The organism is Klebsiella sp. P1954, from assembly GCF_018199955.1.
GTDB classification, from domain to species: domain Bacteria; phylum Pseudomonadota; class Gammaproteobacteria; order Enterobacterales; family Enterobacteriaceae; genus Klebsiella; species Klebsiella pneumoniae.
Window position 1 is genome coordinate 1420548 of sequence record NZ_CP073373.1, and the last position, 57671, is coordinate 1478218.

General features: G+C 57.7%; 55 protein-coding genes (2 of these 55 cut by a window edge). 43 read left to right on the top strand and 12 right to left on the bottom strand.

The features are described from left to right. From miaB to KB890_RS07045, 11 genes are all read left to right on the top strand, one after another. Positions 1-1386, top strand: partial view of a tRNA (N6-isopentenyl adenosine(37)-C2)-methylthiotransferase MiaB gene (gene miaB, locus KB890_RS06995; protein WP_002894730.1) — the 3' portion only. Its footprint begins 39 nt before the window's first position; the window shows 1386 of its 1425 coding nt (coding positions 40-1425); its start codon lies beyond the left edge, outside the window; its stop codon occupies positions 1384-1386. 153 nt (positions 1387-1539) lie between these two features. After that, the gene (locus KB890_RS07000) at positions 1540-2586 is read left to right on the top strand and encodes a PhoH family protein (protein WP_004176871.1); all 1047 of its coding nucleotides are present in this window, start codon (positions 1540-1542) and stop codon (positions 2584-2586) included. After that, the gene (gene ybeY / locus KB890_RS07005) at positions 2583-3056 is read left to right on the top strand and encodes an rRNA maturation RNase YbeY (protein ID WP_002894722.1); all 474 of its coding nucleotides are present in this window, start codon (positions 2583-2585) and stop codon (positions 3054-3056) included. Before KB890_RS07000 ends, ybeY begins: the two co-directional genes overlap by 4 nt. A 147-nt stretch (positions 3057-3203) precedes the next feature. Further along, entirely contained in the window at positions 3204-4082 is an 879-nt protein-coding gene (gene corC / locus KB890_RS07010) for a CNNM family magnesium/cobalt transport protein CorC (protein ID WP_004197606.1), read from the top strand. Between the two features lie 125 nt (positions 4083-4207). After that, positions 4208-5746 carry an apolipoprotein N-acyltransferase gene (gene lnt, locus KB890_RS07015; RefSeq protein WP_004179036.1) on the top strand — a complete coding sequence of 513 codons (1539 nt, stop codon included), beginning with the start codon at positions 4208-4210 and terminating at the stop codon, positions 5744-5746. A gap of 354 nt (positions 5747-6100) precedes the next feature. After that, positions 6101-7012, top strand: a complete 912-nt coding sequence (locus tag KB890_RS07020; protein ID WP_002894712.1) for an amino acid ABC transporter substrate-binding protein — start codon at positions 6101-6103, stop codon at positions 7010-7012. 164 nt (positions 7013-7176) lie between these two features. Further along, positions 7177-7917, top strand: coding sequence for an amino acid ABC transporter permease (locus KB890_RS07025; protein WP_002894709.1), 741 nt, complete (start codon positions 7177-7179; stop codon positions 7915-7917). Beyond that, complete coding sequence (gene gltK, locus KB890_RS07030; RefSeq protein ID WP_002894707.1) at positions 7917-8591, top strand: glutamate/aspartate ABC transporter permease GltK; 675 nt, start codon at positions 7917-7919, stop codon at positions 8589-8591. Before KB890_RS07025 ends, gltK begins: the two co-directional genes overlap by 1 nt. Next, positions 8591-9316 (top strand): amino acid ABC transporter ATP-binding protein, encoded by a 726-nt coding sequence (locus KB890_RS07035; protein WP_002894706.1) that lies wholly within the window; start codon positions 8591-8593, stop codon positions 9314-9316. Before gltK ends, KB890_RS07035 begins: the two co-directional genes overlap by 1 nt. A gap of 373 nt (positions 9317-9689) precedes the next feature. Next, positions 9690-11360, top strand: coding sequence for a ShlB/FhaC/HecB family hemolysin secretion/activation protein (locus KB890_RS07040; RefSeq protein ID WP_004179033.1), 1671 nt, complete (start codon positions 9690-9692; stop codon positions 11358-11360). Positions 11361-11425: 65 nt separating this feature from the next. Next, complete coding sequence (locus KB890_RS07045; RefSeq protein WP_016946804.1) at positions 11426-13219, top strand: filamentous hemagglutinin N-terminal domain-containing protein; 1794 nt, start codon at positions 11426-11428, stop codon at positions 13217-13219. A 45-nt stretch (positions 13220-13264) separates the two neighbouring features. Here the strand turns inward: KB890_RS07045 and KB890_RS07050 are convergent, their stop codons facing one another. Beyond that, a complete protein-coding gene (locus KB890_RS07050; protein ID WP_002894699.1) occupies positions 13265-13747 on the bottom strand; it encodes a zinc ribbon-containing protein in 483 nt (160 codons plus the stop codon). A gap of 226 nt (positions 13748-13973) precedes the next feature. On the opposite strand from KB890_RS07050, the gene leuS reads away from it, so the two are divergent. From leuS to lipA, 15 genes are all read left to right on the top strand, one after another. Further along, on the top strand, positions 13974-16556 hold the full coding sequence (gene leuS / locus KB890_RS07055; protein WP_004179029.1) for a leucine--tRNA ligase: 2583 nt from the start codon (positions 13974-13976) through the stop codon (positions 16554-16556). A 14-nt stretch (positions 16557-16570) separates the two neighbouring features. Then, entirely contained in the window at positions 16571-17161 is a 591-nt protein-coding gene (lptE, locus tag KB890_RS07060; RefSeq protein WP_002894693.1) for an LPS assembly lipoprotein LptE, read from the top strand. Beyond that, positions 17161-18192 carry a DNA polymerase III subunit delta gene (gene holA / locus KB890_RS07065; protein ID WP_002894692.1) on the top strand — a complete coding sequence of 344 codons (1032 nt, stop codon included), beginning with the start codon at positions 17161-17163 and terminating at the stop codon, positions 18190-18192. Before lptE ends, holA begins: the two co-directional genes overlap by 1 nt. Continuing rightward, complete coding sequence (gene nadD / locus KB890_RS07070; RefSeq protein ID WP_004176879.1) at positions 18185-18835, top strand: nicotinate-nucleotide adenylyltransferase; 651 nt, start codon at positions 18185-18187, stop codon at positions 18833-18835. Before holA ends, nadD begins: the two co-directional genes overlap by 8 nt. 72 nt (positions 18836-18907) lie before the next feature. Beyond that, positions 18908-19537 (top strand): adenosylcobalamin/alpha-ribazole phosphatase, encoded by a 630-nt coding sequence (locus KB890_RS07075; RefSeq protein ID WP_004179026.1) that lies wholly within the window; start codon positions 18908-18910, stop codon positions 19535-19537. Positions 19538-19759: 222 nt separating this feature from the next. Next, the gene (gene rsfS, locus KB890_RS07080; protein ID WP_002894623.1) at positions 19760-20077 is read left to right on the top strand and encodes a ribosome silencing factor; all 318 of its coding nucleotides are present in this window, start codon (positions 19760-19762) and stop codon (positions 20075-20077) included. A 3-nt stretch (positions 20078-20080) separates the two neighbouring features. Continuing rightward, positions 20081-20548: a 23S rRNA (pseudouridine(1915)-N(3))-methyltransferase RlmH gene (rlmH, locus tag KB890_RS07085; RefSeq protein WP_002894620.1), complete on the top strand. Its 468-nt coding sequence runs from the start codon at positions 20081-20083 to the stop codon at positions 20546-20548. A gap of 27 nt (positions 20549-20575) precedes the next feature. Continuing rightward, positions 20576-22477: a peptidoglycan DD-transpeptidase MrdA gene (mrdA, locus tag KB890_RS07090; RefSeq protein ID WP_002894617.1), complete on the top strand. Its 1902-nt coding sequence runs from the start codon at positions 20576-20578 to the stop codon at positions 22475-22477. Then, entirely contained in the window at positions 22477-23589 is a 1113-nt protein-coding gene (gene mrdB, locus KB890_RS07095) for a peptidoglycan glycosyltransferase MrdB (protein WP_002894613.1), read from the top strand. Before mrdA ends, mrdB begins: the two co-directional genes overlap by 1 nt. Before the next feature lie 11 nt (positions 23590-23600). Beyond that, positions 23601-24749: an endolytic peptidoglycan transglycosylase RlpA gene (gene rlpA, locus KB890_RS07100; protein ID WP_020324585.1), complete on the top strand. Its 1149-nt coding sequence runs from the start codon at positions 23601-23603 to the stop codon at positions 24747-24749. Positions 24750-24887: 138 nt separating this feature from the next. Beyond that, positions 24888-26087 (top strand): D-alanyl-D-alanine carboxypeptidase DacA, encoded by a 1200-nt coding sequence (gene dacA, locus KB890_RS07105; RefSeq protein WP_002894539.1) that lies wholly within the window; start codon positions 24888-24890, stop codon positions 26085-26087. A 112-nt stretch (positions 26088-26199) separates the two neighbouring features. Further along, complete coding sequence (gene ybeD / locus KB890_RS07110; RefSeq protein WP_002894474.1) at positions 26200-26463, top strand: DUF493 family protein YbeD; 264 nt, start codon at positions 26200-26202, stop codon at positions 26461-26463. A gap of 104 nt (positions 26464-26567) precedes the next feature. Beyond that, positions 26568-27212: a lipoyl(octanoyl) transferase LipB gene (gene lipB, locus KB890_RS07115; RefSeq protein ID WP_002894472.1), complete on the top strand. Its 645-nt coding sequence runs from the start codon at positions 26568-26570 to the stop codon at positions 27210-27212. A gap of 130 nt (positions 27213-27342) precedes the next feature. Beyond that, positions 27343-28302, top strand: coding sequence for a YbeF family transcriptional regulator (locus tag KB890_RS07120; RefSeq protein ID WP_004220154.1), 960 nt, complete (start codon positions 27343-27345; stop codon positions 28300-28302). A gap of 180 nt (positions 28303-28482) precedes the next feature. Then, on the top strand, positions 28483-29448 hold the full coding sequence (gene lipA, locus KB890_RS07125; RefSeq protein WP_002894467.1) for a lipoyl synthase: 966 nt from the start codon (positions 28483-28485) through the stop codon (positions 29446-29448). Between the two features lie 190 nt (positions 29449-29638). Here lipA and tatE read toward each other — a convergent pair whose 3' ends face one another. Together tatE and KB890_RS07135 are read right to left on the bottom strand one after the other, a co-directional pair. Then, a complete protein-coding gene (tatE, locus tag KB890_RS07130) occupies positions 29639-29842 on the bottom strand; it encodes a twin-arginine translocase subunit TatE (protein ID WP_004179022.1) in 204 nt (67 codons plus the stop codon). 242 nt (positions 29843-30084) lie between these two features. Then, entirely contained in the window at positions 30085-30873 is a 789-nt protein-coding gene (locus KB890_RS07135) for a deaminated glutathione amidase (RefSeq protein WP_004179020.1), read from the bottom strand. Between the two features lie 89 nt (positions 30874-30962). Here KB890_RS07135 and crcB point away from each other — a divergent pair, with 89 nt between their 5' ends. Then, positions 30963-31346, top strand: coding sequence for a fluoride efflux transporter CrcB (gene crcB, locus KB890_RS07140; protein ID WP_002894459.1), 384 nt, complete (start codon positions 30963-30965; stop codon positions 31344-31346). A gap of 67 nt (positions 31347-31413) precedes the next feature. On the opposite strand, the gene cspE is transcribed toward crcB, so the two are convergent. Both cspE and pagP read right to left on the bottom strand, forming a co-directional pair. Next, positions 31414-31623, bottom strand: coding sequence for a transcription antiterminator/RNA stability regulator CspE (cspE, locus tag KB890_RS07145; RefSeq protein ID WP_002439184.1), 210 nt, complete (start codon positions 31621-31623; stop codon positions 31414-31416). Positions 31624-31817: 194 nt separating this feature from the next. Beyond that, positions 31818-32336, bottom strand: a complete 519-nt coding sequence (gene pagP / locus KB890_RS07150; protein WP_002894414.1) for a lipid IV(A) palmitoyltransferase PagP — start codon at positions 32334-32336, stop codon at positions 31818-31820. 338 nt (positions 32337-32674) lie between these two features. Between pagP and dcuC the strand changes: the two genes are divergently transcribed. The 4 genes from dcuC (at position 32675) to uspG (ending at position 36142) form a co-directional block, all read left to right on the top strand. Further along, complete coding sequence (dcuC, locus tag KB890_RS07155; protein WP_004142371.1) at positions 32675-34048, top strand: anaerobic C4-dicarboxylate transporter DcuC; 1374 nt, start codon at positions 32675-32677, stop codon at positions 34046-34048. A 92-nt stretch (positions 34049-34140) separates the two neighbouring features. Next, positions 34141-34938, top strand: coding sequence for a ribonuclease I (gene rna / locus KB890_RS07160; protein ID WP_004176884.1), 798 nt, complete (start codon positions 34141-34143; stop codon positions 34936-34938). Between the two features lie 178 nt (positions 34939-35116). Next, complete coding sequence (gene rnk / locus KB890_RS07165) at positions 35117-35527, top strand: nucleoside diphosphate kinase regulator (RefSeq protein ID WP_002894404.1); 411 nt, start codon at positions 35117-35119, stop codon at positions 35525-35527. Between the two features lie 186 nt (positions 35528-35713). After that, positions 35714-36142 carry a universal stress protein UspG gene (gene uspG, locus KB890_RS07170; protein ID WP_002894401.1) on the top strand — a complete coding sequence of 143 codons (429 nt, stop codon included), beginning with the start codon at positions 35714-35716 and terminating at the stop codon, positions 36140-36142. A 76-nt stretch (positions 36143-36218) separates the two neighbouring features. On the opposite strand, the gene ahpF is transcribed toward uspG, so the two are convergent. Together ahpF and ahpC are read right to left on the bottom strand one after the other, a co-directional pair. Further along, a complete protein-coding gene (gene ahpF, locus KB890_RS07175; RefSeq protein ID WP_004179017.1) occupies positions 36219-37784 on the bottom strand; it encodes an alkyl hydroperoxide reductase subunit F in 1566 nt (521 codons plus the stop codon). A 187-nt stretch (positions 37785-37971) separates the two neighbouring features. Then, positions 37972-38535 (bottom strand): alkyl hydroperoxide reductase subunit C, encoded by a 564-nt coding sequence (ahpC, locus tag KB890_RS07180; RefSeq protein ID WP_002894394.1) that lies wholly within the window; start codon positions 38533-38535, stop codon positions 37972-37974. Between the two features lie 411 nt (positions 38536-38946). On the opposite strand from ahpC, the gene dsbG reads away from it, so the two are divergent. The 4 genes from dsbG to KB890_RS07200 all read left to right on the top strand — a co-directional run bounded on the left by dsbG (position 38947) and on the right by KB890_RS07200 (position 42754). Continuing rightward, positions 38947-39696: a thiol:disulfide interchange protein DsbG gene (dsbG, locus tag KB890_RS07185; protein ID WP_002894375.1), complete on the top strand. Its 750-nt coding sequence runs from the start codon at positions 38947-38949 to the stop codon at positions 39694-39696. 180 nt (positions 39697-39876) lie between these two features. After that, a complete protein-coding gene (gene citR, locus KB890_RS07190) occupies positions 39877-40809 on the top strand; it encodes a DNA-binding transcriptional repressor CitR (RefSeq protein ID WP_004147565.1) in 933 nt (310 codons plus the stop codon). Positions 40810-40919: 110 nt separating this feature from the next. Continuing rightward, on the top strand, positions 40920-42143 hold the full coding sequence (locus KB890_RS07195) for a phosphoadenosine phosphosulfate reductase (protein WP_002894369.1): 1224 nt from the start codon (positions 40920-40922) through the stop codon (positions 42141-42143). Next, on the top strand, positions 42128-42754 hold the full coding sequence (locus KB890_RS07200; RefSeq protein WP_004151651.1) for an IbrB-like domain-containing protein: 627 nt from the start codon (positions 42128-42130) through the stop codon (positions 42752-42754). The genes KB890_RS07195 and KB890_RS07200 overlap by 16 nt, the downstream gene beginning before the upstream one ends. Here KB890_RS07200 and KB890_RS07205 read toward each other — a convergent pair whose 3' ends face one another. After that, positions 42755-43900 (bottom strand): pyridoxal phosphate-dependent aminotransferase, encoded by a 1146-nt coding sequence (locus KB890_RS07205; protein WP_020324565.1) that lies wholly within the window; start codon positions 43898-43900, stop codon positions 42755-42757. It abuts the gene before it with no gap. Positions 43901-44041: 141 nt separating this feature from the next. Between KB890_RS07205 and mtnC the strand changes: the two genes are divergently transcribed. Beyond that, a complete protein-coding gene (gene mtnC, locus KB890_RS07210; protein ID WP_004179015.1) occupies positions 44042-44731 on the top strand; it encodes an acireductone synthase in 690 nt (229 codons plus the stop codon). After that, positions 44728-45270 carry a 1,2-dihydroxy-3-keto-5-methylthiopentene dioxygenase gene (locus tag KB890_RS07215; RefSeq protein WP_002894357.1) on the top strand — a complete coding sequence of 181 codons (543 nt, stop codon included), beginning with the start codon at positions 44728-44730 and terminating at the stop codon, positions 45268-45270. Before mtnC ends, KB890_RS07215 begins: the two co-directional genes overlap by 4 nt. A gap of 107 nt (positions 45271-45377) precedes the next feature. Here the strand turns inward: KB890_RS07215 and KB890_RS07220 are convergent, their stop codons facing one another. After that, a complete protein-coding gene (locus KB890_RS07220) occupies positions 45378-47687 on the bottom strand; it encodes a molybdopterin-dependent oxidoreductase (protein WP_020324570.1) in 2310 nt (769 codons plus the stop codon). Between the two features lie 408 nt (positions 47688-48095). On the opposite strand from KB890_RS07220, the gene KB890_RS07225 reads away from it, so the two are divergent. The 5 genes from KB890_RS07225 to KB890_RS07245 are packed head-to-tail and all read left to right on the top strand — an operon-like array spanning position 48096 to position 53563. Continuing rightward, on the top strand, positions 48096-49076 hold the full coding sequence (locus KB890_RS07225) for a sugar ABC transporter substrate-binding protein (protein WP_020324566.1): 981 nt from the start codon (positions 48096-48098) through the stop codon (positions 49074-49076). Positions 49077-49120: 44 nt separating this feature from the next. Next, positions 49121-50623 (top strand): sugar ABC transporter ATP-binding protein, encoded by a 1503-nt coding sequence (locus KB890_RS07230; RefSeq protein WP_020806184.1) that lies wholly within the window; start codon positions 49121-49123, stop codon positions 50621-50623. Then, a complete protein-coding gene (locus tag KB890_RS07235) occupies positions 50620-51609 on the top strand; it encodes an ABC transporter permease (RefSeq protein ID WP_004147555.1) in 990 nt (329 codons plus the stop codon). Before KB890_RS07230 ends, KB890_RS07235 begins: the two co-directional genes overlap by 4 nt. After that, positions 51606-52610 (top strand): ABC transporter permease, encoded by a 1005-nt coding sequence (locus tag KB890_RS07240; RefSeq protein ID WP_004223619.1) that lies wholly within the window; start codon positions 51606-51608, stop codon positions 52608-52610. The genes KB890_RS07235 and KB890_RS07240 overlap by 4 nt, the downstream gene beginning before the upstream one ends. 11 nt (positions 52611-52621) lie before the next feature. Then, positions 52622-53563 carry a carbohydrate kinase family protein gene (locus tag KB890_RS07245; RefSeq protein WP_004147553.1) on the top strand — a complete coding sequence of 314 codons (942 nt, stop codon included), beginning with the start codon at positions 52622-52624 and terminating at the stop codon, positions 53561-53563. 42 nt (positions 53564-53605) lie between these two features. On the opposite strand, the gene KB890_RS07250 is transcribed toward KB890_RS07245, so the two are convergent. The 3 genes from KB890_RS07250 to KB890_RS07260 are packed head-to-tail and all read right to left on the bottom strand — an operon-like array spanning position 53606 to position 56748. Next, on the bottom strand, positions 53606-54634 hold the full coding sequence (locus KB890_RS07250) for a 2-hydroxyacid dehydrogenase (protein WP_004179009.1): 1029 nt from the start codon (positions 54632-54634) through the stop codon (positions 53606-53608). Further along, positions 54631-56127 carry an FGGY-family carbohydrate kinase gene (locus tag KB890_RS07255; RefSeq protein WP_004179007.1) on the bottom strand — a complete coding sequence of 499 codons (1497 nt, stop codon included), beginning with the start codon at positions 56125-56127 and terminating at the stop codon, positions 54631-54633. Before KB890_RS07255 ends, KB890_RS07250 begins: the two co-directional genes overlap by 4 nt. 12 nt (positions 56128-56139) lie before the next feature. Further along, on the bottom strand, positions 56140-56748 hold the full coding sequence (locus KB890_RS07260; protein WP_004179005.1) for a methylthioribulose 1-phosphate dehydratase: 609 nt from the start codon (positions 56746-56748) through the stop codon (positions 56140-56142). A 451-nt stretch (positions 56749-57199) separates the two neighbouring features. Between KB890_RS07260 and codB the strand changes: the two genes are divergently transcribed. After that, positions 57200-57671: the 5' portion of a cytosine permease gene (gene codB / locus KB890_RS07265; protein ID WP_004179003.1), read on the top strand. Its footprint extends 791 nt past the window's final position; 472 of the gene's 1263 nt are visible here — the first part of the coding sequence; the start codon lies at positions 57200-57202; the stop codon falls past the right edge of the window.

Sequence of the window (57671 nt, forward strand, 5' to 3'; positions counted from 1 at the left end):
ATGAACGAGTATGATTCATCAAAGATGGCCGATCTGCTGGATGCGACACATGGGTATCAACTGACCGAAGTGGCGGAAGAAGCAGATGTGCTGTTGCTCAATACCTGCTCAATTCGTGAGAAGGCCCAGGAAAAAGTTTTCCATCAGCTTGGCCGCTGGAAGCTGCTGAAAGAGAAGAACCCGGACCTGATTATTGGCGTCGGCGGCTGCGTGGCTTCCCAGGAAGGCGACCATATTCGCCAGCGCGCGCACTATGTCGATATTATTTTCGGGCCGCAAACCCTGCACCGCCTGCCGGAGATGATTAACTCCGTGCGCGGCAACCGCAGTCCGGTAGTTGATATCAGCTTCCCGGAAATTGAAAAATTCGATCGCCTGCCAGAGCCGCGCGCCGAAGGGCCGACCGCCTTTGTCTCGATTATGGAAGGTTGCAATAAATACTGCACCTACTGCGTGGTGCCGTATACCCGCGGAGAAGAAGTTAGCCGTCCGTGCGACGATATCCTGTTTGAAATCGCCCAGCTGGCGGCGCAGGGTGTGCGTGAGGTCAATCTGCTGGGGCAGAACGTTAACGCCTGGCGCGGTGAGAATTACGACGGCACCACCGGCAGCTTTGCCGACCTGCTGCGCCTGGTCGCCGCCATCGACGGCATCGACCGCATTCGCTTCACCACCAGCCACCCGATCGAATTTACCGACGATATCATCGACGTTTATCGCGATACGCCGGAGCTGGTGAGCTTCCTGCACCTGCCGGTGCAGAGTGGCTCCGACCGTGTGCTGAACCTGATGGGACGCACCCATACCGCGCTGGAGTATAAAGCGATTATTCGCAAGCTGCGTGAAGCGCGCCCGGATATTCAGATAAGCTCCGACTTTATCGTCGGCTTCCCCGGCGAAACCACGGAAGATTTCGAAAAGACCATGAAGCTCATCGCCGACGTCAATTTCGATATGAGCTACAGCTTTATCTTCTCCGCTCGCCCGGGCACCCCGGCGGCCGATATGGTCGACGACGTGCCGGAGGCGGACAAAAAACAGCGTCTGTATATCCTGCAGGAACGCATTAACCAGCAGGCGATGGCCTGGAGCCGTCGCATGCTCGGCACGGTACAGCGCATCCTGGTGGAAGGCACCTCGCGTAAGAACATCATGGAGCTCTCCGGACGTACGGAGAATAACCGGGTGGTCAACTTCGAAGGTACCCCGGACCTCGTCGGTAAGTTTGTCGATGTCGAAATCGTCGATGTATACACCAACTCGCTGCGCGGTAAAATCGTGCGCACCGAAGCGGAGATGGGTCTGCGTATCGCTGAATCACCCGAATCAGTGATTGCCCGCACCCGTAAAGAGAACGATCTTGGCGTGGGAATTTACCAGCCATGATCCCTTCAGGCCTGTCGGTTCCGGCAGGCCTTGTAATTCCTCTCTCCGTCCCTATATCTACAGCAATGCTTGCGCCATTTTCCTGTGACGTAAATAATTTCCTGATTAGCCGGCCACGCGCCGCGTCCGGCCACCTGCGTAAAGAGGAATAGTTTGAACATAGACACTCGTGAGATTACCCTGGAGCCAGCGGATAACGCACGCCTGTTAGCCCTGTGCGGCCCGTTTGACGACAACATTAAACAGCTGGAGCGTCGGTTAGGCATTGAGATCAACCGCCGTGACAATCACTTTAAGCTGACCGGTCGCGCCCTGTGCGTGCACGCTGCCGCCGATATTCTGCGCAGCCTGTATGTCGACACAGCGCCAATGCGCGGTCAGATTCAGGATATTGAACCAGAGCAGATCCACCTGGCGATCAAGGAAGCGCGCGTACTGGAGCAGAGCGCCGAAAGCGTGCCTGAGTACGGTAAAGCCGTCAATATCAAGACCAAGCGCGGGGTAATCAAACCGCGTACGCCGAACCAGGCGCAGTACATCGCCAATATCCTCGATCACGACATCACTTTCGGCGTGGGTCCGGCGGGTACGGGTAAAACCTATCTGGCGGTGGCGGCGGCGGTCGATGCGCTGGAGCGCCAGGAGATCCGCCGTATTCTGCTGACCCGTCCGGCCGTCGAGGCAGGCGAAAAGCTCGGCTTCCTGCCCGGCGATCTGAGCCAGAAGGTCGACCCGTATCTGCGCCCGCTGTATGACGCGCTGTTTGAGATGCTCGGCTTTGAGAAAGTGGAGAAGCTGATTGAGCGTAACGTCATCGAAGTGGCCCCGCTGGCCTATATGCGCGGACGGACGCTGAATGACGCCTTTATCATTCTTGATGAAAGCCAGAACACCACCATCGAACAGATGAAGATGTTCCTGACCCGCATCGGCTTTAACTCCAAGGCGGTGATCACCGGCGACATCACGCAGATTGACCTGCCACGCAGCACCAAATCCGGTCTGCGCCATGCCATCGAAGTGCTGGCGGAAGTCGATGAGATCAGCTTTAACTTCTTCCATAGCGAAGACGTGGTGCGCCATCCGGTGGTCGCCCGCATCGTGAACGCCTATGAGGCATGGGAAGCCGCAGATCAGAAACGTAAAGCAGAGCTGGCCGCCGAGCGCAAACGCGAAGCCCAGGAACAGGAGCAAAAATGAGTCAGGTGATCCTCGATTTACAGCTGGCCTGCGAAGAGACCAGCGGCCTGCCGGACGAAGCCCTTTTCCAACGCTGGGTCGACGCCGTCATTCCGCCGTTTCAGGAGGAGTCAGAGTTAACGATTCGTCTGGTCGACGTTGCAGAAAGCCATGAGCTGAACCTGACCTATCGCGGCAAGGATAAGCCGACCAACGTCCTCTCCTTCCCGTTTGAAGCACCGCCGGGAATTGAAATGCCGCTGCTCGGCGATCTGATCATCTGCCGTCAGGTGGTAGAGCAGGAAGCCAGCGAGCAAGGTAAGCCGCTGGAGGCGCACTGGGCGCATATGGTGGTGCACGGTAGCCTGCATCTGCTGGGCTACGATCATATCGAAGACGACGAAGCGGAAGAGATGGAAGGCCTTGAAACAGAGATAATGCTTGCTCTGGGCTATGAGGACCCGTACATTTCCGAGAAGATTGCGGAATAGCGCCCAGCCGGATGGCGGTGCTTGCGCCTCATCCGGCCGCTGTTTCTGCGTTTTACCTGCCAGAAAGTCAGGCAACCCATGCCGTCCGGCGCTGAGTTTACGCGCGACGAGCGACAGTTAAATCAACATGAGAACCCAAACGACGCCATGAGCGACGACAATTCACACAGTAGTGACACAGTAAACAGCAAAAAGGGATTTTTCTCCCTGTTACTCAGCCAGCTTTTTCACGGGGAACCGAAAAACCGCGATGAACTGCTGGCGCTGATCCGTGATTCCGGGCAGAACGATCTTATCGATGAAGATACGCGTGACATGCTCGAAGGGGTAATGGATATCGCCGACCAGCGGGTCCGCGACATTATGATCCCCCGTTCACAAATGATAACCCTGAAGCGCAACCAGACGCTGGACGAGTGCCTGGATGTCATCATCGAATCCGCCCACTCGCGTTTCCCGGTCATCAGTGAAGATAAAGATCACATCGAAGGGATTCTGATGGCCAAGGATCTGCTGCCGTTTATGCGCAGCGACGCCGAAGCCTTCAGCATGGAAAAAGTGTTACGGCCGGCGGTTGTCGTCCCGGAAAGCAAGCGGGTCGACCGCATGCTGAAAGAGTTTCGCTCACAGCGCTATCATATGGCGATCGTTATTGACGAATTCGGCGGCGTCTCTGGCCTGGTGACCATCGAGGATATCCTTGAGCTCATCGTCGGGGAAATTGAAGACGAGTACGACGAAGAAGAAGATATCGATTTCCGCCAGCTGAGCCGCCACACCTGGACGGTGCGCGCCCTGGCCTCCATCGAAGACTTCAACGACGCCTTCGACACGCACTTTAGCGATGAAGAAGTGGATACCATTGGCGGGCTGGTGATGCAGGCCTTCGGCCATCTGCCGGCCCGCGGCGAATCTATCGACATTGATGGTTACCAATTCAAGGTAGCAATGGCAGATAGTCGTCGTATCATTCAGGTGCATGTAAAGCTGCCCGATGACGCTCCCCAGCCGAAGCTGGAAGAGTAAGCGGTAGCGCTGAAATGGCCAGCCGGGAGACCGCGAGTCATACACGGTTGTAGGTGCCCCGCGTCCGGCTGGCAAAAAGAATAGCCTGTAGCAGCAGGCGTTAATTAACGGGACGATTAACCTAAATGGTATTTGCCTCTCTTCTTGAACGCCAGCGCGTACGTCTGTTGCTGGCGCTGTTGTTTGGAGCCAGCGGAACGCTGGCTTTTTCACCTTATGACTTCTGGCCAGCGGCTATCGTTTCGCTGATCGGTCTGCAGGCGTTAACCCTCAACCGACGCCCGCTGCAAAGCGCCGGGATCGGCTATTTCTGGGGACTCGGGTTGTTCGGCACGGGTATCAACTGGGTCTATGTCAGCATCGCGCAGTTTGGCGGAATGCCCGGCCCGGTTAACGTCTTCCTCGTCGTTCTGCTGGCGGCCTATCTCTCGCTCTACACCGGCCTGTTTGCCGGCCTGCTCGCCCGTCTGTGGCCTAAAACTAACTGGATACGGATGGCTATCGCTGCCCCTGTCGTCTGGCAAATCACCGAGTTCCTGCGCGGCTGGGTGCTGACCGGCTTTCCGTGGCTACAGTTCGGCTACAGCCAGATTGACGGCCCGCTGAAAGGTCTCGCGCCGGTGATGGGCGTCGAGGCGATTAACTTCCTGCTGATGGTAGTCAGCGGCCTGCTGGCCCTGGCCCTCGTCCAGCGCAACTGGAAGCCGCTGGCGATTGCCGCGCTGCTGTTCGCCCTGCCGTTCCCGCTGCGCTATATCCAGTGGTATCAGCTGCTGCCGGCGCGCGCGACCCAGGTCTCGCTGGTGCAAGGCGATATCCCACAGGCCATGAAATGGGACGAAAAGCAGCTGGTCAATACCCTGAAAACCTACCTGGCGCTGACCCAGCCGCATATCGGCCACTCGCAGCTGATTATCTGGCCTGAATCGGCGATCCCGGATCTGGAGATCAACCAGCAGCAGTTCCTCAGCATGATGGACGATCTGCTGCGCGCAAAAGACAGCTCGCTGATCACCGGCATTGTCGATGCGCGTCTCAACAAGCAGAACCGTTACGATACCTACAACACCATCATTACTCTCGGCAAAGATAACCCGTACCGCTACGACTCGACCAACCGCTACAACAAGAACCATCTGGTGCCGTTCGGCGAGTTTGTACCGCTGGAGTCGATTCTGCGTCCGCTGGCGCCGTTCTTTGACCTGCCGATGTCCTCCTTCAGCCGCGGCCCCTACGTGCAGCCGCAGCTGATGGCGCATAACCTGAAGCTGACCGCGGCCATCTGCTACGAGATAATCCTCGGGGAACAGGTGCGGGATAACTTCCGGCCGGACACCGACTTCCTGCTGACCATCTCCAACGACGCCTGGTTCGGCAAGTCCATCGGCCCGTGGCAACACTTCCAGATGGCGCGAATGCGCGCCCTGGAGCTGGCCCGCCCGCTGCTGCGCAGCACCAACAACGGCATTACTGCGGTGATCGGCCCGCGCGGCGAGATCCAGAAGATGATCCCGCAGTTTACCCGCGAGGTGTTGACCACCACCGTGACCCCCGCCAGCGGCTTAACCCCTTACGCCCGCACCGGCAACTGGCCGCTATGGGCGCTGACGGCGCTGTTTGGTTTCGCCGCGCTGCTGATGAGCTTGCGCCAGCGTCGCCGATAAGTTTCTCCGCCGGCGACGCCCGTCGCCGGCTTTTTCTTCCCGTCATCTGCCACTCTGGCACAGTCATTGCTTTATTTAACCTGGTAGCGGCATTGTCCGACCCAGTGCAACCGGGTTGCACCAGAAACGATCGGTGGTCGCGCTATTTTGGTGCAATGGAAGATATTTGCCTCCGATTGGTGCGGAGCGCTTCGCAAAAATAAACAATAAAGCAGCAAAATCTTTACATTAAGCCAAACTAAATGCTAACAAACACATACAAATGCGGCACGTGGACGCGTGCCCCCAATAACAACACACACAATCACAATGGGTATCAATAGCGTCGCTGACGCTGCGGATAAGGAGTTGGATATGCAATTACGTAAACTGGCCACGGCAATGCTGGTAATGGGAATGACCGCTGGTCTGGCGCAGGCGGAAGATGCTGCCCCGGCGGCTGGCCAGAACACCCTGGATAAGATCGCCAAAAACGGGGTTATCGTTGTCGGCCATCGTGAATCTTCGGTCCCGTTCTCTTACTACGATAACCAGCAGAAGGTTGTGGGCTACTCTCAGGATTATTCCAACGCCATCGTCGATGCCATCAAGAAAAAACTGAACAAACCCGATCTGCAGGTCAAACTGATCCCGGTCACCTCGCAGAACCGTATCCCGTTGCTGCAGAATGGCACCTTTGATTTCGAGTGCGGCTCAACCACCAACAACCTTGAGCGCCAGAAACAGGCGGCCTTCTCCGATACCATCTTCGTGGTCGGTACCCGTCTGCTGGTGAAGAAAGGCGGCCCGATCAAAGATTTCCCGGACCTGAAGGATAAAGCGGTCGTCGTCACCTCCGGAACCACCTCAGAGATCCTGCTGCATAAGCTGAACGATGAGAAAAAAATGAATATGCGCATTATCAGCGCCAAAGATCATGGCGACTCTTTCCGCACCCTGGAGAGCGGACGCGCCGTGGCCTTTATGATGGATGATGCCCTGCTGGCTGGCGAACGCGCCAAGGCGAAGAAACCGGATAACTGGGAAATCGTCGGCACCCCGCAGTCGAAGGAAGCCTATGGCTGCATGCTGCGGAAGGACGATCCGACGTTCAAGGCGCTGGTTGATGAAACCGTCGCCCAGGCTCAGACCTCTGGCGAAGCGGAGAAGTGGTTTGACAAATGGTTCAAAAACCCGATTCCGCCAAAAAATCTTAACCTCAACTTCGAGCTGTCGGACGACATGAAAGCGCTGTTCAAATCACCTAACGACAAAGCACTGAACTAATTATAACAACCAGGGGCGGGATATCCTGCCCTCCCGATGATTGTCACAGCACGGACAGACTATACGGCGGCTGGTCGTTCCCCAGCCGCCGCGAATACCGAAACAAGCTGGACAACCGTCTTCGAGGGTAGCAATGGCTACCCTTTTTTTTCCAGGAGTCATGTATGTCAATAGACTGGAACTGGGGGATATTCCTGCAACAGGCCCCCTTCGGCAACACTACCTACCTGGGCTGGCTGTGGAGCGGTTTTCAGATAACCGTCGCCCTCTCCATCTCGGCCTGGATCATCGCTTTTCTCGTCGGCTCACTGTTTGGCATTTTACGCACGGTCCCCAATCGCTTCCTCTCGGGCATTGGCACCTGCTATGTCGAACTGTTTCGCAACGTGCCGCTGATCGTGCAGTTCTTTACCTGGTACCTGGTGGTGCCGGAGTTCCTGCCGGAAAATATCGGCATGTGGTTTAAATCGGAGCTGGACCCAAACATTCAATTCTTTGTCTCCTCCATGCTGTGCCTGGGGCTGTTTACCGCCGCTCGCGTCTGCGAGCAGGTACGCGCCGCCATCCAGTCGCTGCCGCGCGGGCAGAAGAACGCCGGCCTGGCGATGGGCCTGACCCTGCCGCAAACCTACCGCTACGTGCTGCTGCCGAACGCCTACCGCGTTATCGTGCCGCCGATGACCTCGGAGATGATGAACCTGGTGAAAAACTCGGCCATCGCCTCCACCATCGGTCTGGCCGATATGGCCGCGCAGGCGGGCAAACTGCTGGACTACTCCGCTCATGCCTGGGAGTCTTTTACGGCCATCACCCTGGCCTATGTTTTCATCAACGCGGTGATTATGCTGATTATGTATGTGGTCGAGCGTAAGGTTCGCCTGCCTGGCAATATGGGAGGCAAATAATGTACGATTTTGACTGGAGTTCGATCGTTCCCTCCATGCCCTATCTGCTGGCAGGGCTGGTGATCACCCTGAAGATTACGGTGATCGCCATCGTGGTCGGCATCGTCTGGGGCACCCTGCTGGCGGTTATGCGCCTGTCCAGCTTTCTGCCGCTGGCCTGGTTTGCTAAATCCTACGTCAACGTATTCCGCTCAATCCCACTGGTGATGGTCCTGCTGTGGTTCTACCTGATTGTCCCGGGCTTCCTGCAGAACGTGCTGGGACTGTCGCCGAAAACGGATATTCGCCTGATCTCGGCGATGGTGGCGTTTTCGATGTTCGAAGCCGCCTACTATTCAGAGATTATCCGCGCCGGCATTCAGAGCATCTCCCGCGGCCAGTCCAGCGCCGCGCTGGCGTTGGGGATGACCCACTGGCAGTCAATGCGGCTGGTGATCCTGCCGCAGGCCTTCCGCGCCATGGTGCCGCTGCTGCTAACCCAGGGGATCGTCCTGTTCCAGGATACCTCGCTGGTGTATGTATTGAGTCTCGCCGACTTCTTCCGTACCGCCTCCACCATTGGCGAGCGTGACGGAACCCAGGTCGAAATGATCCTGTTCGCGGGCGGCGTCTATTTTGTGATTAGCCTCAGCGCCTCGCTGTTGGTCAGCTGGTTGAAGAAAAGGACTGTGTAATGATTACCCTGAAAAACGTTTCAAAATGGTATGGTCACTTTCAGGTGCTGACCGATTGCTCCACGGAAGTGAAAAAAGGCGAAGTCGTGGTGGTCTGCGGGCCGTCAGGCTCCGGTAAATCCACGCTGATTAAGACTGTGAACGGCCTTGAGCCGGTACAGCAGGGGCAGATTATCGTCGATGGCACCGTGGTTAACGATAAAAAGACCAACCTGGCTAAACTGCGCTCGCACGTCGGCATGGTGTTTCAGCATTTTGAACTGTTCCCGCATCTGTCAATTATCGACAACCTGACGCTGGCGCAGGTCAAAGTGCTTAACCGCGATAAAGCCTCAGCGCGCAAGAAAGGCCTCAAGTTGCTGGAGCGCGTTGGCCTGGCGGCGCACGCGGAAAAATACCCGGCGCAGCTCTCCGGCGGCCAGCAGCAGCGCGTGGCCATTGCCCGAGCCCTGTGTATGGACCCGATCGCCATGCTGTTTGATGAGCCCACCTCAGCGCTTGACCCGGAGATGATTAACGAGGTGCTGGACGTTATGGTCGAACTGGCTAACGAAGGGATGACCATGATGGTCGTGACCCATGAGATGGGCTTTGCCCGCAAGGTGGCGAACCGGGTGATCTTTATGGATGAAGGGAAGATTGTCGAGGATGCCGATAAAGAGGCCTTCTTTGCCAATCCGCAATCCGAGCGTGCCAAAGATTTCCTCGCCAAAATACTCCATTAATGGTTTTTCTCTGCGCATACCGCCCGGTATGCGCAGTTAATCTTTTCCGCCATATTATTCGCCAATGTTATTTATGCGGCGGATTATCGCTACTATCATTTACGTACCCAATAAACCTGGGCGATAAAAGCTGAACTTATTTATTAAATCGATCAATTCATAAAGAATTCAATAATGAATTCGTGGACCGGCCTTGCCACCGCCGCTAGCATATAACGCCTCGTAACAGGTTCGTCGCACGATTATTTTATTAATTGAATATAATATTCTTGCCTGACCTCGCCTGCGCCGAAATAAAGGCCATCAATATTCTCTGCCGCTCGCAGAATAATGGATGCGCCACCAAACCAATGAAACAAATGGATATTGCTTCATGTTAATTCGATCTCGCACGCTCACCGGGCTGCTGTTTATCACGCTGGCGGGCACCTCAGCCGCCGGGGCCGCGCCATTGACCTCTTCTACTCACCAGACGGAGCAGGATAAAGCCCGCCAGGAGGCGCTGGCGCCGCAGCAACAGGATTTTCAGTCTTCACAACAGCGCGTGGCGCCGCAGGGTATCCCTTTTCCTGAGGAAACGCATTGCAAATTGATCAACCGGGTCGATATCGACTCCGATAACCAGGCGCTCACCCGGAAATTACTGGCGAAAACCGCGCGGCAGGCGCAGGGACGCTGCCTGGGCAGCGAAGGCATTCGCCTGCTGGCCTATACCTTGCAAAATGAGCTGATCGCGCAAGGCTACATCACCTCGCTGATTGATGTGCCCTCCCAGTCGCTGGAGCACGGCATACTCAGGTTCACGCTGCACTATGGCAAAGTGGGCGCTATCGACTATGCCGACGGCTCGGACACCACCCGCCTGTGGAATTCCCTGCCCACCTCTTCCGGTACTATCCTGCGCTTAAGCGACCTTGAGCAAGGGATGGCCAACCTGCAGCGTCTGCCCGGCGCCACCGCGCACATGAAACTGCTGCCGGGCCAACACGAGGGAGAAAGCGATATCCAGATCGCCCGCAGCCTGGCGAAAAAATGGCAGCTTGGCGCCTGGCTTGACGACGCCGGCAGCAAAGCCAGCGGACGCTACCAGGCCGGCGGGGCCCTCTATCTCTATGACCTGACCACCCTCAACGATATCCTGTACCTTTCCGGCGGGGGCGATATTGAATTCAATCAGCATAACGACGGCAACCACAACGGCAGCCTGTATTACTCCATTCCCTTTGGCTACTGGACACTAAGCGCCTACGGGGCATACAGCCAGTATCGTCAGCAGTTTAACGGCAACTGGTCGACGATGGATTATAAGAGTAAAAATCGCTACTACAGCGCCACGCTGAGTCGTCTGCTCTCCCACACCCGGCAGCAAAAAACTACCGCCGACCTGCGGATCGCCAAGAGTACCTCGCATTATTACTTCGGCGGCAGTGAGCTACTGGTGATGCGCAAGCAGAACCCCTCATGGGAATTCACCCTCAACCACCAGCACTACTTTAACAAAAAGATTGTTGATGCCAGCATCGGCATCCAGCGCAGCCTGCCGTGGCTCAGCTCGACAGCAACGCCGGAAGAGCAGGCCGGGCTGTATAGCCCGCTGTCGCGGATTGTGCATGGTAATCTGCAGGCAATGATGAAATTTGACGCCACCGGCGACAAATTTACCTGGGCTCCCCGCCTCAGCGCCCAGTTCAGCCCGGACAAACTCGCTTCCGATAATAAATTCAATATTGGTAGTCGCTGGAGCGTGCGCGGTTTTGACGGTGAAAACAGCCTGTCCGGCAATCAGGGATGGTACTGGCGCAACGATTTTATCTGGGATCTGGCCACCGACGAGCGGCAATTCTATTTGGGCGCGGATATAGGCCGCCTTATCGGCGCCGATCTATATCAAAAAGGCAAAGTGCTCTCCGGCGCCGTCAGCGGGCTGCGCGGTCAGCTATGGTCAACGCAGTACGATCTGTTTATTAGTACCCCGCTGAGTAAACCGGATAAGTTTCATAGCGACGCCCTGAATATGGGCTTTTCATTACAGTGGAGGTATTAATTCGCACATTATTGACTCGTCATATTTACATTATTTATTAATCATTATTTAAAGGAATAAAGAAAATGTTTAAGTTTAAGGCTTCTTATGTCGCACTGGCGGCAGTATTAACCTCGTCGGTAGTTTATGCCGACCCCACAAGCTATACGCACTCTTCCGGCGCCACGGTTATCGATATTGAAAAGCCGAACGCCGCCGGTGTCTCCCATAACCTGTACCGCGACTTCAACGTCGGCGCCAATGGCACCATCCTCAATAACAGCGGCGATGATGTCAGCCACAGCACATTTGGCAATATCGCCCGCAACAATAATCTGACCGCCGGCAGCGCTTCGGTGATTTTGAACGAGGTGACCTCCAAAAACGCCAGTAGCCTGAAGGGCTTTATCGAAGTCAACGGTCAGAAAGCGGATGTGGTAATCGCCAACCCGAACGGCATCACCTGTTCCGGCTGTAGCTTTGTTAATACCAACAAGGCTATCCTGACCACCGGCAAGGTTAATATGACCGACGATGGCGCCATCGGCAGCTATACCGTAACGGGCGGCACCCTCACCATCGGCGAAAATGGCATGAACGCCGCCAACGGCTATGCGGTTCTGCTCGCCGACGCGATCAATATCAACGGTAAAGTGCAGGCCAACAACGCCCTGGTCAGCGCGGGCAACTTCACCATGGATAACAGCTCTGGCTCGGTGACCTCCGCTGGTAAAAAGGCCACCCTGATCCAGATGACGGTTAACCCGCAGTACAGCATCGACGTCAGCAGCCTTGGCGGCATTGAGGCCAACAGCATCAGCATGGTCGGCAATAACATCGGCTTTGGCGTACGTAATAAAGGCTCTATCGTCGCGAATAGTTCGCTGCAGCTCACCAGCAACGGTAATCTGCTGAACAAAGGCACGATCAAAAGCAACGGTCTGCTGAGTCAGGTCGCCACCGCCTCGGGCATCACCAATGACGGTAGCATCGCCGGCGCCTATTATTTAATGCTCTCCAGTGGCGATTATATCGTTAACACCGGTTCTCTCTCCGGCGGCCAGCTCATTGCCACCGCCAACGGCAACATCACCAACGGCGACTCAGGCACGATGACCGGCACCAGTGGATTAAGCCTGACCAGCGGCGGGAAAATCCGCAACGAAGAAAAAGCCTCCCTGCTGTCAAATAACCAGATTGCCGCCACGGCAATCGGTGATTTCCTCAATGAAGGCAAAATCAGCGCCAAAAACACCAGCCTGACGTTTGTCGGCGACAGCTTTAAAAACACCGGCAATATTAACTCTACTGGCCAAACAACCATTCAGTCGCTTAAACAGGACGGCAGCGCCAATACGGGCGAAATCTATAACCTCGGCAATATCACCGGCGAAAATATCAATCTGCAGACCAACGGCACGCTGGCGCAAAGCAGCAGTGGTCGTATTGAGGCAACCAACGCCATTACCGCCCACAGCTACTGGCTGAACCAAAATGGTTATATGAAAGCCGCCGATATCACCACCGATCATGGCGTAGTGAATAATTATGGCAATATTACTGCCAAAAATATTTCAATTACGACCTACTCAGATATCACCAACGAAGGGCAGATCAGTAGCACCGACGACCTGACCTTAAATACCAAAAACAAAGGCGCGATCTACAATTATTCAACCCTCAGCGCGGGCGGCAACATGACGTTAACCGCCACCAAAGTGGTCAATGGTGGTAAAAGTTGCGGCATCCTGGGCCTGGCGAAATGCGGCGTCGGAACGTTAACTGCTGACAAGCTGGTACTGAACTCATCGCAGAAATATGTTAGCGACATGGGTGGAAAACAGTATTTCAAGAGCACCGAAGTCAACACGGTGAAATAAGACAAACCACGATGCGCGAAGCCTCGCGCATCGTTTTTCGCACGCTTAGGGCTCGAAGGGCCGACGCTGGAACTGATCGTGGCCACATTTTGGACAGCGCGGCAGCACGTCCGGGGTGTATACCGCCAGGTGATAGTGGCACTTCTCGCAGACCAGATTACCCAGACCAACCACCTCTCCGCTGTGGTACACGCCGTGGTGATTCAGATCCTGAAAGACTTCCCGCCACTCGAGCTGGGTTTTGTCTGTGATATCAGCCAGCTCCTGCCACAGGCTCTCTTTGATCACCCGCATAAACACGCTGTCGCTCTCGTCTTCGTGACTCTCTTCGTAGCTGCGGGCAAACTCCTCGAGGTCGCGCTTGACCGCCGCAATCACCGACTCGATCTCGCTCTGCGTCAGATCGCCGGCGCGGACGATTTTTTCCCGCGCCTGCGTCACCAGCGCGTCGATATCGCGCTCTCCATGGCGGAGCCGTTCGCTGAGCGAGGAGACCAGTTCACGGTAATATTGAGCAACCTTGTTCATCATTTCGCCTCCGGTGGGGTTAACGTCTTCTGATAATAGACCTTATTCCTCTCCCGCTGTGTCTGACAAGCCACAGAGTCGCGAAATAATCTGCGCAGCTTTTGCCGATGTTGATGTGCGAAAAGCTGTTTTGACGTGGGCGTTTGGGCTATGCTATGCCGATCTGAAATAACACATCCATTGGCTACACTTTGTAGCTGTATTGAAAACAGGACCACTGGCTGCCATGCAAGAGCAATACCGCCCGGAAGAGATAGAATCGAAAGTCCAGCTTCACTGGGACGAAAATCGTACATTTGAAGTAACTGAAGACGAGAGCAAAGAGAAGTATTACTGCCTGTCGATGCTTCCTTATCCTTCTGGTCGACTACACATGGGTCACGTGCGTAACTACACCATCGGCGACGTGATTGCCCGCTACCAGCGCATGCTGGGCAAAAACGTCCTGCAGCCGATCGGCTGGGATGCGTTCGGTCTGCCGGCAGAAGGGGCGGCGGTGAAAAACAACACCGCGCCAGCGCCGTGGACCTACGACAACATCGCCTACATGAAAAACCAGCTCAAAATGCTGGGCTTCGGCTATGACTGGAGCCGCGAGCTGGCGACCTGCACCCCGGAATACTACCGCTGGGAGCAGAAGTTCTTCACCGAGCTGTACAAAAAAGGCCTGGTGTACAAAAAAACCTCCGCAGTGAACTGGTGCCCGAATGACCAGACCGTGCTGGCCAACGAACAGGTTATCGACGGCTGCTGCTGGCGCTGCGATACCAAGGTCGAGCGTAAAGAGATCCCGCAGTGGTTTATTAAAATCACCGCCTACGCCGATGAACTGCTGAACGATCTGGATAAGCTGGACCACTGGCCGGACACCGTGAAGACCATGCAGCGCAACTGGATCGGCCGTTCGGAAGGGGTAGAAATCTCCTTTGACGTCAACGACTACGCTGACAAACTGACTGTCTACACCACCCGTCCGGACACCTTTATGGGTTGTACCTACCTGGCCGTCGCGGCGGGTCACCCGCTGGCGCAGCAGGCTGCGGCGAACAATCCGGCGCTGGCCGCCTTTATCGACGAGTGCCGCAATACCAAAGTGGCCGAAGCCGACATGGCGACGATGGAGAAAAAAGGCGTCGATACCGGCTTTAAAGCCATTCATCCGCTGACCGGTGAACAAATTCCGGTCTGGGCGGCAAACTTTGTGCTGATGGAATACGGCACCGGCGCGGTAATGGCCGTTCCGGGTCACGACCAGCGCGACTACGAGTTCGCCAGCAAGTACGGTCTGAACATTAAGCCGGTTATCCTCGCTGCCGACGGCTCCGAGCCGGATCTCTCCGAGCAGGCGCTGACCGAGAAAGGCGTCCTGTTTAACTCCGGCGAGTTCAGCGGTCTTGATTATGAAGCGGGCTTCAACGCCATTGCCGACAAACTGGCTGCCATGGGCGTGGGCGAGCGTAAAGTTAACTACCGTCTGCGCGACTGGGGCGTATCCCGTCAGCGCTACTGGGGCGCGCCGATCCCGATGGTGACCCTGGAAGATGGCACCGTGCTGCCGACCCCGGAAGATCAGCTGCCGGTGATCCTGCCGGAAGACGTGGTCATGGACGGCATCACCAGCCCGATCAAAGCCGATCCTGAATGGGCCAAGACCACCGTCAACGGCCAGCCGGCGCTGCGCGAAACCGACACCTTTGACACCTTTATGGAATCCTCCTGGTACTATGCGCGCTACACCTGCCCGCAGTATCAGGAAGGAATGCTGGATTCGAAAGCGGCCAACTACTGGCTGCCGGTAGATATCTACATCGGCGGTATCGAACACGCCATCATGCACCTGCTCTACTTCCGCTTCTTCCATAAGCTGATGCGCGACGCGGGCATGGTGAACTCCGATGAGCCGGCGAAACAGCTGCTGTGCCAGGGCATGGTGCTGGCTGACGCGTTCTACTATGTGGGCGAAAACGGCGAACGTAACTGGGTTTCCCCGGTTGACGCCATCGTTGAGCGCGACGAAAAAGGCCGCATCGTGAAGGCCAAAGACGCGGCGGGCCACGAGCTGGTGTACACCGGCATGAGCAAGATGTCCAAGTCGAAAAACAACGGCATCGACCCGCAGGTGATGGTTGAGCGCTACGGCGCGGATACCGTGCGTCTGTTCATGATGTTTGCGTCCCCGGCGGATATGACCCTCGAGTGGCAGGAATCTGGCGTTGAAGGGGCGAACCGCTTCCTGAAACGCGTCTGGAAACTGGTCTACGAGCACACCACTAAAGGAGAGGTTGCGGCACTGAACGTGGCGGCTCTGAGCGAAGATCAGAAAGCGCTGCGTCGCGATATCCACAAAACCATCGCCAAAGTGACCGATGACATCGGCCGTCGTCAGACCTTCAACACCGCCATCGCGGCAATCATGGAGCTGATGAACAAGCTGGCGAAAGCGCCGCAGGAAGATGAGCAGGATCGTGCGCTGATGCAGGAAGCTCTGCTGGCGGTGGTGCGTATGCTCAACCCGTTCACTCCGCACGCCAGCTTCACCCTGTGGCGTGAGCTGAACGGCGAAGGCGATATCGACAACGCGCCGTGGCCGGTAGCGGATGAGAGCGCGATGGTGGAAGACAGCACCCTCGTCGTCGTCCAGGTCAATGGCAAAGTTCGTGGTAAAATTACCGTTGCGGTAGATGCAACTGAAGAGCAGGTTCGCGAGCGCGCCGGCCAGGAACATCTGGTGGCGAAATATCTCGACGGTAAAACCGTGCGTAAAGTGATTTACGTTCCGGGTAAACTGCTCAATCTGGTCGTTGGCTAAGCGCGGGAGGAAGCGTGCGATATCTGGTAACAATGTTGTTATCTCTGGCGGTGCTCGTCACCGCCGGCTGTGGCTGGCATTTGCGTAGCACCACCAAGGTGCCCGCCACCATGAAAACCATGATTTTCCAGTCGAGCGATCCGAACGGCCCGTTAAGCCGCGCGGTACGTAATCAGCTGCGTCTTAACGGCGTGGAACTGATCGACGCCAGCACGCTGCGTAAAGATGTCCCTTCTCTGCGCCTCGATGGCTCGTCGATTCAGAAAGATACCGCATCGGTGTTCCAGGATGGTCGTACGGCGGAGTATCAGATGGTCATGACCGTTCATGCCAGCGTCCTGATCCCGGGTCACGATATCTATCCGATTACCACCAAGGTCTATCGGTCGTTCTTTGATAACCCGCAGGCGGCATTAGCGAAAGACGCCGAGCAGGATATGATTATCCAGGAAATGTACGACAAAGCGGCGGAACAGCTGATTCGTAAGCTGCCAAGCGTTCAGGTAGCGGATGTTGAAGCAACCCAGCAGGAAGAGAAACCGGTCGCCAGCAGCGCGGCGCCGGCTTCCTCGGGTAACCGCGTCTCCACCACGCTGGGTCAATGATGATTCGGTTGTACCCGGAACAGCTCCGCGCGCAGCTCACTGAAGGGCTGCGCGCGGCCTATCTGCTGCTTGGCAACGATCCCCTGCTGTTGCAGGAAAGCCAGGACGCCATTCGCGAAGCTGCTGCCGCGCAGGGCTTTACCGAGCACCATACTTTTTCAATCGACAACAGCACCGACTGGCAGGCGATTTTCGCCTTAAGCCAGGCGATGAGCCTGTTTGCCAGCCGGCAAACCCTGCTGTTGATCCTACCGGAAAACGGCCCCAACGCGGCGATCAATGAACAGCTCGCCACGCTGGTTGGCCTGCTGCACGACGACCTGCTGCTGATAGTTCGCGGAAATAAGCTGACCAAAGCCCAGGAGAATGCCGCATGGCTCACCGCCCTGGCTCAGCGCGCAGTCCAGGTCAGTTGCCAGACGCCGGAATACGCGCAGCTGCCGCGCTGGCTGGCCGCCCGTGCCAAACAGCATCAGCTGCAGCTCGACGACGCGGCCAGTCAGCTGCTGTGCTACTGTTACGAAGGCAATCTGCTGGCGCTGGCGCAGGCGCTGGAGCGTCTGGCGCTGCTCTGGCCGGACGGTAAGCTAACCCTGCCCCGCGTTGAGCAAGCGGTAAACGATGCCGCGCACTTTACGCCTTACCATTGGGTCGATGCCCTACTGGCCGGCAAAAGTAAGCGCGTGCTGCACGTCCTGCAGCAGTTACGCCTTGAAGGCTGCGAGCCGGCGATCCTGCTGCGTACTCTGCAGCGGGAGCTGCTGCTGCTGGTTACCCTCAAGCGCCAGGCGACGCACACGCCGCTGCGCTCGCTGTTTGATAAACATCGGGTCTGGCAAAACCGCCGTCAGCTGCTCAGCGACGCCCTCACGCGCCTGAGCGGGGAACAGCTGCGCCAGGCGGTGACCCTTCTGACCCGCGCGGAGCTCACCTTTAAACAGGATTACGGGCACGACGTCTGGCCCGAACTGGAAAGTCTTTCGTTGTTGCTCTGCCACAAAGCCCTGGCGGACGTTTTTATTGATGGTTGATATGACTCAGTTACAGGCAATCTATGGCGGCACCTTCGATCCGGTGCATTACGGTCACCTCAAGCCGGTTGAGATCCTGGCGAATCAGATTGGCCTGAGCAAGGTCATCATCATGCCTAACAACGTCCCGCCGCACCGGCCGCAGCCGGAAGCCACCAGCGCCCAGCGCGTGCACATGCTGAAGCTGGCGATTGCCGATAAACCGCTGTTCACGCTCGATGAACGCGAACTACGGCGCGATACCCCCTCCTGGACGGCGCAAACGCTGCAGGAGTGGCGCCAGGAGCAGGGGCCGCGCAAACCGCTGGCGTTTATCATTGGCCAGGATTCGCTACTGACCTTTCCCACCTGGCACAACTATGAAACCATTCTCGACAATGTCCACCTGATTGTTTGCCGCCGCCCGGGTTACCCGCTGACCATGGCGCAGGAAGCGGATCAGCGCTGGCTGGATCGCCATTTAACCCACGACGTGGAGTCTCTGCATAACCGCCCTTCCGGCGTGATCTACCTGGCTGAGACGCCGTGGTTCGATATTTCCGCGACGATCATCCGCCAGCGCCTTGAGCGCGGCGAGTCCTGCGCCGAGATGCTGCCTGCCGCCGTGCTGGATTACATCCGCGAGCAGGGACTCTATTGCTGACCCCAGGCTGGGCCTGGCGCGAAAAAAGCGCTATCGTAACGCCATCTCTTCATCGCCTGTCAGAGCCTGTTCATGAAATTGTGGTTAGTTCGCCATGGCGAAACCGAAGCCAACGTTGCCGGGTTATACAGCGGCCATGCCCCAACGCCCCTGACGCCGCGCGGCGTCGCTCAGGCGCGCACGCTCGGCGAACGGCTGCGCCTGGCGCCTTTCGATAAAGTATTCTGTAGCGAGCTGGCGCGGACCGGGACAACGGCCGATCTGCTGCTTGGCGACCGCGCTATTCCGCGTGAGCGCCATCCCGCGCTCAATGAGATGTTTTTCGGCGACTGGGAGATGCGTCATCATCGCGACCTCCAGCGAGAAGATGCGGAAAACTATGCCGCCTGGTGTGCCGACTGGCAGCATGCGGCCCCCACCAACGGCGAAAGCTTTCAGAATTTTGCCCGCCGCGTCAGCGAGTTTATCCCAACGCTGACCGACTGCCGCCATCTTGACCATCTGCTGATCGTCGGCCATCAGGGCGTCCTGAGCCTGCTGACCGCCCTGCTGTTGCAGATGCCTCCGGCGGCGATGTGGCACTTTCCCATTGCCCATGGCGCCTGGAGCCTCCTCGAAATCCGCGACGATTTCACCACCCTGCGGGTATTAAATAGCCAGGCCGTCTGGCAGCCGCAAGAAGAATTCCCGCCAGACCATTGACAGGCCAGAGCAGGCTGTTATTCTCCGCTGCCAGGCAGCATCCGCCAAAGCCGGTTTGCAGAAATTGTTTTACAAAAATGGCGATGCAATCCGCGGCGAGGGATGGGATGATAGCCCGCCACGAACGCCTGCCGACAGACATTTCACCCGACTTTTTCATCAGTTCAGGTATACTGTCAGGCTCTTTATGATTATCAATCTTCACGCACCCAGGGGGAACACTTGCAGGGTAAAGCACTCCAGGATTTTGTTATCGACAAAATTGATGACCTGAAAGGTCAGGACATCGTTGCCATTGATGTACATGGCAAATCCAGCATCACCGATTGCATGATTATCTGCACCGGCACCTCCACGCGTCATGTGATGTCTATCGCCGACCACGTGGTTCAGGAGTCCCGCGCCGCCGGCATGCTGCCGCTGGGCGTTGAAGGGGAAGCCGCCGCCGACTGGATCGTCGTCGACCTCGGCGACGTGATGGTCCACGTCATGCAGGAAGAGAGCCGTCGTCTGTACGAGCTGGAAAAACTCTGGAGTTAATGCGTGAAGTTGCAGCTGGTGGCCGTTGGCACCAAAATGCCGGACTGGGTACAGACCGGCTTTAGCGAGTATCTGCGCCGTTTTCCCAAAGATATGCCGTTCGAGCTGGTGGAGATCCCTGCCGGTAAGCGCGGTAAGAACGCTGATATCAAACGCATCCTCGAAAAAGAGGGCGAGATGATGTTAGCCGCTGCCGGTAAGAACCGCATCGTGACCCTGGATATTCCGGGTAAACCATGGGATACACCGCAGCTGGCGCGCGAACTGGAACGCTGGAAACAGGACGGGCGCGACGTCAGTTTACTGGTAGGCGGTCCGGAAGGTCTCTCTCCCGCCTGTAAAGCAGCGGCGGAACAGAGTTGGTCGCTCTCCACCCTCACCTTACCTCACCCGCTGGTGCGCGTACTGGTGGCCGAGAGTCTGTACCGGGCGTGGAGCATCACCACCAACCACCCGTACCACCGTGAGTAATGATGATCAGGGTAGACTAAGCAGCGAATGAAATTACAGAATTCTTTCCGCGACTATACGGCTGAATCCTCGCTGTTCGTGCGCCGGGCGCTGGTCGCTTTTTTGGGGATTTTGCTGCTTACCGGCGTTCTGATCGCCAACCTGTACAATGTGCAAATCGTTCGCTTCGACGACTATCAGACGCGCTCGAACGAAAACCGCATCAAGCTGGTGCCGATCCCGCCGAGCCGCGGCATTATTTACGATCGCAACGGCACCCCGCTGGCGCTTAACCGCACCATTTACCAGCTGGAGATGATGCCGGAGAAAGTCGATAACGTACAGCAGACGCTGGATGCGCTACGCGACGTCGTCGATTTAACCGACGATGACATCGCCGGTTTCAAAAAGGAGCGCGCCCGCTCCCATCGTTTTACCTCGATTCCGGTAAAGGTCAACCTCAGCGAAGTGCAGGTGGCCCGCTTTGCCGTCAACCAGTACCGCTTTCCCGGCGTGGAAGTCAAAGGCTACAAGCGTCGTTATTACCCCTATAATTCGGCGCTGACTCACGTCATTGGCTATGTCTCAAAAATTAACGATAAAGACGTCGACCGCCTGGATAAAGAGGGCAAGCTGGCCAACTACGCCTCGACGCACGACATTGGTAAGCTGGGTATAGAGCGTTATTACGAGGACGTTCTGCACGGTCAGACCGGCTACGAAGAGGTTGAAGTGAACAACCGCGGCCGCGTCATTCGTCAGCTGAAAGAGGTGCCTCCGCAGGCCGGACGCGACATCTACCTCACCCTCGACCTCAAGCTGCAGCAGTATATTGAAACGCTGCTGGCCGGCAGCCGCGCCGCCGTGGTGGTGACCGACCCGCGTACCGGCGCTATTCTGGCGCTGGTTTCAACCCCGAGCTATGACCCGAACCTGTTCGTCGACGGCATCTCCAGCAAAGATTACTCCGCGCTGCTCAACGACCCGAACACACCGCTGGTCAACCGAGCAACGCAGGGGGTCTATCCGCCGGCGTCGACGGTCAAACCGTACGTCGCCGTCTCGGCGCTGAGCGCCGGGGTGATCACCCGCAACACCAGCCTCTTCGACCCCGGCTGGTGGCAGTTGCCTGGCTCAGAGAAACGCTATCGTGACTGGAAAAAGTGGGGCCACGGCCATCTGAACGTCACCAAAGCGCTCGAGGAGTCTGCAGATACCTATTTCTACCAGGTCGCCTATGACATGGGCATCGACCGTCTCTCAGAGTGGATGAGCAAGTTTGGCTACGGCCACTACACCGGTATCGACCTCTCCGAGGAGCGCTCTGGCAACATGCCGACCCGCGAATGGAAGCTCAAGCGCTTTAAGAAACCCTGGTACCAGGGGGACACCATTCCGGTGGGCATCGGCCAGGGTTACTGGACCGCCACGCCGATCCAGATGAACAAAGCGCTGATGATCCTGATTAACGACGGCGTGGTGAAGGTGCCTCATCTGCTGCAGAGCACCGTGGAAGACGGCAAGCCCGTACCCTGGGTCCAGCCCCATGAGCCGCCGGTAGGCGATATCCATTCCGGCTATTGGGAAATCGCCAAAGACGGCATGTACGGCGTGGCCAACCGCGGCAACGGCACCGCGCACAAATACTTCGCCAGCGCGCCGTATAAAATCGCGGCCAAGTCAGGTACCGCTCAGGTGTTCGGCCTGAAGGCCAACGAAACCTATAACGCGCACCGGATCTCCGAGCGCTTGCGCGACCATAAACTGATGACAGCGTTTGCGCCTTATAACAACCCGCAGGTTGCCGTGGCGATGATTCTGGAAAACGGCGGCGCCGGCCCGGCGGTCGGTACGATTATGCGCCAGATCCTCGATCACATCATGCTGGGCGATAACAACACTACGCTGCCAAGCGAAAACCCGGCGGTAACCGCAGGGGAGGATCAATAATGACGGATAATCCGAACAAAAAATCGCTATGGGATAAAATCCATCTTGACCCCACCATGCTGCTTATCCTGCTGGCGCTGCTGACCTACAGCGCGCTGGTTATCTGGAGCGCCAGCGGTCAGGATGTCGGCATGATGGAGCGTAAAATCGGCCAGATCGCCATGGGCGTGGTGATCATGATCGTCATGGCGCAGATCCCGCCGCGGGTCTATGAAGGCTGGGCGCCCTACCTCTATATTTTCTGTATCATCCTGCTGGTAGCCGTTGACGCCTTCGGCGCCATCTCCAAAGGGGCGCAGCGCTGGCTGGATCTCGGTATTGTGCGCTTTCAGCCGTCGGAGATCGCCAAAATAGCCGTGCCGCTGATGGTGGCGCGGTTTATTAACCGCGATGTCTGTCCACCGTCGCTGAAGAACACCGGCATTGCCCTGGTGCTAATCTTCCTGCCGACGCTGCTGGTGGCGGCGCAGCCTGACCTCGGGACCTCGATCCTGATCGCCCTATCCGGGCTGTTTGTGCTGTTCCTATCCGGCCTCAGCTGGCGCCTGATTGGTATCGCCGTGGTGCTGGTCGCCGCCTTTATTCCGATCCTGTGGTTCTTCCTGATGCACGACTATCAGCGTCAGCGCGTGATGATGCTCCTCGATCCGGAAACCGACCCGCTGGGCGCCGGCTATCACATTATTCAGTCTAAAATTGCCATTGGCTCCGGCGGTCTGCGCGGCAAAGGCTGGCTGCACGGCACCCAGTCGCAGCTGGAGTTTCTGCCGGAACGCCACACCGACTTTATCTTCGCCGTCCTCGCCGAAGAGCTGGGCCTGATTGGCGTACTGATCCTGCTAGCGCTTTATATTCTGCTGATTATGCGCGGACTGTGGATCGCCGCCCAGGCGCAAACCACCTTTGGCCGGGTCATGGCCGGTGGTTTAATGTTGATTTTATTCGTTTATGTCTTCGTAAATATTGGTATGGTGAGTGGTATTTTACCGGTGGTGGGCGTACCGTTGCCGCTGGTGAGCTACGGGGGCTCCGCCCTGATCGTACTGATGGCCGGGTTTGGTATCGTAATGTCGATCCATACCCACAGAAAAATGTTGTCGAAAAGCGTTTAAAGGGGTTAGCAATGCGTAAGCAATGGCTGGGGATCTGCATAGCAGCGGGGCTGCTGGCGGCATGTTCGAGTGATGACGTGCAACAAAAAACGGTCAGTACTCCACAGCCGGCCGTCTGTAATGGCCCGACGGTTGAGATCAGCGGCGCCGATCCGCAATATGAAACGCCAAACGCCACGGCGAATCAGGATTATGAGCGCGACGGTAAAAGCTACAAAATCGTTCAGGATCCGGCCAACTTTACTCAGGCCGGTTTCGCGGCGATCTATGACGCAGAACCCAACAGCAACCTGACCGCCAGCGGCGAAGCCTTCGATCCGACTCAGTTGACCGCAGCGCACCCGACGCTGCCGATCCCGAGCTACGCGCGGATCACTAACCTTGCCAACGGACGGATGATCGTCGTGCGGATTAACGATCGCGGTCCCTATGGCAACGATCGGGTCATCTCGCTTTCCCGCGCATCCGCTGACCGCCTGAACACCTCCAACAATACCAAAGTGCGCATCGACCCCATCATCGTCGCGCCTGACGGTTCGCTTTCCGGCCCGGGGATGGCCTGTACCACCGTCGCCAAACAGACTTACGCCCTGCCCGCCCGTCCGAATCTGGACGGTGGGGACGCCGCTGGCATGAGCCAACCCGCACCCACTGACGTTCGCCCGATCAGCAACAGCACGCTGACGCCGGCAGACAGCGTGGGCGCGCCGGTGAACAGCGGCGGTTTCCTCGGCGCGCCGACGCCCCTGAACAACGGCGTGCTGGAGAGTAGCGAACCAGCGGCAGCCGCCGCGACGGCTCCTGCCGCCGGCGCCACGCCAACAGCGCCAGTGACCGCGCCTGGCTCCATTCAGGGTAATGTGGCGCCCGCTGCGGCCACCGCCGCAGCCGCTGGCGCCGTGGCGGCCTCGTCCTCCGCGACCTCCAGCGCCAGCGGTAATTTTGTTGTCCAGGTGGGCGCAGTAAGCGACCAGACGCGGGCGCAGCAGTATCAGCAGCGCCTGAGCCAGCAGTTTTCTGTGCCAGGCCGGGTCATGCAAAACGGCGCGGTCTGGCGTATTCAGCTGGGTCCCTTTGCTGATAAAGCACAGGCCAGCGCCGTGCAGCAGCGCCTGCAAAGCGAAGCGCTGCTGCAGTCCTTTATTACTCGCGCCAACTAAACGCCGCGGGCCGCCCGTTCACCTCGCGCATGTAAAAGTCATTAACAAACTCATGCGCAATGTCGGATGCTGGCCCGCAGAGCATTTGCTATAGTAAGGCACTTTTTTAACTCCATCACGGATGCCGTTGTTCTGACCATGAAGACCTCTTTCACCGCTCGTTTACTCATTACGGCGCTCTCCGTTGCAGCGCTCTCCTCCGCTGCCCGCGCCGATGACCTGAATATCAAAACGATGATCCCAGGCGCCCCGCAGATTGACGCCGAATCCTGGATCCTTATCGATTACAACTCTGGCAAGGTACTGGCTGAAAACAATGCCGACTCCCGCCGCGACCCGGCCAGTCTGACCAAAATGATGACCAGCTATGTTATCGGTCAGGCGATGAAAGCGGGCAAATTCAAAGAGTCCGATCTGGTCACCGTCGGCAACGATGCCTGGGCCACCGGCAACCCGGTTTTCAAAGGCTCTTCTCTGATGTTCCTCAAGCCGGGCATGCAGGTGCCGGTTTCTCAGCTGATCCGTGGTATTAACCTGCAGTCCGGTAACGATGCCTGCGTGGCGATGGCCGACTACGTCGCCGGCAGCCAGGACGCCTTCGTCAGCCTGATGAACAACTACGTAAACGCTCTGGGCCTGAAAAACACCCATTTCCAGACCGTTCACGGTCTTGATGCTGACGGACAGTACAGCTCCGCGCGCGACATGGCGCTGATTGGCCAGGCGCTGATCCGCGACGTACCGAACGAGTACTCCATCTATCGTGAGAAAGAGTTCACTTTCAACGGCATCCGCCAGCTGAACCGTAACGGCCTGCTGTGGGATAACAGCCTGAACGTCGACGGCATCAAAACCGGCCATACCGACAAAGCGGGTTACAACCTCGTCGCCTCCGCCACCGAAGGCCAGATGCGCCTGATCTCCGCGGTAATGGGCGGCCGGACGTTCAAAGGCCGTGAGTCGGAAAGCAAAAAACTGCTTACCTGGGGCTTCCGCTTCTTCGAAACCGTCAACCCGATTAAAGCTGGCAAAGAGTTTGCCTCCGAACCGGCCTGGTTCGGCGACAGCGATCGCGCTTCGCTGGGGGTGGATAAAGACGTCTACCTGACCATTCCGCGCGGCCGAATGAAAGATCTGAAAGCCAGCTACGTGCTGAATAACACTGAGCTGCACGCCCCGCTGCAGAAAAACCAGGTTGTCGGCACCATTAACTTCCAGTTGGATGGTAAAACCATCGACCAGCGTCCGCTGGTGGTCCTGCAGGAAATTCCGGAAGGTAATTTCTTCGGCAAAATTATTGATTACATTAAATTAATGTTCCACCACTGGTTTGGTTAAAAATCGAACACTTGAAAGTGTGATTTCCATCCCCATATACTATTCATCCAAGTAACCTGATAACTCCCGCCCTTGGTGGGAGTTATTATTTTGTCGTAACACCGGAGCTGACATGAAAACCAAACTTAACGAACTGCTTGAATTCCCTACGCCATTTACTTACAAAGTAATGGGGCAGGCGTTGCCGGAGCTGGTTGATCAGGTGGTGGAAGTGGTACAGCGCCATGCGCCTGGTGATTACTCGCCGTCAGTAAAACCGAGCAGCAAAGGTAACTACCACTCGGTCTCCATCACCATCAACGCCACCCACATTGAACAAGTGGAAACGCTGTACGAAGAGTTAGGCAATATCGATATCGTTCGGATGGTGCTGTAACCTTTTCCCTGACCCGGCCGTCGTGCCGGGTCTTCTCATTCCCTTCTGCACGGCTGTGATATACTCCCCAACCTGAATTCTCTCTTCCCGGCGGAGATGTTGTTTTGCAGCACAATAAAATTCTTATCCGGCAGCTTGGCCTGCAACCTTACGAACCCGTCTCGCAGGCGATGCATGAATTTACCGACGCCCGTGATGAAGATACCCTCGACGAGATCTGGCTGGTGGAACATCACCCCGTATTCACCCAGGGTCAGGCCGGTAAAGCGGAACACGTGCTGGTGCCCGGCGATATTCCGGTGATCCAGAGCGATCGCGGCGGCCAGGTCACCTATCACGGTCCGGGACAGCAGGTGATGTACGTCCTGTTGGACCTCAAGCGCCGTAAGCTGGGCGTGCGGGAGCTGGTGACGCTGCTGGAGCAAACGGTCGTCAATACCCTGGCTGAATATAGTATCGAGTCGCACCCCCGCGCCGACGCCCCTGGCGTCTATGTCGGCGAACGCAAAATCTGCTCTCTGGGATTGCGGATCCGTAAAGGTTGTTCTTTCCACGGTCTGGCGCTTAATATCGCCATGGATCTCACACCGTTTCTGCGTATCAACCCCTGCGGCTATGCCGGTATGGAGATGACGCAAATGCGCCAGTGGCAGCCTGCAGCCTCCCCGGAGACGGTCGCTCCGCGGCTGGTCGCCAATCTGCTGGCGCTGCTAAATCATCCACCGCACGAATATCTTCCCCGGGATTAAGCGGCAGGCCAACGTCCCGCTGTCAGCGGGGCGCTAAACGAGTAACACGTTATTTTTGCAATCAATTGTCACGCACGGCAACGCGGTGGGCCGCTATACTTGGCCTATCATTCCCAACCGGACTCATCGCGTGCCAGAGAATACGCCTCCGTCAGAATCTCCTGACAGACAGGATGAACGTTACGATCGTCAAATGTTTCGCATCCTGCGTAATATTGACCTCAATCTGTTGACGATCTTTGAAGCGGTATACGTACATAAAGGTATCGTCAACGCCGCGAAGATACTCAATATCACACCCTCGGCGATTAGCCAGTCAATTAACAAACTGCGGGCGTTGTTCCCCGATCCGCTATTTATCCGCAAAGGACAGGGCGTCACCCCCACCGCCTATGCCACCCATCTTCATCAATACATCAGCCGCGGCATGGAAGCTTTCCTCAGCGCGCTGGATATCACCGGTAGCCCGCACCAGCAGCGGGTGATCACTATCGCCACTACGCCAGCGATGGGAGCGCTGCTGATGCCTGGCCTGGCCAGCGCGCTGAAGCCGACCTTTCCGCAGATCCTGTTGCACAATATCGCCATCGTCGACGCCGCGCGGCAGCTTGACCAGCGCCAGGTGGATCTGCTCATTGATACCCACCTGCACAGCGGCCAGGCGATAAGCCATCATGTGCTGTATCAGGATCGGGTACAGATGTACTGCCGCGCAGGGCATCCCGCGCTGGACGGTCCGCAGGATGAAACGACCCTCGCGGAGTACGAATTTGCGCTGCTGCTGCCGGAAGGCCAGCGCTACCCCACCCTCCATCGCCGACTACAGGAAGAGATGGGCGAGCGCCGCTGCGGCTTTAGCACCTTTAACCTGATGACCCAGGCGGCGATGATCGCCGGGAGCGATATGCTGGGTCTGACCACCGAACGCCTGTTCGCCATGGTGTCCCGTCTCTGGCCGCTGCAGACCCTGGATTTCCCTTCCCTCGGTGAAGAGCAGATTGACGTTGCGCTGCACTTTAATAAGCTGAGCGGGAAAGAGCCATTGCTGAAAGAGATCATCGAGACGGTGATCCGCTCGTTTAAGGCGTAGCGCACGGAAGGGAAAAGGATAAAACAACAACTATTTTACAATTTGCCGGGCAGGCAGGCTGCTTTCTGCCCCTTTTCAATGGTATACTGCCTGCTCTTGATTCAAAAATAGTTGATAATTGCAACATTTCATTGAATTAATTCGCTTTCCTTCGTGACTCGCAACTGGAACACGCACGCTATGAGTAAACCCATTGTGATGGAACGCGGTGTTAAGTACCGCGACGCCGATAAAATGGCCCTTATCCCGGTGAAAAACGTGGCAACTGAGCGTGAAGCTCTGCTCAGAAAACCGGAATGGATGAAAATCAAACTTCCGGCAGACTCGTCCCGTATCCAGGGAATCAAAGCAGCGATGCGTAAGAACGGCCTGCACTCTGTGTGCGAAGAGGCCTCCTGCCCGAACCTTGCAGAATGCTTCAACCACGGTACCGCGACCTTTATGATCCTCGGCGCGATCTGTACCCGCCGTTGCCCGTTCTGTGACGTCGCGCATGGACGCCCGGTCGCGCCAGATGCAAACGAGCCACAAAAGCTGGCGCAAACTATCGCCGATATGGGTCTGCGCTATGTCGTAGTCACCTCGGTAGACCGTGACGACCTGCGTGATGGCGGCGCACAGCATTTTGCCGACTGCATCAGCGCCATTCGCGAGAAAAACCCGTCGATTAAGATCGAAACGCTGGTTCCGGATTTCCGCGGCCGCATGGATCGCGCACTTGATATTCTGACGGTGACCCCGCCGGATGTCTTCAACCATAACCTCGAAAACGTGCCCCGTCTTTATCGTCAGGTACGTCCGGGCGCGGATTACAACTGGTCGCTGAAGCTGCTGGAGCGTTTTAAAGAAGCGCACCCGGAGATCCCGACGAAATCCGGCCTGATGGTAGGTCTGGGCGAAACCAACGACGAGATCATCGAAGTGATGCGCGACCTGCGTCGCCATGGCGTCACCATGCTGACGTTAGGCCAGTATCTGCAGCCGAGCCGTCACCACCTGCCGGTGCAGCGCTACGTCAGCCCGGAAGAGTTTGAAGAGATGAAAGCGGAAGCGATGGCGATGGGCTTCACCCACGCCGCCTGCGGTCCCTTCGTCCGCTCTTCCTATCATGCCGACCTGCAGGCTAAAGGGATGGAAGTTAAATAACCCACCGCTTCCGCCGCTGCGCGCCTGTTCGGCGCAGCGGCTCTCTCCGCTTCATCCGTTTCGCCTGTCCGTAACAGTTAGTTGCATCTTTTCTCCGCGGCGTCGACAAAAACGACAAAGGCCGCAACGATAAACGTCGCGGCCTCTTCGCCGTACCGCCAGCATCCCGTCAGGAGACGCAGCCGGAGAATTACTCTTTATGAGAGAGCTTCTGCGCCGGCGCTTCTTCTGCGGTGGTTTTCTTCGCGCTATCGTCATCTTCGTTCATGGCTTTTTTAAAGCCCTTGATAGCCGACCCCAGGTCGCCGCCCAGCGTACGTAATTTCTTGGTACCAAACACTAAGATAATCAGTGCTGCGACTACCAGCAGTTTGGTAATACTAATCTCACCCATAGCTAACCTTCTTCTCTATACAAGCTGCGAATACGCCATCATACACGCATTTATCCGTCCTATTGTAATCCACCTGTGCGTGGGCTGCGTGTTTCGGCCCATAGCCTCCCCTCCGGGAGTGAGCGCTGAGATGTCCATCCTGACGTGCACAGCGAATTATTGGGATAAACAATACGGGTATTTGACGCGCGGACACAATAGCAATCTGTAACAAGGTGAATCAAGCCTTGTTTAAAAAAACGTCATAATAATTGCGGTGGCGCAAATCGTCGGTTCCGCAGCACTGGCAAACGCTCGCGAACGCGCGCAAGGTCATCCGCAGAGAGATCGGCAAAGATCAGCTGCGGCTCGCTCCCGGCCCCCGCCAGAGTGGTCCCCAGCGGATCGACGATGCGGCTCAGCCCGATATTGCGCGTTCCGCATTCGCCTGCCGCCACGATATAGCAGGTAGTATCGAGAGCGCGTGCCGCCAGCAGCGTCGCCCAGTGATGCTCTTTCTGCGGCCCTTTCACCCATGCAGCGGGCAGCACCAGCAGCTGTGCCCCATTCAGGGCCAACGAAAGCGCCAGTTCCGGAAAGCGAAGATCGTAGCAGGTCATCAGGCCAACGCGTAATCCCGCCACCTCAATCACCGGCGGGATCTGCTGACCGGGATCCACCCGCCGGGACTCCTGCATCGCGAAGGCGTCATATAGATGAAGTTTATGATAATGGCCGATCACTGCGCCTTCCCGCAATACCACCAACGTGTTGGTCGCTCTCCCCTCCCCTGACGGCACATGGAGCGTCAGGACCGTGGTCAGGCTGTTACGCCTGCTCTCGGCCAACAGCGGCTGCAAAAATGCGCCATCCAGCGGCTGGGCCGATTTAACTGACAGATCCGGGTCGTTGTCATCCCGCGCCAGCAACGCCTCCGGCAGCACCAGCAGCGCTGCCCCTTCTCGCTCCGCCTGCTGCATCATCGCCACACAGGTTTGCGCATTCGTCCGCCATACTGGCGTGACGGCAAATTGTCCTGCCGCTACCCGCATGTTCTTCTCCCGTCAGGTTATGGATAGCCAATCGCGCCCGATGCGCGCTACACTTGACACTCTCTTACATCAAATAGCAGGAAACGACCGTGTTTCAACTTCTTTGCGCCGTTTTTATTGGCGGCGGCACCGGCAGCGTATTGCGCTGGTGGCTCGGCATGAAGCTCAATCCTGTGCACCATGCTATCCCGATTGGGACTCTAACGGCCAACCTGTTAGGCGCCTTTGTGATTGGCGCCGGGCTGGCGTGGTTTAATCGTCTGACCGGTATTGACCCGATGTGGAAACTGCTGATTACCACCGGTTTCTGCGGCGGCCTGACCACGTTCTCCACCTTTTCTGCAGAAGTGGTGTTTCTCCTGCAGCAGGGCCGGGTAAGCTGGGCGCTGCTCAACGTCGCGGTGAATTTGCTGGGTTCGTTTGCGATGACGGCGGTCGCCTTCTGGCTTTTCTCGCAGGCGGCCAGCCGCTAAAAGCGAAGGAGACAGGCAAAAAAAAACCCGCTTATTAGCGGGTTTTTATATTCTACTGACGCGTTGCTTACAGAGCGATGACGTTTGCAGCAGAAGGGCCTTTGGCACCGTTAGTGATTTCGAACTCTACGCGCTGACCTTCAGCCAGAGTTTTGAAACCGTTGGACTGGATTGCAGAGAAGTGTACGAATACATCTTTGCTGCCATCTTCCGGAGTAATGAAACCGAATCCTTTGGACTCATTAAACCACTTAACGTTACCTTTAATCTTAGACATCAAAATTACCTTTATATGAAAAATCGACACTAATGCTGTGTCGGGTATCAGTACACCAATTGTGGTACCTTTTGTCCAGTGCAACTTTGCTAAAAAGTGATAAAAGTCGCTATCTTTTTTAGTGGGTAACGCTTTAGTCCTTGTTTTTGCACAAGACCTTCCGCTTATCTCATTTATTGCTAAGACTTAGCGAATTAAAACTGGATGCGCGCCCAGGCGAAGTAAACGTTACCGTTATTGTAGGTGCCGGGAATATAGGTCATCTGGAAAGTTGCCGGACCGTAACCTATTGACGCCAATGGCAAGATCACCGGGATCGGGATGTAGTTCCAGTTATCGCGCGCCGTGACGCCGAGGGTATAGCCAAGGCCGAGGTGGAAATTCTGGTCCGTCAGCGGGCGCCAGGTTTTCTCCCAGCCGTAGCCGCCGATGGGCTCCCACTTATTAAAAGAGTCTTTAAACGCCATCAGGTACAGGCCATGCCAGTTCCCTTTCTCATCCCAGCGCGAGACGCCGAAACCTGCCCCCCATGGACGTTCGTTATACTTATCGGTTTTTTCCTTGTCATAGGCAAAACGCGCATGCCAGGTGATGGCTGGAACGTACAAATCATAGTGCTCCGGCTCATTCCAGGTCTGCGCTACGTTATTACTTAAGGTATGGTAACCTTCGCTAAGGGTCGATGAAAACGACGCGCTGGCGTTTCCGGACACCAATAACCATCCTAAAAAACCAAGAGAAAACAATGAAAAACGACGTAACATCAACACTTTTCTATTACCACTTTGATTTAAAAACCACCTAAAATAGCAAAGATAATCTCAATGCAGGTTGAACGAAATAAGGCAAACTCCTGATTTTCGCCCGCTGTCCATCAGAACGGCTTAACTATCCATCTGGTGATTATATCCAGGCGTGACGGGGGACGTGTAGTTCTTATCGCTTTATTGATTTGCATCAGCGAGTTTTGTCCGTTTTTTCGGCACATTCGCACATTAAAATTTGGTGTGGTGCTTTTTAGCTACATATTCTTTGGGTTTAGGGGTAATAAATGCTGACGTTTATTGAGATCCTGATAGGGATCGTGGTCATTGTGGGCGTAGCCCGCTATATCATTAAAGGCTACTCGGCCACCGGGGTCCTGTTCGTCGGAGGCTTAATCTTACTGATCGTCAGCGCCCTGCTGGGACATAAAGTGTTACCGGGTAATACCGCGAGCACCGGCTATTCCGCTACCGATATTATTGAATACATTAAGATTCTACTCATGAGCCGCGGCGGCGATCTGGGCATGATGATCATGATGCTGTGCGGCTTCGCCACCTATATGACCCATATTGGCGCCAATGATATGGTGGTCAAATTAGCGTCGAAGCCGTTGCGCTATATTAATTCGCCCTATCTGCTGATGATTGCCGCCTATTTTGTCGCCTGCCTGATGTCGCTGGCCGTCTCCTCCGCGACCGGCCTTGGCGTACTGCTGATGGCGACGCTGTTCCCGGTAATGGTGAATGTCGGTATCAGCCGCGGGGCCGCCGCCGCCATCTGCGCCTCACCGGCGGCGATTATCCTCTCGCCAACCTCGGGTGACGTCGTCCTGGCGGCCAAAGCCGCTGAAATGCCGCTGATCGACTTTGCTTTTAAAACCACGCTGCCGATCTCCATCGCGGCCATTATCTGCATGGCGATCGCCCACTTTTTCTGGCAGCGCTATCTGGATAAAAAAGAGCACATTTCTCACGAGATGCTCGATGTCAACGACATCACCACCACCGCCCCGGCGCTGTATGCCATTCTGCCGTTTACCCCGATCATCGGCGTGCTGATCTTTGACGGTAAATGGGGGCCGGAGCTGCACATTATCACCATCCTCGTTGGCTGCATGCTGCTGGCGGCGATCCTCGAGTTCCTGCGCGGTTTCAACACCAAAAACGTCTTTAGCGGGCTGGAAGTCGCCTACCGTGGAATGGCCGACGCCTTCGCCGGCGTAGTGATGCTGTTGGTTGCCGCCGGCGTCTTTGCCCAGGGGTTAAGCACTATCGGCTTTATCAACGGTCTGATCTCAATCGCCACCTCCTTCGGCTCGGCCAGCATTATTCTGATGCTGGTGCTGGTGATCCTGACCATGCTGGCGGCGATGACCACCGGTTCCGGTAATGCCCCGTTCTACGCCTTCGTTGAGATGATCCCCAAGCTGGCGCACTCCTCCGGCATCAATCCGGCCTACCTGTCGATTCCGATGCTGCAGGCTTCTAACCTCGGCCGCACGATATCGCCCGTCTCCGGGGTGGTGGTCGCCGTTGCCGGGATGGCGAAGATTTCCCCATTCGAAGTGGTCAAGCGCACCTCAGTGCCGGTGCTCGTTGGCCTGCTGGTGGTGATCGTTGCTACTGAAATCCTGGTGCCCGGCAGCGCGCTCCACTAATGGTCTAACCACGCGAAAAGGCGCCAGCGGGCGCCTTTTTTATGCTTTAATAACTCCCCGTTATCTTTTGCCATCCATAATCAGGAATAAAAATGTTCAGGAAGGATTTCGCCGCGATTGCCCTTGTGCTTACCGCCACTCAGGCCGGTGCTGAACCGCTCACCGCGACGCGATACGCTGATTTTGACCGCTACGTCCTTGCCCTCTCCTGGCAAACCGGATTCTGTCAGAGCATGTATGACCGCAATCGCAACGAACCGGAAGAGTGTCGCCTGCAGCAGGACACCGCGAATAAAGCCGACTTTCTGACCGTGCATGGCCTGTGGCCCGGGCTGCCAAAGTCCATTGCCGCGCGCGGAGTGGATGAACGTCGCTGGATGCGCTACGGCTGCGCCACGCGTCCGGTGCCTAACATGCCGGAGGTAAAAGCGAACCGCAAATGCCAGGCGGCGGAGACCGGACTGTCGCTGGAGATGGCCAATAAACTTAATAATGTGATGCCGGGATCGGGCGGCACCTCCTGTCTGGAACGCTACGAATATGCCAAACATGGCGTCTGCTTCGGCTTCGATCCCGACAGCTACTTTGGCGCCATGGTGCGACTAAACGGTGAAATTAAGCGCAGCCCGGTGGGGGATTTTCTCGCGAAACACTATGGCCAAACGGTCAGCCGCGCCGACTTCGACGCCGCCGTGGCCCGCGCCTGGGGTCCGCAGAGCGTGAAGGCGTTTAAGCTAACCTGCAACGGTAATCCGGCCTATCTGACGGAGATGCAAATCTCGCTCAACGCCGCGACCATCAACGCCCCGCTGGCCACTTCCGCTTTTCTGCCCCAGCCTCACCCGGGTAACTGCGGCGCACAGTTTATCCTCGATAAGGTTGGCCACTAGCGCAAAGCGGGATGCTGATTGGAAAACACCGTCCGCCGGATGGTGTTGCACGCTGAATGTGCGTTTCATCACTTCAAACTGCCGGCAACTCTCAGTATGATGGTAGGACCTTAACCCTTGCCCCTTTCGGCGAGGGTTTTCTTTTACGGACAGGTTCCTGGATAACATGGAGTATGCAATGACCAGACCCGCAATCATCATTAATGAACTGGATGCCGAACGTATCGACAGGCTGCTGGAGCAGCCGGCTTTCGCCAACTCACCGGTTGCCGATGCCCTGAATGAGGAACTCGACCGCGCGCAAATGCTGGCCCCGGAAGCGATGCCGCATGATGTCGTCACCATGAATAGCAGGGTAAAATTCCGCGATTTAACCAGCGGCGAAGAGCGCGTGCGGACGCTGGTGTTTCCGTCACAGGTGACCGACAGCGCCAGCCAGCTCTCCGTCCTCGCGCCGGTGGGCGCCGCGCTGCTGGGCCTGAAAGTCGGCAGCACCATTCACTGGGAGCTGCCGGGCGGCGCATCGACGCACCTGGAAGTGCTGGAGCTATTGTACCAGCCGGAAGCCGCTGGCGAATTCCACCGCTAATTCCGCTGCCTGAGGCGTTTCGCGCTTTATTCAGAGGATGTCCGCACATCCTCTTTCTGCTGTTTTCCCGCCGCTTACCCTTTTTTACGCTTTGCGCCTGCCTGGCTGACAGTTTTGCGACCTGAATGACACAATATCCGCATATAATATGTTGATATAGACGCAAACGAACAAGGAGGATTGCATATGTATAAGACTATCATTATGCCGGTTGATGTCTTTGAGATGGCGCTGAGCGATAAAGCCGTCCGGCACGCGGAGTTTCTGGCCCAGCAGGACGGGGTGATCCATCTGCTCCACGTCTTACCGGGTTCCGCGAGCTTTACCATGAGCCGTTTTACCGCCGACCTGCGGCGGTTTGAGGAACATCTGCAGCATGAGGCGGAGACTCGCCTGCAGACGATGGTCAGCCACTTCAGCATTGACCCGTCTCGTATCAAGCTACATGTCCGTTTTGGCAGCGTGCGCGATATGGTCAACGAGCTGGCCAGCGAAATTAACGCCGACGTGGTAGTTATTGGCTCACGCAATCCCTCCATCAGTACCCACCTGCTCGGCTCCAATGCCTCGAGCGTGATCCGCCATGCCCATATCCCGGTAATGGTCGTCAGGTAAGAATGACGGAAAGAGTATAAAAAAAGAGGCTACCCCTGGGTAGCCTCTTTGTTATGCAGGTCTATTGTCTGACTTGTTATGCGGTTTTCGTGCGGATCAGGTAGTCGAAAGCGCTCAGCGACGCTTTTGCCCCTTCCCCTGCCGCGATAATAATCTGTTTGTACGGCACGGTGGTGCAATCGCCCGCGGCGAACACGCCTTTGACGTTGGTTTCGCACTTCGCATCGATGATGATCTCGCCCATGCGGTTGCGCTCAACGGCGCCTTCCAGCCAGGTGGTGTTAGGCAGCAGGCCAATCTGGACGAAGATCCCCGCCAGCGCGATATGATGCTCATCACCGCTCACCCGGTCACGATACTGCAGACCGGTGACTTTGCTGCCATCGCCTTTCACTTCCGTGGTCTGCGCATTAAGAATGATGTCGACATTCTTCAGGCTGCGGACTTTATCCTGCAACACCTGGTCGGCTTTCATCTCTGGGGCAAACTCCAGCAGGGTTACGTGCTCTACGACGCCCGCCAGGTCAATGGCGGCTTCCACGCCGGAGTTCCCGCCGCCGATTACCGCTACGCGTTTGCCCTTAAACAGCGGACCATCGCAGTGAGGGCAGTAGGTCACGCCCTTGGTGCGATACTGTTCTTCGCCCGGCACGTTCATATTGCGCCATTTCGCCCCGGTGGCGATGATGACGCTACGCGCCTTGAGCACCGCGCCGGAGGCGGTTTCGATCTGATGCAGGCCGCCCTCTGTCGCCGCCGGCGTCAGTTTGGTCGCACTCTGGGAGTCGATCACGTCGACGTTATAGTCATTGACGTGCGCTTTCAGCGCGCCTGCCAACTTCTGGCCTTCGGTTTTCGGCACCGAAATATAGTTTTCGATATCCACGGTATCCAGCACCTGACCGCCGAAGCGTTCGCCCATCAGGCCGGTACGAATCCCTTTACGTGCAGAGTAGACCGCCGCCGCCGCGCCGGACGGGCCGGAGCCAACGATCAGTACATCGTAAGCGTCACGCTGATTCAGCTCTTCCGCTGCGCGTTTTTCCGCACCGGTATCCACTTTGGCGACGATTTCAGTCAGCGTCATCCGTCCCTGACCAAACTCCTGACCGTTCATGAACACCGCTGGCACGCCCATGACGTTACGCTCGGTGATCTCATTCTGGAAGGTCCCGCCGTCAATCGCCGTGTGTTTGATGCGCGGGTTGAGCACCGCCATCAGGTTCAGGGCCTGGACCACGTCCGGGCAGTTATGACAGGAGAGCGAATAGTAGGTTTCGAATTCGAAATCGCCATCAATATCGCGGATCTGCTCCAGCAGCGACTGGGCCTCTTTCGACGGATGACCGCCGGTCCACAGCAGCGCCAGCACCAGCGAGGTAAACTCGTGGCCCAGCGGCGAGCCCGCAAAACGCGGCCCCTGGTCGGAACCTGGGTTAGTAATCAGGAACGAGGGCTTACGTACCGCGAGCGTGTTGTCTTCTTTAAAGGTGACTTTGTCTGACAGTTCAGCGATTTCAGCCAACAGTTCCTTGATTTCTGCCGATTTAGCGCTGTCATCCAGCGTGGCAATCAGCTCAACAGGCTTGGTCAGCTTCTCAAGGTAGGCCTTGAGCTGGGTTTTCATGTTGGTGTCGAGCATTGTTATCTCCTGGGCTTAAAACATCATCATGCAAGCGGCCTCGTCAGGCTGCCTGAATGCGCTTGCATCATGGTGTTGGAATAAAATGGGCGCGAAAGCGCCCATTGATTGCCGGGTGGCACGCCGTTTACCCGGCCTACGATGTTGTAGGCCCGTGCAAGCGTAGCGCCGCCGGGCACAAACAGACTTAGATCTTACCAACCAGATCTAAAGAAGGAGCCAGCGTCGCTTCGCCTTCTTTCCATTTCGCCGGGCAGACTTCGCCTGGGTGAGAAGCAACGTACTGCGCCGCTTTGATTTTACGCAGCAGGTCAGACGCATCACGGCCGATACCTTCAGCGGTAACTTCGATCGCCTGGATGATACCCTGCGGGTCAACGACGAAGGTAGCGCGGTCAGCCAGACCTTCATCTTCACGCATGTTGTCGAAGTTACGGGTCAGGGCGCCAGTCGGGTCGCCGATCATCGCATATTTGATTTTGGCGATGGTTTCAGAACTGCTGTGCCACGCTTTGTGGGTGAAGTGGGTATCGGTAGACACAGAGTAAACGTCTACGCCCAGCTTCTGCAGTTCTTCGTAATGGTCAGCCACGTCGCCCAGTTCGGTCGGGCAGACGAAGGTGAAGTCAGCCGGATAGAAGAAGAAGACGCTCCAGCGGCCTTCGGTGTCTTTCTCGGTGACTTCGATGAATTCACCATTTTTGAATGCCTGGTTTTTGAACGGTTTGATTTTGGTGTTAATTAAGGACATCTATACTTCCTCCGTGTTTTCGTTGAGGTCTAAGTTAACGAATTTTTCCTGACCCGACCAATGCGTTTACATTATCGAATCAATAAGCGTTATCTAACAACCGGAACAAGACAACTCTGTGAACCTGTCGACGCGTTCAGCGCTAATCGCTGTTTTTCGCATCATTTGCCGCGACAAAAGTAAAAAGGCCACCTTTTCAGGCGGCCCCGTTACCTGAAATACCCGAGGGTAGGTTCAGCGCCAGTCAGACTGGCTATGTGTTGCGCTCTACATTACCTTAATGTAACAGCATCCAGGATTACATCACCCACGCCAGCAAAGGGCAATCCGTCATTCTGCTGATCTTGCCTATGACTGTGATAGGTTCGACAATCGTTTTGCCCTTTCCTGCTGATTTTACAAGGAATACTTATGTTAAAGCGTCTGCTGTTACTCAGCCTTTTGCCGTTATGCAGCCATGCGGAGGAACTCCCCGCTCCGGTAAAAGCGATTGAAAAACAGGGCATTACCATTATAAAACCCTTTGAGGCGCCGGGGGGAATGAAAGGCTGGCTGGGCAAATACCAGGACATGGGGGTCGCCATCTACCTAACGCCGGATGGTAAACACGCGATCTCCGGCTATATGTATGATGAGAACGGCAGCAACCTCAGCGAGCAGCTGTTTCAGAAAGAACTCTATACCCCGGCGGGACAAGAGATGTGGAAGAAGATGGCCAGCGCACACTGGCTGCAGGATGGTCGCAAGGACGCCCCTATCGTGCTGTATGTCTTTGCCGATCCCTTCTGTCCCTACTGCAAGCAGTTCTGGCAGCAATCCCGCCCCTGGGTAGAGGCCGGTAAAGTGCAGATCCGCACTCTGCTGGTGGGGGTGATTAAGCCGGAGAGCCCGGCCACCGCCGCGGCGATTCTCGCCAGCAGCGATCCGGCGAAAACCTGGCATGATTACGAGCAATCGAATGGGAAAATGGCTCTGACGATCCCGAAAGCAATTCCGCCGGAGAAAATGAAAATGCTCAACGTCAACCAGCAGCTGATGGACGATCTGGGAGCCAACGTGACGCCGGCGATTTATTATATGAATAAAGATAATATGCTGCAGCAGGTGGTCGGCCTACCGGATAAAGAGAAACTGCATATTATGATGGGTGAAAAAGAGTAATTCCATCCCGCAATGGCGCCTGGCGGAAGCGACCGCTGGCGCCACCGTCGACGATAAGATATATTAAGCAGAACTTAACTGTATTTGCCAATAATTAAATTCACACCGCAAATATTAAGCCACAAAACATTATCATTAAGAATATTATAATCCGCACCGGTAATAAACAGGACTGCATTAATGGCAAATCTTTACGATCTGAAAAAGTTCGATTTGAATTTATTGGTTATTTTCGAATGTATCTATCAACATTTGAGTATCAGCAAAGCGGCGGCGATGTTATTTATCACCCCCTCAGCGGTGAGTCAGTCGTTGCAGCGTCTGCGCCAGCAGTTAAACGATCCGCTATTTGTTCGTGTTGGCAAAGGAATGACGCCCACCACCGCCTGCGTCAATCTTCATTATCATCTACAGCAAAATCTGGAGCAGCTGGAAAAAACCATCAATCTTAATAATCGCTCAGAACTGCGTAAACGTATTGTGATATATGGCCCCCCGCTGTTCTGTTCAGTCAATAGCCACGTTATGATTAACCAGCTCTGTCATCAGGCGAACTTGCAAATTGAGCACCATAACCTGACCACCACCGAATCGGCTGAGGAGCTGCTGGCGTATCGCCAGGCGGACCTGGTGTTCACCCGCATGCCCATTACCAACCGCGCCACGATCTGTCAGCCCTATCAGACGGTGCAGACGCTGGCGGTTTGCCGGGCGGGCCATCCGCGACGCGAAACGCTTACCTCGGTAGAGTCACTGGCGCAGGAGTTTTTCACTCACTATATTACCAACGATCCCGTTATTCAGCGCGTGCAGCAAAGCAGCATCGCCTGGCTGAATCCGCGCAATATTGCCTTTCGCAGCGACTCTTTTATGACCATTCTTAACATGATTAATAAAACCGACTTAATTGGCTTTTTGCCTTCCTATTTATATGACTTTATCTCACCCACTATGCAGCTTCACGCCATCAACATAGATAATCTTTTTCCGGATATCACGATCTACATTAATTACCACCATGCATCTTCGCAAAATCATTTTTTAACTGAATTAATCACCATATTAATGAATGATCGAGAGGCATCACAGCCCCAATTTAATCACAGCGAATAACGCCCTTCTGTTCCCCCGCTGCCAGAAACAATAATCGACCATTAATTTCCTACCCCTCATCGTTTATACTGAGCTAACGGGAATTTTCTACTATTAAAGGATTAATGGTCATGTCGTTTATTAAATATCCCTTACCGGAATCGGTGCTGCAAGCAACTGAGCAGCGGATCCAGTGGGTCATGGATAATTTTTCGCGCATCTGTGTCTCTTTTTCCGGGGGAAAAGACTCCACCGTTATGCTGCATTTAACCGCCCAGGCGGCGCGGTTACAGGGGAAAAAAATCTGCGTGTTGTTTATTGACTGGGAAGCGCAGTTCTCCTGCACCATCGCCCACTGTGAAAAACTGCGTGCGCTGTATGCGGATGTCATCGAAACCTTTTACTGGGTCGCCCTGCCGCTCACCACCCAAAATGCCCTGACGCAGTATAAGCCGCAATGGCAATGCTGGGAGCCCGGAACCGAGTGGGTACGCCAGCCGCCGCCCTGGGCCATTACCCACCCGGGCTATTTTTCATTTTATCAACCCGGAATGAGCTTTGAAGCCTTCGTCAGCCACTTCGCCGAGTGGTTTTCGCAGCGTCGTCCCGCCGCCGTGCTGGTGGGCATTCGCGCCGACGAATCGCTAAATCGCTTTATGACGATTTCTTCACAGCGTAAACAGCGCTTCGCCGACGATAAACCATGGACCACTTCAGCGCCGGGCGGCCACGCCTGGTACATCTACCCGCTCTATGACTGGAAAACCGCCGATATCTGGACCTGGTTTGCCAAAAGCGGCGAGCCCTATAACCCGTTGTACGATCTGATGTATCAGGCCGGGGTGCCGCTGCGCTATATGCGCATTTGCGAACCGTTTGGTCCCGAGCAGCGCCAGGGGCTGTGGCTGTATCACGTGCTGGAACCTGAGCGCTGGGCCGCGATGTGCCAGCGAGTGAGCGGCGCGCACAGCGGCGGGGTCTATGCCGGGCATGATAATCAGTTCTACGGTCATCGGAAAATCGACAAGCCCGACCACCTGACGTGGAAAAGCTACGCCCTGTTCCTGCTCGACAGCATGCCGGAAACCACCGCCGAGCACTACCGCAATAAAATCGCCGTCTACCTGCGCTGGTACCAGAAAAAAGGTATGGAGGATATTCCGGATACCCAACCTGCGGACATTGGCACCAAAGATATCCCATCCTGGCGGCGAGTCTGCAAAGTACTGCTCAATAACGATTACTGGTGCCGTCAGCTTTCGTTTAGCCCAACCAAAAGCAGCCACTATCAGCGCTACCGTAAACGCATGGAAAAACATCGCCAACAATGGGGGATTTTATGCAACAACAACTGACGCAGGCGCTGGAAGCTTACCTGCAAAAGCTGGATGACGAGGCGCGCATTGAGGCTATCAACGCGTTTCGCCAGGTGCTCCACCACTACAGCCCCTTCCGCTCGCAGCCCGTCGACTGCGTGCTGTGGGTCAAACAGGAGCTGGTCGCCCCCAACGATTACAACCCGAATAACGTGGCGCCGCCGGAGAAGCGTCTGCTGCAAACGTCGCTGGAGGCCGACGGCTTTACCCAGCCGGTCGTCGTCATCCAGCAACGCCCACAGGCGTATACGATTGTCGATGGTTTTCACCGCCATGAGCTGGCCTGCAGCAAAGCCGCGCTGAAAAAAACGCTAAAAGGCTATTTGCCGGTGACCTGCCTGACGAGTGAAGCTGCCTCGCGTGACGGGCTGATGGCAGCGACCATACGCCATAACCGGGCGCGCGGTCGCCACCAAATCCACGCCATGTCAGAGATCGTCCGCGAGCTGACCCAGCTCGGCTGGACGCCGCAGAAAATCGGCAAAGAGCTGGGGATGGATGCCGATGAAGTGCTGCGTCTGAAGCAAATTAGCGGCCTGACAGAGATGTTCGCCGGCCGCCAGTTCTCCCAGGCGTGGACGATTAAGTAACTACAGCTGGCACAAACGCGCCGCCGCAGCCAGCAGAGTCGCCGGCTGTTTGGCGAAGCACAAGCGGATCAGCTTGTGCGGGAACGGATCGGCGCAGAAGACGGAGAGCGGGATCGCCGCCACGCCGATCTCAGTGGTCAACCAGCGGCAGAAGCTGAAATCGTCAAGATCGGAGATGGCGCTGTAGTCCGCCAGCAGGAAATAGGTCCCTTCACAGGGCAGGATTTCCAGCCGGCTGGGACGCAGCGCTTCAATAAACAGATCGCGACGTTCCCGATAAAACGCCGGCAGCTCACGATAATGCTCCGGCGCTTCGCGCAGCATGTCGGCGATCGCCAGCTGCGCCGGGGTATTCACCGAGAAGGTCAGATACTGGTGCACCTTGCGCAGTTCGGCGCTGATGGCCGCCGGGGCCACGCAGTAGCCGACCTTCCAGCCGGTCATATGAAAGGTTTTGCCAAACGAAGAGACCGCCACCGCCCGCTCGCGCAGCTGGGGATGCGCCAGTACGCTGGCGTGGCCGCCCTCAGCAAAGCAGATATGCTCATAGACTTCATCGCTCAGGACATAGATCTCGCGTGCGGCGATCGCCTGCCACAGGGCGGCAAAATCCTCGCGCTGCCAGACGGTGGCCGAAGGGTTGTGCGGGGTGTTGAGGATCACCAGCCGGGTTTTCTCGCTCAGGGCGGCGGCAAATTGCCGCCAGTCGACGCGAAAATGCGGCGGCTGCAGCGCAATACGACGTAACTCGCCGCCGGCCAGCGCCACCGCGGGGGCGTAGCTGTCATAGCTAGGATCGAAACAGATCACCTCGTCGCCGCGGCGCACCAGGGCGGTGATCGCCGCATACAGGGCCTCCGTCGCGCCGGCGGTGACCGTGATCTCGCTGTTAACGTCGGGCTGGTAACCATACAGCTCCGCCGTCTTCCCGGCGATCGCCTCGCGCAGCGCCGGCACGCCGGTCATCGGGGCGTACTGATTCGCCCCCTGCGCCACGTGGTACGCCAGACGCTCCTGCAGATAGCGCGGGCCGTCAAAATCGGGAAAGCCCTGGGACAGGTTTATGGCCTGATGCTGCTGGGCCAGGGCGCTCATCTGGGTAAAAATCGTGGTGCCGAGCGCAGGAAGTTTACTCTCTGGAATCAAGGGGTTATTGTTCATTCTTTTTATACCGATTGTAATGCTGTTGTTGAAGCCACTATAACACGATGTTAATATTTGGCAATCAAGACGCTTAGACGTCTAAATGCTAATGTTATTCCACGCTACGCCCACTCTGGAGAAACCATGATCCGCGCCATCGTGACCGACATAGAAGGCACCACCAGCGATATCCGCTTCGTGCATAACGTGCTGTTCCCCTACGCCCGCGAACGACTGGCCGGCTTTGTGACCGCTCAGCAGCACGCTGAACCGGTCAAAACCATTCTCGACAACCTGCGCCGCGAAACAGACGCCCCCGCCGCCAGCACCGCCGACCTTATCACTACCCTCTTCGCCTTTATGGATGAAGACCGTAAATCCACGGCGCTGAAGGCGCTGCAGGGGATCATCTGGCGCGACGGCTATCTCAACGGCGACTTTACCGGCCATCTCTACCCGGACGTACTGCCGGCGCTGGAGCAATGGAAAGCGCAGGGTATTGATCTGTATGTATATTCCTCAGGCTCGGTGGCTGCGCAGAAATTGTTATTTGGCTACAGCGATGAAGGTGATATTACTCATCTGTTCACGGGCTATTTCGATACCCTGGTAGGCGCCAAACGTGAGGTGCAGTCCTACCGTAACATTGCTGAACACCTGGGCCATGCCCCTGGCACCATCCTGTTCCTGTCGGATATCCATCAGGAACTTGATGCCGCCGAGGCCGCGGGTTTGCGCACTGTGCAGCTGGTTCGCGGCGACCGCGACCCGGCGAGCCACCATCCTCAGGTTCAGCGTTTTGACGACATTCATCCGGAGCAGATCCCAGCATGAGCGCATTAACTCTTTTTTCCGTGACCGATCCGCAAACGCCGGTCTGGCACAGCACCGACGCCAAAGCGATTCAGGATCAACTTAACGCCAAAGGCGTCCGTTTCGAGCGCTGGCAGGCCGACCGCGACCTCGGCGCAAATCCCAGCCCGGAAACGGTGATTGCCGCCTATCAGCATGCGATTGATAAACTGGTCGCCGAAAAGGGCTACCAGAGCTGGGACGTCATCAGCCTGCGCGCCGATAACCCGCAAAAAGAGGCGCTGCGGGAAAAGTTCCTGAACGAGCACACCCATGGCGAAGACGAGGTGCGGTTTTTTGTCGAGGGCGCTGGCCTGTTTTGCCTGCACATTGGCGACGAGGTGTTCCAGGTGCTGTGCGAAAAGAACGATCTGATTTCGGTTCCCGCCCACACTCCGCACTGGTTTGATATGGGATCAGAACCGAACTTCACCGCCATTCGCATTTTTGATAACCCGGAAGGCTGGATCGCCCAGTTTACCGGCGACGATATCGCCAGCGCCTACCCGCGGCTGGCGTAACGTCAAACTGTCGTCAGTCTTAAACCGCCAGGCGCGGGCTTTGCCGGAGGCGGCGCATACCGCGCCTTCTCCGGGCTACCCGCCCCGCCGCCGGCGAGCGCCAACGCCTAAACTTCAATAAACTTCGGCGGATCAAAGGCGGTGATCGGCGGCAGTTCCTCACGCCACGGGGCGATCTCCACCCAACAGCTCTGGGCGCTACAGCCCTGCCCCAGGCGCGAACTGCCGCGATCCTCGGTTAATACGTTGGGATTACCGTGCTTATCGAGCGACCGTTCTTCCTTCGGATCCAGCGGGTCATACCAGGCGCCGGTGGACATCTGTACCACGCCGGGCAAAATCTGCTCGCTCAGGTGCACCCCCGCCAGAATCGCCCCGCGGTCGTTATAGACTTTCACCACGCTGCCTTCGCGGATATCCCTTGCCTGCGCATCGCTCGGATGCATCCACAGCGGCTCGCGTCCCTGAACTTTCGTCGCCCGGCTGACGCTGCCGTGGTCGTACTGACTGTGCAGGCGGGCGCGCGGCTGACTGGAGAGCAGATGAAGCGGCCACCGCGCCGCCTCCTGTCGCTGCCGGGCGGCCTCCTGTTCATCCCACCACGGATGGCCAGGACATTCGCGATAGCCAAACCCGGCGACGGTGGCGGAAAAGAGTTCAATTTTGCCGGAGGGGGTGGAGAGCGGATAGCGCTGCGGATCGGCGCGAAAATCGGCGAGAAAAATTTGCGGCCGCTCCGGCGCGCTGTATTCCAGCACCCCTTGCTGCCAGAAGTCATCGAACGAGGGCAGCGCAATACCCTCCTCCTGCGCCCGCGGTCTTGACTCCTCATAGAGATGACGCAGCCACTGCCCGGCGTCACGCCCTTCGCTGAACGCTTCTCCGAATCCCAGCCGATCGGCGAGATCGCAGAAAATAGCGTAATCGTCACGCGCTTCGCCCACCGGCGGGATCTGCGCGCTCATGGCGATCATAAACCCGTCGTGACCGCCGCTGCCGATATCCTCTCGCTCCAGCGAGGTGGTGGCCGGCAGAACGATATCGGAGAATTTGGCCTGCGCGGTCCAGTACTGCTCATGCACCACCACCGTCTCCGGGCGGCGCCAGGCCTCGCACAGTCGGTTGATGTCCTGATGATGATGAAACGCATTGCCTCCCGCCCAGTAGACTAAACGGATATCGGGATAGCGCCGCTGCTGACCGTCGAACTCATAGGTTTCTCCCGGGTGCAGCAGCATATCGGACAGCCGCGCCACCGGGATAACGCTGTCCACCGCATTCTCCCCGGCGGGTAAGCGTGGGCCGGAAAACGCTTTTCGCACCGCGCCCGCCAGGTTGGTGCAGGCGTAGCCAAACCCGAGGCCGCCGCCCGGGGTGCCGAGCTGTCCCAGCAGCGCGGTCAGGGCCACCGTCGCCCAGTAGGCCTGCTCCCCTTGACGGGCGCGCTGGATAGACCAGGAGATATTCACCATCGTCCGGTGGCGGGCCATCTCCCGCGCCAGGTCGGCGATGCGCTGGGCGTCCAGGCCGGTAATCGCCGCCGCCCACGCCGGGGTTTTCGCTACGCCATCGTGCTCGCCCAACAGATAAGCGCGATAGGGGGCAAACCCGACGGTATGGCTGGCAACAAACGCCTGGTCGTAAAGGGACTCAGCGATCAGCACATAGCTCAGGGCCAGCAGCAGTGCGGTATCGGTGCCCGGCCGAATGGCCAGCCACTCGGCGTCGGGCACCGCGCTGAGGTCATTGCGCACCGGACTGATATTGATAAACCGCGTGCCGTTGGCCTGCATCTTATCCAGCCAGTACTGGAGCATATGGTCATTGGCGCCGCCGCCGTTGACTTGGGCATTGCGCAGCGGCAGACCACCAATGGCGACAAACAGCTGACACTCCCGGGCCAGCTCGGAAAAATGGGTATGCTGCCGGTGCAGCGGGCTCAGCGGCCCGAGAATATGCGGCAGAATACGCTCGCCCGCGGCGCTGCTATAGGTATTGGTGCTGGCGGTGTACCCGCCAAAGCCCTTGAGAAACCGGTGCAGCTGGCTCTGCGCATGGTGAAAGCGTCCAGCGCTGGCCCAGCCGTAGGAGCCGCCGTAGATCGCCTCATTGCCGCAGCGCGCCTTGACCGAGCGCAGCTCGCGCGCCAGCAGGTCCAGGGCCACCTCCCAGCTGACTTCGACAAAGGGCTCTTTACCTCGCCCTTCTCGTGACGCCGGCCCGTGCTGGAGATAGCCGGCGCGCACCGCCGGACGGCGAATGCGCGTTTGGCTGGTCACCGCGTCGGGAAGCGACTGGCCGATGCGTGAGGGATTTTTATCCCAGGGCACCGGCTTAACCGCCACGATCTCGCCCTCACGGCTCTCCACCTGCCAGGTTCCCCAGTGCATCACCGTATAATTATGCTGTTTCTTCATAGCGCCCGCGTTCTTCTCAGCTTAAGGTTCATTACAATAAAGCGGGGAAATAGGGTAATAATCCTTACCCGGCCAGACATTGCTCTGCTAAAAAAAGCTTTAGCCCGCGCAATCTTCTTTTTTTCTCTGTAGACGCCGTATTTCCCATGCACTCACAATATTAAGAAAATTGTCTTTATCCGCTAAATAAACACGGAATAAGTCAAAAATAAAACCACAAAATAAAAAGGTCTATCCGCCATCATGAAATATTTTCAGGTTCCTCATGACAAAATAAACTTTTTCTCTGACGTTTCTGCGATATAACATTCCTGGCATAACTTAGACTTATTTTTTATTTGAGGTGGCGAGGTGCTTCTTGTCATGCTACCGGTCCGCAACCACCTTCATCACAGGATCATAATAACAATGTCGCAGAAAAGAAAATTATTGCCTGCCGCGCTGGGACTGCTTTCCCTTGCCTCGCTGAGCGTCGCTGCCGCAGACGCCCTCTCCTTACAGGGAAAAACCATTGGCGTTGCCGTGGTCGGCACTCAGCATTTCTGGGATCGCGAGGCCTTTAAAGGCGCGACAGAGGAGGTGGAGAAGCTGGGGGGCAACGTCATTGGCGTCGATGGCGGCCGCGATAATCAGGTGCATGCCAATAACCACGATATTTTACTGTCACGCAAGGTGGACGCGGTAATTAGTATTCTCGGCGATAGCGCCGTCGAACCAAAATTTAAAGCATTGCGTGATGCCGGTATCCCGGTATTTACCGTGGATCATGTTTCTCAATATTCGGTCAACAATACTACTTCCGATAACTACACCTTAGGCTCAACCATCGGCCGCTACATGGCGGATGAATTAGGCGGCAAAGGCAACGTCGCCGTATTTAACGCCTTCTCCAGCGCGCTGCGTATTTGCGGAATTCGCTACGATCAGTGGAAATATGTCCTTAAGGATTATCCGGATATTCATATTATCCAGCCCGAGCTCGCGGAACAGTTCGCCAACTCGCCGGAAGACGCGCGCAAGAAAACCCTCGAATTACTCAGCCAGTATCCGAAAGGCAAACTGGACGCCATCCATGTCGCCTGCTGGGATCAACCGGCCATCGGCATCGTCCAGGCGCTGGAAGAGACCGGTCGCGATAAAGACGTGAAAGTGACGGCCATCGACGCCGGTCCGGAGACCCTGGAGATCATGGCGGAGCCCGGCAGCCCGTTCGTGGCTAACGTCGCGCAGCAGCCGCATCTGATCGGCCAGACCTCGGCTGACAACGTGGCCCGCTACTTTGCCGGCCAGAAACTACCGGTGCAAACCTTTATTCCGGTGGTTCCGGTGAAAGGTCCGCAGGAAGCGAAAGCGGTGTATAAACAGTTGGGATACGGCGAGCTGCAGTGATTAATCAACATCCTGGCGGGGAACGCCCCGCCGCTGGTCTGGTCATGGAGCAGATCGGTAAACGTTTTGCCAGCGTCACCGCGCTTAATGCGGTTACCCTGCGCCTCAATCAGGGGGAGATTCATGGCCTGATTGGCGAGAACGGCGCCGGTAAATCGACGCTGATCAAGATCCTCGCCGGTGTCTATCAGGCCGACAGTGGCAGCGCCACCCTCGACGGTCACCCGCTGCCCCTTGGCAATCCGGCAGCCATCGAAGCCGCCGGCATCCGCGTTATCCACCAGGAGCTGAACCTGATCCCGCACTTTACCGTCGCGGAATCGGTGTTTCTGGGCCAGGAGTATCGCACCCGCTGGGGGGCGCTGGATCGCCGACGGATGAAGGCCGCCACGGCGCAATTTTTCCAGCAAAACTGGCAGCTGGCGATCGACCCCGAACGGTTGGTGCGCGACCTGAGCCTGGCCGAGCGCAAGCTGGTGCAGATTGCCCGCGCGCTGATCGACGGCGCGGCGCGGCTGGTGGTGTTCGACGAACCCACCGCCCCCCTGGAGGCGCAGGAGGCCAGTCTGGTCTCCTCCGCCATCCTGCGCCTGCGCGACCAGGGCATTGCCATTCTGTATATTTCCCACTACCTCAATGAGATAGCCACCCTCTGCGACCGCGGCACCGTGCTGCGCAACGGGGAAGTGGTCGGTTACCCGGACCGCGACCTGCTGCAGAATACCGAGGCGCTGATCGCCATGATGGTCGGCCGGGAAATCGACCAGCTGTATACTCCGCGCCAGCGCCCGGCGGCAGACAATGGGGCAACCCCGCTGCTCTCGGTGCGCCAGCTGAGCGACGGGCGGCAGCTGCAGGATCTTTCTTTTGATATTCAGCCGGGCGAAATCGTCGGCGTCGCCGGCCTGCTGGGCGCCGGACGCGATGTGCTGGTCGACTTACTCTACGGCTTACGCCCGGCGGAACGCGGCACCATCCACCTCGAGGGCCGGCCGCGGCGCATTCGTACGCCGAAGCAGGCGATCCGCGCCGGCATGGCGCTGGTGCCACGCGACCGCCGCCATCAGGGGCTGATCCTGCCCTTCACCACCGCCGACAATATTAATCTCGCCTCGCTGCCGGAGACCGCCACCTTTGGCTGGGAGCGGCGGGGTATCGCCGAGCAGAAAGCGCGCGACTGGATAGAACAGCTGGCAATCCGCCCGGGACGCCCGGGGCTGCCGGTACGCTACATGAGCGGCGGCAACCAGCAAAAAGCGATCCTCGCCCGCTGGCTGGGGACCGATGCCCGGCTGTTTATTCTCGATGAACCCACCCTGGGGGTCGATATCGGCGCCCGCCGGGATATTTATCAACGTACGCGCCAGCTGGCCGATCAAGGACGGGCGGTGCTGGTCTCCTCCAGCGACGCCCCCGAACTGCTCGGACTATGCGACCGGATCCTGGTCCTCTGGCGCGGCGCGCTGGCGGCCAATCTGCCCACCCGCGGGCTAACGCTGGACGCCCTACTGGTGGCGATCAACGGCGGACAGGAGCCTTCACCATGAGTACTGCTATCCAGCGTCGCGGCCGTCCGGGCCTGGCGACGCTGATTGAAAAATTTCCCCTGATCCTGTTTCTGGCGCTGCTGGTATGGCTGAGCGTACAGTCGCCCTACTTTCTCAGCTGGCAAAATATCAGCCTGATGCTGGTCCAGAGCGTTCCGCTGGCAATCCTTTGTTTCGGCCTGGTCTGCGTTATCGCCGTGGGCGGAGATGACGTGGTCTCCGGCGGCATCGACCTCTCCCTGCCGGCGACGGCGGTGCTCGGCGTCGCGCTGCTCAGCCTCGGGCTGGCCGAATGGCACACGCCGTATCTCCTGCTGCTGGCGCTACTGGCGGCGGTTTGCCTGCTGTGCGGGGCGATCAACGGCTTGCTGGTGCTGGCGGCCGGCCTGCCGCCGCTGCTGGCCACCCTCTCGACCTCGGTGGCGTTTACCGGCCTGACAGATCTGTTGACCGGCCAGCGGCGCATCGCGGTCAGCGATCCGCTGATGGTCGCCTTTCGCGACAACAGCGTGCTGGGCCTGCCCTGGCCGCTGGTCTACCTGCTGGGGGTGTTTATCCTGTTCCAGTTCCTGCTCCACCACTCCCGCTTCGGCCAGCATGTGCAGGCGGTGGGCGGCAATCGCGATATGGCGCAGATGAGCGGCCTGAACGTGCGCCGCTTGACCCTGCTGGTCTGGCTGTTAGCGGGCATTGCCGCCGGGCTGGCTATTCTGCCGCTGCTCAGCCAGGGCTCCGGCAGCTCCAGCGGGACGGCCACGCCGCTGCTGCTGGAGACCGTGCTGGCGACCTTTATCGGCGCCGCCTTCTCGCGCCGTCGGGTGGTCACCATCTGGGGCGCGCTGCTGGGGGCAATCCTGGTCAACGCCCTCTCTAACGGGCTCGGCCTGCTGGGGGTCAATATCTTCTGGATGGGCGCCATTAAAGGCGGCCTGATCCTGGTGGTGCTGGCGGCCTCGGCGGTCAGACACAAAGGAGGCGAGGCATGAGTCAAATCACCCTGAAAACCTCTGCGTCGGCGGAACAGACGGCCAGCAGCCCGCTGGCCTGGCTGTCGCGGGCCGGATTTGGCGTCATCATCCTGCTGGCCATCGCCCTGTTTGGCTGGGCGAATCCGGTATTTTTAACCGTGGATAACTGGGCCAACCTGCTGCAGGGCAGCGCGATCCTGCTGATTGTGGCGATGGCGATGACCCTGATCGTCAGCGCCGGGGCGATTGATCTGTCGGTGGGCGTCGCGCTCGATTTCGGCGCCGCCTTCGCCCTCGTCGCCCTGAAAACCTGGCATCTGCCGTGGCAGGCCGCGGTGGGCTGCGCTCTGCTCGGCGGCGTGCTGATTGGCCTGCTCAATGCCTTTCTGATCCTCATCTGCCGGATCCGTCCTTTCCTCGCCACGCTCGGCACCTGGTTTATCGCCAGCAGCGCCGAGCGCATCTATACCGACGGCGGCGGCGCGATAGCCTATCGGCGGATGGCTCCGGAGTATCACGACCTGGCGGTGGGCAACCTTGGCGGGATCCCCACGCCGGTAGCGATCGTGCTGGCGCTGTGGCTGGCGGCCTGGCTGGTTACCGAGCGCACCCTGTGGGGCAAATATGTCCGCGCCATCGGTCAGAACAGCGAAGCGGCGCGTATCGCCGGGATCCGCGATCGCCTGACCATGCTCGGCGTGCTGGTGGCCGCCTCGGCGCTCTGCGCCGTCGGCGGGGTGATCCTCTCCGCCAACCTGCGGCAGTTTACCCCGCTGGCCGGGCAGTCTTACCTGATGGACGCCATTGCGGCAGTATTTATCGGCACTGCCTTTACCCGTCTGGGCCGGGTCAGCATCCTCGGCACCCTCGGCGGCGTGCTGTTCCTTGCCATTATTGATAACGGCCTGAACCTGATGGGGCTCAATTATCTGGTGAAGGACGCGCTGGTCGGCGTGATTCTGGTGGTGGCCCTCGCCCTATCCTTCTGGCAGGCGCGCCTGCGCCAAACGCATCGCTAAACGGGAGAACGATGGCAACCTTTGACGCCGTATTTGTCGGCCTGACTATTCTGGATATCGCCGGGCGCCCGGTGGTGGCGATCCCGCCGCGCGGCGGCGTCGCCTTTATTGAGCAAATTCGTCTCAACCCCGCCGGCACCGCCGCCGGGGCTAATATCAACGCCGCGAAGCTCGGGATCCGCACCGCGGCGGTGGCCTGCCTGGGCGAAGATGAAAAGGCCGACTTTATCCTCGCCAGCTATGCCCGGCTGGGCATCGACTGCTCGCTTATCCAGCGCACCGCGCTGAAGGAGACCTCGGCGACGATCCTGCCGATTCGCCCCAACGGCGAACGTCCGGCCCTGCACTGCCGGGGCGCGTCTGACGCCCTGTTTGTCAGTGAAGCGGAATTTGACGCCGTCCTTGACTGTCGTTTCCTGCATCACGGCGGGACCGGGCTGCTGGCGGCAATGGACCAGGGACAGAGCGCGCGGCTGTTGCAGGCGGCCAAAGCGCGCGGAGTCACCACCAGCTTTGACCTTATCGCCCCGAATGAAGAGACCCTCGAACTACTGCGGCCCCTGTTGCCGTCGGTGGATTATTTCATGCCTTCGCTGGAGGAAGCCGCCTTTCTCTCCGGAGAGACGCAGCCGGAGGCCATCGGCCGCTTCTTCCTGGCGCTCGGCGTGGGCACCTGCATTCTGAAAGACGGCGAGAACGGCTCCTGGCTTATCGGCCGCGATGGCGGGCCGCAGCATATTGCGCCGTGGCCGGTCGAGGCGGTGGATACCACCGGCTGCGGCGACAGCTACTGCGGCGGGTTTATTGCCGCGCTGGCGCGCGGACTCAGCGTGAAAGCAGCGTGTGACGTCGCCTCGGCGGTGGCCGCGCTGGTGGCGACCGGGATGGGATCGGATGCCGGGGTAGTGGACTGGGAACAGACCCAGGCTTTTATGGCGGCCCATCGCCCCTGACGATGGACCCGCGCCGCTGCAGAACGCGGCGGCGCAAGCGGCTTAACGCCACTGGTACAGCAGCGGCTCCCCGGCGACATAGCGCTGAAGATCGGCGGCAATCATCGCCGTGTGTTTGGCGATACTCTCCCGGGTGGCTCCGGCGATATGCGGCGTGATAATCACGTTATCGAACTCGATGACAAAAGGATGATCGCGCCACAGCGGTTCGCGGTGATAGACATCCAGCGCCGCGCCGCCCAGCGGGCCGTGGCGCAGGGCATCAATCAGCGCTGCCTCGTCGACCACCGCCGCGCGAGAGGTATTGATCAGCAGCGCGCCGGGCTTCATGCTGTTTAACAGCGCGGCATTCACCAGCCCGTCGCTGTGCGGCCCGCTGCTCAGGTGCAGGCTGACGATATCCGCCTCGCGGAACAGCGCCTCCAGGGTCGTTTTCTGTAGCCCTGGCTCATTGATATCCTCTGCGGCGACGAACGGATCCACCACCAACACCGCCATGCCGAACGCCCGGGCGATACGCGCCACCCGGCGGCCAATGTTGCCATACCCCACCAGCCCCAGCGTTTTATTGCGCAGTTCAGTGCCTTTAAACACTTCATAGGGGCTTTCCGGGCTCACGTCCCAGACCACATCCCGCCGCAGCCCCTGCCGGGTGGCGGCGGCGGCATTGTCAGCCTGCGTGAATTCCCCCCGCTTCAGCGCCGCATGAGATTGCGGAATATGGCGCGCCAGGCTGAGCATCAGGCCAAGCGTCAGCTCCGCGGCGGCATCGGCATTGCGCCCCGGGGTGTAGAGCACCCGGATGCCGCGCGCCTGGGCGGCCTGGGTATCAATATTCACCGGATTCGCGCGGGTGCAGGCGATCACCTGCAGGCGCGGACAGGCGGCCATTACCGCGTCCGTCACCTCATCATAGCTGGTCACCAGCACCTCGGCGTCGTGGGCCAGCTCAATCAGCTGACCGGCGCTGAGTTTCGGTTTGCCCAGCGCCCACCCCTCCACCAGCAGCTCGCCCAGCTGGTGGAAGGCGCTAAGGTCGCCAGCATGCTCGGCGGTAAAAACGATTTTCATGGTTGTAGGTCCTGAGAAAGAGGTTGAAGGGCGGCCTGTCTGGCCTGCCATACCGGCAGCATCTGCTCGCGCAGCAGGCGGTAAACGGGATACAGCGCCGCGTAGCGGGCATGCGCCTGAGGGCGCGGCTGATAGCGGGTCTGCGCCAGCGGAGGCGTCTCGGCCAGCGCCGCGACGCTACGGGCCGCCAGGATCGCCGCGCCGCGCGCGCTCAGTTCGTTAAAGGCGCTGGAGACCACCGTGCGTCCGGTACAGTCGGCGATAATCTGCAGCCAGGTCGCCGAGGCTGCGCCGCCGCCGGTCAGATACAGCTCGCCGCCCTGCGGATAACCCTGCAGCGCATCGACAATGGCGAAGGCCAGGCCTTCAAACACCGCGCGCTGCAGTTCGGCGCGGGTGGTGTGCGGGCTAATGCCGAAAAAGCCGGCCCGCGCGTCCGGGCTGTAAAACGGTGCACGTTCGCCATTGAGGTACGGCTGCCAGAAGACGCCGCCGCTGCCTGGCTCCACCGCCGCGATCGCCTGCTCCAGGCGCCCCAGATCGGCGTCCAGCGAAATATGCTGCTGCAGCCAGTCAATGTTTGGCGTACCGGCCTGCATCGGAAACAGGGAGATCACCTGTCCGGCTTCGGTATGGGTGACAAAGCGCGTCGCCTCGTTCACCGTCTGCGGGCCGCGGCAGACGATCCCGGTGCAGCAGGTGGTGCCGAGGATCGTGTAGATATCCCCTTCGTTGACCGCGCCGCAGCCCAGCGCGGCGCTACAGACATCCAGCGCCCCGGCGGCCACCGGCGTCGCGGCGGGCAGCCCGGTCAGCGCCGCCACCGCGTCGCTCAGCGTGCCGGCCGGGGCATCCGGGGCCAGCAGCGGGGGAAACAGCGGCAGCAGTTCGTTCAGCCCCATCTCGTTCATCACCACCGAGGACCAGCTGCCGGTCTGCTGATTGAGTAACGAGCTGCTGGCGTCCGTCAGCTCCAGCGCCGCCACGCCGGTCAGGCGAAAGCGGATCCAGTCCTTGACGAAAAACAGATAGCGCGCGGCCGCCAGCCGCGCCGGCTGATACTGTTTCAGCCAGTACAGCTGCAGGCTGGTATTGCAGGGCTGCAGGTGGGTGCCGGTATCGGCGAAATAGCGGCGGTCGAAGCCGGGTCGGCGCAGCAGGTCGCTCATTAGCTCGTGGCTGCGGGTATCGCTCCACAGGATCCCCGGGCCCACCGGTTCGCCCTGCTCATCGCTGAGCCAGACCCCCTCCCCTTGCCCGGCGAGGCCGATAGCCCGCAGCCGCCCCGCCTGTAGCGCCGGATGGCGGGCAATCTGGCGCAGAATAGCCAGCACCGAATGCCACAGCTGGGTCATATCCTGTTCCGCGTAGCCATTGGCCGACAGGCGGGGTGAGGTATTTTCCGCGGCGCTGGCGCAGGCGGTGAAATGCTGATCAAACAGCACCGCTTTCACCCGCGAGGTGCCAATATCGATACCAAGATAAAAATCCATACCTGCTCCGGCTCAGGGCTCGTAGCGGCGGCGCATCAGCTCGCACTCGAACAGGAACTCCAGCCCCTCCAGTTGACGGCGGGCCTCCTGAATATCTTTCCCCCAGCAGGTCAGGCCGTGGCCGCGCAGCAGAAAGCCGTAGCGCAGCGGGCGCGCTTGCGCATAATCGGCAATCCGCGCCGCCAGGGCGTCAATATCCTGGTCATTATCGAAGATGGCGATCGGAACAGTATCGAGATGGCTATGCTGCCCGCTAAGGGTTTTCTGCATTTCATACCCCTGCAGCGCCAGCGTGTCGCTTTTTTCGATGCGCGACAGCACAGTGGCGTTGACGGTATGCACATGCAGCACCACGTTGGCTTCCGGGAACAGGCGATACACCAGGGTGTGCAGACCGGTCTCGGCCGACGGCTTCCGTCCGGAAGGCGCCTGGTTGGTGGCGATCTCAACCTGCAGAAAATCCTCGGTTGTCAGGCTGCCTTTGTCGCGGCCCGACTCGCTTAGCCAGCACCAGGTATCATCCTGACGCACCGACATATTGCCGCCGGTCGCCGGCGCCCAGCCTTTCGCGCCGATCCAATGACAGGTGGTGACCAGTTGCGCGAGTCTTTCTTGCCACATAGCAGTTCCTTAGGTTAGCGATGATTTATTTAGCCGTCTAAATGGCTATTTATCCGATACTAACACCGCTAACCGGAGGGGACAATATTTCAGGAAACACACACAAGACAAATGGTTATATCATAAAAGCATATTAAATAACCTTTATTCACAGTGATTTAACCAACCGTTTTCAGTACACCACTATTCTCCACTACTCTCTGGCCAAAAACAGGCGGATCGTCCTGGCTAAAATTCTCCTCCGGCGCCAGGGATGCGCTCACCGCCCTCCTCTGCCCTGGACTGGTGCAAAACCTGGCAGGATGCACAGTAGAATGGCATTACCCCTCCGGGATCCTTCAATAAATGTGCATGTTGCACACCGCGCGCTATTCCCCGTGCCCGGTTTTTCCTGGCACATCTCTTGCTACTTCCGGCTATCACCGCCCATCTACCAGCCAGAGGTTCCAGGATGTCAAACAGCAATGATTTTCCCCTCGTCGAAGCGCCCGCCGCCGGACGCAAAGGCGTATTTTCCATCGCCATGGTGTTGTTCAGCTTTACCTTTTTCACCGGCACGATGTTCGCCGGCGGTAAACTCGGCGTCTCCTTTTCCATCGTCCATCTGCTGTGGATAGCCGTCATCGGCAACGCCTTGCTGGCCCTCTATGCCGCGTCGCTGGGCTGGATCGCCGCGCGCAGCGGCCTTAATACGGTGCTGATGGGCCGCTTCTGCTTCGGGGAGATTGGCAGCAAGCTGGCCGATTTTATTCTTGGCTTTGCCGAGCTGGGCTGGTACGCCTGGGGCACCGCCACGGTCGCTATCTCGTTGGTGAAGATCCTCGCTCTGCCCGAGGCGCTGACCCAGCCGCTGATGGTGCTGTTTGGCATTTTGTTCTGCCTCACCGCGCTGGTGGGCTACAAGGGGCTGGACGCGCTGTCGC

Coding starts and splice junctions, on each gene's coding strand:
- mrdB (WP_002894613.1), top strand. CDS start 22,477: ATGACGGATAATCCGAACAAAAAATCGCTATGGGATAAAATCCATCTT.
- ybeY (WP_002894722.1), top strand. CDS start 2,583: ATGAGTCAGGTGATCCTCGATTTACAGCTGGCCTGCGAAGAGACCAGC.
- KB890_RS07250 (WP_004179009.1), bottom strand. CDS start 54,634: ATGAAAATCGTTTTTACCGCCGAGCATGCTGGCGACCTTAGCGCCTTC.
- uspG (WP_002894401.1), top strand. CDS start 35,714: ATGTATAAGACTATCATTATGCCGGTTGATGTCTTTGAGATGGCGCTG.
- ybeD (WP_002894474.1), top strand. CDS start 26,200: ATGAAAACCAAACTTAACGAACTGCTTGAATTCCCTACGCCATTTACT.
- KB890_RS07195 (WP_002894369.1), top strand. CDS start 40,920: ATGTCGTTTATTAAATATCCCTTACCGGAATCGGTGCTGCAAGCAACT.
- lnt (WP_004179036.1), top strand. CDS start 4,208: ATGGTATTTGCCTCTCTTCTTGAACGCCAGCGCGTACGTCTGTTGCTG.
- dsbG (WP_002894375.1), top strand. CDS start 38,947: ATGTTAAAGCGTCTGCTGTTACTCAGCCTTTTGCCGTTATGCAGCCAT.
- KB890_RS07040 (WP_004179033.1), top strand. CDS start 9,690: ATGTTAATTCGATCTCGCACGCTCACCGGGCTGCTGTTTATCACGCTG.
- gltK (WP_002894707.1), top strand. CDS start 7,917: ATGTACGATTTTGACTGGAGTTCGATCGTTCCCTCCATGCCCTATCTG.
- leuS (WP_004179029.1), top strand. CDS start 13,974: ATGCAAGAGCAATACCGCCCGGAAGAGATAGAATCGAAAGTCCAGCTT.
- ahpC (WP_002894394.1), bottom strand. CDS start 38,535: ATGTCCTTAATTAACACCAAAATCAAACCGTTCAAAAACCAGGCATTC.
- KB890_RS07025 (WP_002894709.1), top strand. CDS start 7,177: ATGTCAATAGACTGGAACTGGGGGATATTCCTGCAACAGGCCCCCTTC.
- dacA (WP_002894539.1), top strand. CDS start 24,888: ATGAAGACCTCTTTCACCGCTCGTTTACTCATTACGGCGCTCTCCGTT.
- cspE (WP_002439184.1), bottom strand. CDS start 31,623: ATGTCTAAGATTAAAGGTAACGTTAAGTGGTTTAATGAGTCCAAAGGA.
- KB890_RS07200 (WP_004151651.1), top strand. CDS start 42,128: ATGCAACAACAACTGACGCAGGCGCTGGAAGCTTACCTGCAAAAGCTG.
- KB890_RS07255 (WP_004179007.1), bottom strand. CDS start 56,127: ATGGATTTTTATCTTGGTATCGATATTGGCACCTCGCGGGTGAAAGCG.
- KB890_RS07245 (WP_004147553.1), top strand. CDS start 52,622: ATGGCAACCTTTGACGCCGTATTTGTCGGCCTGACTATTCTGGATATC.
- KB890_RS07260 (WP_004179005.1), bottom strand. CDS start 56,748: ATGTGGCAAGAAAGACTCGCGCAACTGGTCACCACCTGTCATTGGATC.
- KB890_RS07230 (WP_020806184.1), top strand. CDS start 49,121: ATGGAGCAGATCGGTAAACGTTTTGCCAGCGTCACCGCGCTTAATGCG.
- holA (WP_002894692.1), top strand. CDS start 17,161: ATGATTCGGTTGTACCCGGAACAGCTCCGCGCGCAGCTCACTGAAGGG.
- KB890_RS07235 (WP_004147555.1), top strand. CDS start 50,620: ATGAGTACTGCTATCCAGCGTCGCGGCCGTCCGGGCCTGGCGACGCTG.
- citR (WP_004147565.1), top strand. CDS start 39,877: ATGGCAAATCTTTACGATCTGAAAAAGTTCGATTTGAATTTATTGGTT.
- KB890_RS07045 (WP_016946804.1), top strand. CDS start 11,426: ATGTTTAAGTTTAAGGCTTCTTATGTCGCACTGGCGGCAGTATTAACC.
- rlpA (WP_020324585.1), top strand. CDS start 23,601: ATGCGTAAGCAATGGCTGGGGATCTGCATAGCAGCGGGGCTGCTGGCG.
- KB890_RS07050 (WP_002894699.1), bottom strand. CDS start 13,747: ATGAACAAGGTTGCTCAATATTACCGTGAACTGGTCTCCTCGCTCAGC.
- tatE (WP_004179022.1), bottom strand. CDS start 29,842: ATGGGTGAGATTAGTATTACCAAACTGCTGGTAGTCGCAGCACTGATT.
- corC (WP_004197606.1), top strand. CDS start 3,204: ATGAGCGACGACAATTCACACAGTAGTGACACAGTAAACAGCAAAAAG.
- KB890_RS07240 (WP_004223619.1), top strand. CDS start 51,606: ATGAGTCAAATCACCCTGAAAACCTCTGCGTCGGCGGAACAGACGGCC.
- KB890_RS07220 (WP_020324570.1), bottom strand. CDS start 47,687: ATGAAGAAACAGCATAATTATACGGTGATGCACTGGGGAACCTGGCAG.
- lipA (WP_002894467.1), top strand. CDS start 28,483: ATGAGTAAACCCATTGTGATGGAACGCGGTGTTAAGTACCGCGACGCC.
- mrdA (WP_002894617.1), top strand. CDS start 20,576: ATGAAATTACAGAATTCTTTCCGCGACTATACGGCTGAATCCTCGCTG.
- mtnC (WP_004179015.1), top strand. CDS start 44,042: ATGATCCGCGCCATCGTGACCGACATAGAAGGCACCACCAGCGATATC.
- KB890_RS07135 (WP_004179020.1), bottom strand. CDS start 30,873: ATGCGGGTAGCGGCAGGACAATTTGCCGTCACGCCAGTATGGCGGACG.
- KB890_RS07020 (WP_002894712.1), top strand. CDS start 6,101: ATGCAATTACGTAAACTGGCCACGGCAATGCTGGTAATGGGAATGACC.
- KB890_RS07075 (WP_004179026.1), top strand. CDS start 18,908: ATGAAATTGTGGTTAGTTCGCCATGGCGAAACCGAAGCCAACGTTGCC.
- dcuC (WP_004142371.1), top strand. CDS start 32,675: ATGCTGACGTTTATTGAGATCCTGATAGGGATCGTGGTCATTGTGGGC.
- rnk (WP_002894404.1), top strand. CDS start 35,117: ATGACCAGACCCGCAATCATCATTAATGAACTGGATGCCGAACGTATC.
- KB890_RS07225 (WP_020324566.1), top strand. CDS start 48,096: ATGTCGCAGAAAAGAAAATTATTGCCTGCCGCGCTGGGACTGCTTTCC.
- ahpF (WP_004179017.1), bottom strand. CDS start 37,784: ATGCTCGACACCAACATGAAAACCCAGCTCAAGGCCTACCTTGAGAAG.
- nadD (WP_004176879.1), top strand. CDS start 18,185: ATGGTTGATATGACTCAGTTACAGGCAATCTATGGCGGCACCTTCGAT.
- rna (WP_004176884.1), top strand. CDS start 34,141: ATGTTCAGGAAGGATTTCGCCGCGATTGCCCTTGTGCTTACCGCCACT.
- KB890_RS07215 (WP_002894357.1), top strand. CDS start 44,728: ATGAGCGCATTAACTCTTTTTTCCGTGACCGATCCGCAAACGCCGGTC.
- KB890_RS07035 (WP_002894706.1), top strand. CDS start 8,591: ATGATTACCCTGAAAAACGTTTCAAAATGGTATGGTCACTTTCAGGTG.